Here is a 56,585-nt window from a genome sequence, read left to right as displayed (position 1 = left end):
GGAAGGCGAAGAACAGAAGGTGTTCGAAGTACCGGCGTTCATGCAGAAAATGCTTGAAAACGGCTGGCTTGGAAGTAAGAGCGGGCAAGGCTTCTTCCTTAAGAAAGGGAAGGAAATCCTGGAGCTTAATCCTGAAACGATGGACTATCAGCCCCGCCAAAAGCTGAAAACGGCTTCACTTGAAATGGCGAAAAATGAAAAGGGCTTAAAAAATAAAATCAAATCACTTGTCTATGCAAAAGATCAGGCAGGGTCACTTCTGTGGAATATTGTGTCTCCGGTCTTAACGTATTCAGCCGAGCTTCATGGTGAAATTGCAGATGATATCGTGGGCATCGACCAAGCCATGAAATGGGGCTTCGGTTGGGAAATGGGACCATTTGAAACATGGGATGCAATCGGAGTTGAAAAATCAATAACCCGTATGAAGGAAGAAGGATTCCCGGTACCACAGTGGGTGGAAACGATGCTTTCAGAAGGCAACTCGACTTTCTATAAAGAGGAAAATGGAGAACGTTATTTCTATCACAATGGTGACTACCAACTTGTAGAGCGCAATCCGAAGGCGATCGACTTAAAGGCGCTGAAGAATTCAGGGAAGCTGATCAAAAAGAATTCCGGGGCAAGCCTGATTGACATCGGGGACGGAATCGCACTTCTTGAATTCCATTCGCCTAATAACGCCATTGGAATGGATATTACACAAATGATCAATTTTGCCGTTGAAGAAGTTGAAAAGAACTTCAAAGGGCTGGTCATTGGTAACCAGGGCAAGAACTTCTGTGTTGGAGCGAACCTGGCGATGATCCTTATGGAAGCACAGGACGACAATGTGTTTGAAATCGATATGGTTGTACGCCACTTCCAGCAGGCGATGATGAAGATCAAATATTCATCTAAACCGGTTGTTGCGGCACCATTCGGAATGACTTTAGGCGGAGGAAGCGAAGTCTGCTTACCGGCTGCCCACATCCAGGCATCCATGGAAACCTACATGGGCTTAGTCGAAGTTGGTGTTGGATTGATCCCTGGAGGGGGCGGAAACAAAGAGCTTTATATGAAGCACTTAGCCAACCTTCCAAACGGAGTGGAGTTCGATCTTCAAAAAGTGGCCAATAAAGTATTCGAAACGATTGCCATGGCGAAGGTTTCCACATCCGGGGATGAAGCAAGGGATAATAACTTCTTGAATAAAGCTGATGGAGTCAGCGTGAACAATGATCATTTACTATATGATGCCAAACAGGCTGCTCTAAGCCTATATGAAGCCGGTTACTCGGCACCGATCCGTAAAAAGGTTCCGGTTGTAGGTGAACCGGGATATGCAACTCTTCTTCTTGGAGCTCAATCCATGTTCCAGTCAGGCTTTATTTCAGACCACGACCTGATGATTGCGAAGAAGCTTGCATATGTGATTGCAGGCGGAAAAGTACCATACGGAACAGAAGTCGACGAACAATATCTGTTGGATCTTGAAAGAGAAGCGTTCCTTAGCCTTGTTGCACAGCCTAAGTCTCAGCAAAGAATGCAGCACATGCTTGTAAAAGGAAAACCATTACGCAACTAATCAGCGTTTCAATCATATGAGAAAGCGGGGGAATATCATGCGCGAAGCAGTCATTGTCGCTGGTGCAAGAACACCAGTCGGAAAATCTCGAAAAGGATCACTGGCTCAGGTAAGACCAGATGATCTTGGAGCACTTGTAGTGAAAGAAACCCTTAAGCGTGCAGGGAATTATGAAGGTAACATCGATGACTTGATCATCGGATGTGCGATGCCGGAAGCAGAGCAAGGGTTGAATATGGCACGGAATATCGGAGGACTTGCAGGTCTTCCTGATTCCGTACCGGCAATCACCATCAACCGTTACTGTTCATCAGGGTTACAATCCATTGCCTATGCGGCAGAAAAAATCATGCTCGGTCACTCTGATACGGCAATCGCCGGTGGAGCGGAATCCATGAGTCTTGTCCCGATGATGGGCCATGTGGTCCGTCCGAACTCGAAGCTTGCTGAAAACGCCCCACAGTATTACATGAGCATGGGGCATACAGCAGAGCAGGTGGCAACGAAGTTCGGCGTATCCCGTGAAGATCAGGATGCTTTTGCCGTAAGAAGCCATCAAAAAGCGGCCAAGGCGATTTCTGAAGGGAAGTTTGACGATGAGATCGTACCTGTTGATGTAGTCCATCGTTCAGTGAACGGTGAAAATAAACTCATCGAGAAATCCTTCCAATTTACAAAGGATGAAGGTGTACGTGCCGGAACAAGCTCGGAAGTACTGGCTAAATTACGACCGGCTTTCAATGTACGGGGCTCAGTAACCGCAGGGAACTCATCACAAACGAGTGACGGAGCAGCGGCCGTCATGGTGATGGACCGTGAAAAGGCAGGATCATTAGGACTTCAGCCGATGGCGAAATTCAGAAGCTTCGCAGTAGCCGGGGTACCGCCTGAAATCATGGGGATCGGCCCTGTGGAAGCAATCCCGCGGGCACTTAAGATGGCAGGACTTGAGCTAACGGATATCGGATTGTTTGAACTGAATGAAGCATTTGCTTCCCAATCGATCCAGGTCATCCGTCAGCTGGGACTGGATGAAGAACGAGTGAACGTGAATGGTGGAGCCATCGCTCTCGGTCATCCACTAGGCTGTACCGGCGCGAAGCTGACCCTCTCACTGGTACATGAAATGAAACGCAGAAACCAGCAATTCGGTATCGTCACCATGTGTATCGGCGGCGGAATGGGAGCAGCCGGCGTATTTGAATTAATCGGTTAATTGGAGGGACGGACCTCGAATCTCGAGGCCCTCTCCTCTTTCAAAATATCATTTTAGGGGGATTCGAAATGGCGAATCAAACAGACAAGCTAATCAAGGGTGGAAGTTTTTTAATTGAAGATGTAAGCTTTGAGCAAGTTTTCACACCGGAGGATTATTCCGACGAGCAAAAAATGATTGCGAAAACGACAGAGGACTATGTACTGAATGAAGTCGTACCTGTCATTGATAATCTGGAAAATCATGAGTTCGATCATTCTGTGCGACTTTTAAAAGAAGCAGGGGATCTTGGTCTTCTGGGAGCGGATGTACCTGAAGAGTACGGCGGATTAGGGTTGGATAAAGTAAGCTCGGCTTTGATTGCTGAAAAGATGTCCCGTGCCGGCGGATTCTCCATCTCTCACGGAGCACATGTCGGTATCGGATCCCTTCCGATCGTACTATTTGGTAACGAAGATCAGAAGCAAAAGTATCTTCCTGCACTTTCTACAGGTGAAAAGTTAGCGGCTTACGCATTGACTGAGCCAGGTTCCGGATCTGATGCACTTGGTGCGAAAACGACAGCTAAATTGAACGCAGAAGGTACTCATTACATTTTAAACGGGGAAAAACAATGGATCACCAACTCTGCATTTGCTGATGTGTTCGTTGTTTATGCAAAAATTGATGGGGAGCATTTCTCAGCATTCATCGTAGAAAAAGAATTCCCTGGCGTTTCAACAGGTCCTGAAGAAAAGAAAATGGGGATCAAGAGCTCTTCCACTCGTACGTTGATTCTTGAAGATGCTGAAATCCCGGTTGAAAATCTTCTTGGGGATGCAGGTAAAGGCCATATCATCGCCTTCAATATCTTGAACATCGGTCGTTACAAGTTAGGAGTAGGTGCAGTCGGAGCCAGTAAGCGGGCGCTTGAAGTAACGGTTCAATACACCAATCAGCGTCAGCAATTCAAAACACCGATCTCAAGCTTCAACTTAACGAAAGAAAAGCTTGCGACCATGGCGTCTAAATTGTACGCAGCGGAATCTTCCGTTTACCGTACAGTAGGATTATTCGAGGATCGCATGAGCAAACTGACGGATGAAGAAGTAAAGAATGGGACAGAGGTTGCAAAATCCATTGCTGAATATGCAATCGAGTGTTCCTTAAACAAATTCTTCGCAACAGAAGTGCTTGATTATATTGTAGATGAAGGTGTTCAGCTTCATGGTGGATACGGCTTCATGCAGGAATATGAAATTGAAAGAATGTACCGTGATTCCCGTATCAACCGTATCTTCGAAGGAACGAATGAAATCAACCGACTTCTTGTTCCAGGCACATACCTTCGTAAAGCCATGAAGGGTGAACTGCCATTACTTCAAAAAGCGCAGGCTCTTCAAGAAGAATTGATGATGCTTATGCCTGAAGAAGTGGGCGATGAGCCATTGGCACAAGAGAAGTACCTTGTGAAAAATGCAAAGAAAATCGGCTTAATGCTGGCAGGATTGGCTGCACAGAAATATGGTAAAGCCCTTGAAAAAGAACAGGAAATCCTTGTTAACATTGCGGATATCGTTTCTCAAGCTTACGCAATGGAATCCGTTGTCCTTAGAACGGAAAAAGCGATTGAAAAAGGTGGAGTGGAGAAAGCGAAACAAAAACTTCTTTACACACAAATCTTCTGTCAAGAAGCTTTCAACGAAATTGAACAGCATGCAAAAGAAACGCTTGTGGCAACCGAAACTGGTGACACACTGCGCATGATGCTGTCAGCTCTTCGTAAGTTCACACGCCACACACCGATCAACGTGATCGCAGTGAAGCGTGAAGCATCAGAAAAGCTGATCGATGTAGAAAAATATGCACTGTAAGTAAAGCAGGGACGGACCTCCGATTCGGAGGTCCGTCCCTTTATTTCGATTTACAACTTGACATCAATCGTACTGTGGATTATTATATGTTTAAATGTTTAATCGTTTAAACATATAAGGAAAGGTGGTAAGGATAGATGAATAAGACTGTTTTAATAACTGGTGCTTCAAGTGGTATCGGCCTGAATTTCTGCCATAAGTTTGCTGGCTCTGGACATGATGTGATTTTAGTAGCCAGAAGTGAGGAAAAGCTGCTGGCTTTATCACAAGAAATCATGAATAAATACGGGGTGAAAGCGCACGTGTTTATTTCTGATCTTTCGAAACCACAAGCCTCAAAGAAGCTTTACGGTGAAATCAAAGCACAAGGAATCAGAGTCGATATTCTCATCAATAATGCCGGGTTCGGTTTATTCGGGGAGTTTGAGGAAACGGAACTTTCCAAAGAGCTGGATATGATCCAAGTGAATATCACGGCCCTGACAGAGCTGAGCAAGTATATTGGGAAGGAAATGGTGAGCAGGAAGAATGGCCGTATATTAAATGTTGCCTCAACAGCAGCATTTCAACCCGGACCATTGATGGCCGTTTACTATGCAACAAAAGCGTATGTCCTGTCTTTCTCGGAAGCTTTGGCCAATGAGTGGGCCAAACATGGGGTCAAAGTGACGGCTCTTTGCCCCGGTGCCACCAAAACAGGATTCAGTGATGCGGCTGAACTTCAGTCCTCTAAGCTCTTCCAGTCGGGTGTGATGAGTGTGGAAGATGTCGTGGAAGAAGGATATAACCAAATGATGACAAAGGACAAGGTAGTGATCGTCCCAGGTATGAAAAACCGGATACTGACTCAGGCGATTCGATTCATGCCGCGTAAAATGGTCACGAATATTGTTCGGAAGGTACAGGAACGGGTATAATTGAATGTGAATGAGTGGAAGGGAGAAGGCTATGGGTCAAAAAGCAATCGATACATTCCGTGCTTGTATTCCATTATTTCAAGCGCTGAGTGATCCTTATCGTCAGGACATAATTTTACTTCTTGCCGAACAAGAACCTCTTACGGTCAATCAGATAACTGAAAATCTGACATTATCCAGACCTGCTGTTTCCCATCACCTAAAGATCCTGAGAGATCAGCAGCTAGTATCACTGGAGCAAAAAGGAACACAACGTTTCTATTCTCTTGAGCTGGACAACGCAACCGTCCTCCTCAAAGAATTGGTTAAAACCGTTGAAAAACAATGTGAGTAATGTTCCGGAAAAGAAGGATACTAACGGATATTGTCGAATGTAAGAAATAGATTCACGGTGACCGGATGGGAAACATACCCTATCCGGTACCTACCAGGAAAGGTGGTGCAATGATGTCATTGACTTTTTATTCTTATCCAAATTGCGGTACATGCAAGAAAGCAAAAAAGTGGCTGGAGGACCATGGTCTTTCCATAGATGAAATACATATTGTAGAAAATCCCCCGTCAAAAATGGAGCTTGAAAATCTGTATGAAAAGAGCGGATACCCTCTAAAGAAGTTTTTCAATACAAGTGGCAAAAAGTATCGCGAACTTGGCTTGAAAAATAAAGTGAATTCAGCTTCTGATGATGAATTATTAGAAATCCTTTCCTCAGACGGGATGCTGATTAAACGTCCGATCACAACGGATGGAAGCAAGGTGACCGTAGGTTTTAAAGAAGAAATGTTCGAGGAAACCTGGAAGTAAAAATGGGTAAGTGATTTCCGATGAAAAAGTTTCATCATTCACACTGAGTTTTCTTGCTTTTTCGATGAAAAGTGTGTCAATATTAGGTTGTATAACTAGCATTTGGAGGGATAGAAAATGAGTACACCGAAAGAACTTCGTTATTCAGAAGAACACGAGTGGGTCAAAGTTGAAGGGGAAAATGTACGCGTAGGAATCACATCATTTGCACAATCTGAGCTGGGCGATATCGTATTCGTCGAGTTACCTGAAGTTGGAGATGAAATCAAAGCGGACGAGCCTTTCGGCAGTGTTGAATCGGTAAAGACCGTTTCTGAGCTATACGCACCTGTTTCCGGTAAGGTTGTCGAAGTGAATGAAGAGCTGTCCGACAGCCCTGAATTCGTGAACGAATCACCTTATGAAAAAGCATGGATGGTCGTTGTGGAACCAACAGATGCTGGAGAAGTAGACAAGCTGATGACAGCTGAAGAGTATGATAAAATGATTAATGAAGGATAATTTCCACCCGGACACCTTGAGGATTTCTCAAGGTGTTTTGTTTTTCTTTTTGGGCATTATATGGGTATGCGTAAAAAGAAAGGATGAATACGTATGGTACTTGAACCAAAGAAATTAGATGTCACAAGCAGGGTGACAGGCAGACTTAAAAATGGTGAAGTCGAATTATTTCTCGATGATCAGTCAATCGGCAAAATGTCCCTGCCCCTTGATGGACTGACAATGGAACCGAACTTCGAAGCAAAAGAAAATAAAATTTATCAGAACTATACTTCCACCGAAGGCCATGATGCAAGGTACACGGATTGTGACGAAGGTGGATGGTGTTAAGGATGACCGCGGTGCCGGATTCGTGTATGGATCTGGCACCATTTCTATAAGCAATGAAACAAACCACTTGCACTATTTTTTGTAAACATGAGAAAATATAAGTAGAAAGTGGACATCATCTCTTGTTATCTGAATATACTATCCTAATCTTATTTCTGAAAGATAAGGTGATGATCATGATGGAACTTGACGAAAAAGTAATCATTGTCGAAGGTACTACCGACAAGCGGAAAGTAAGAGATATAATCAAAGAACCGATTCAAATTATTTGCACGAATGGAACGATCAGTATTACAAAAATGGACGAACTCATCGATGAGCTGTTTGAAAGGGATGTGTACATCCTCGTCGATGCGGATGATGCGGGGGAAAAATTACGTAAACAGTTTAAGCGTGAATTCCCTGAAGTGGGACACCTTTATATCGACCGGATGTATAAGGAAGTGGCCGCAGCCCCGGAATATCATCTTGCATCCATTCTCATAGGTGCGAATATCGATGTGCATAAAGAATATCTAGGAAAAAGGATGATTTAGTTTTGTTGGAGGTAAGCCAGACAGAAGAATTAAACCAATCGATCGAATACCATACGTTTGTAGCCGTTTATCTATATACACCGATGTGTGGTACATGTCAGGTCGCGGGTAAAATGTTGGAAGTGGTCGAGAAACTCCCCCAGTCATTTCATTTTGTGAAGGCGAACCTGAACTATCTGCCCCAATTCGCCGAAGAACAATCCATAGAAAGCGTCCCCTGCCTTCTCTTATTTAAAGATGGACAGGAAATGGAGAGAATCTATGCCTTTCAATCCGTACCATTCCTATACGAAACCATCAACAAAATCCAAAACAGCTAGTGGGGATAAGAGACCTTTTTAGATAAGGTCTTTTTATTTTGTCTGCACTTCTTCTCTTCATCTGCTTTAGAAATTGGATGAAATTGCCCTCTCCACATAAAAAAATGATATTATAACGAACTGTCGCATATTTATCTAATTTTAGAAGTACATGAATAGTGTTGATTGGAGCGGAAGATGGTCGACTCCTTCGGGAATAGCGGGAAAGTTGAGACCCCGCAGGGCGAAGCCCGAGGAGGCTCAACTCACGCCCCGAGGAAAGCGAGCAACTGGAGCGGAAATCAATCAGCACGATGCTGATAAAAACAGAAAAGTTTACGAAAGCAGTCATTTTCTTTCTACAAACGAGGACATATTTCTTGGGAAATGTTTCGAATCCGCTCACTTTTTGACTGGTCATCACCCAAATTCTTACTGTTCGACAAATAAGATACACTCATTCAAAACATGTCGAGAATGTCTAAAAGGGAAAAATACCTAAAAGTGGAATTGATACTATATAGAAGTTTCACTGGGAGGGTGTATTCATGCGAATATATTTAGAGGAATTAGTAGATCAGTGTCATTCTAGGTATCACTTAAGACTCTTGTTTCCAGACAGCCCATTTATTCTTCAATTTCATTGTGAAAAGGACCTATACGGGATATCCATTTCAAGCGGAGGTTGTGCTGTATTGACTGATGGTAGTGGGGAATCCCATTTTGTCATTGAGGGAAAAGAGAAGGACATGCTATCCCTACTTTCAGGAGAAGAACGATTGTCTCAACTGATCGAAAACGACATCCTGAAAGTCAGAGGAGGATACCGTCAGCTGTTATTTGTAGAGTCTGTCCTGTGGCTGACGAGGTCCAGGGTCAAGGAACCGGTTCAAGTATGAAAAAAAGAGAAAAAAGAATTGACACACTTCTATTTTCGATGATAGAATCTTCCATGTAGCAAATTTTCAGAGTCTTTAACAATTCAAAAAATTAAATAAATTGATACTTTACTCTTATTTAGAGAGGTGGAGGGACGTGCCCTATGAAGCCCGGCAACCGTCAATGAAAATTGAAATGGTGCCAATTCACTCAAAGCTTTTGCTTTGAAAGATGAGAGAAAGGATAGTCCTATATATGATTATGCCTTTCTGCTTATCGCAGGAAGGCATTTTTTATTGTTTGCGTAAAGGCTGTGTGAATGGCAAGCGTAATTTTAATTCTAATTAAAAATGTCGTTTTACTCGGAAAGAAGGTGGAGACAGCATGATTACTATTTCAAATGTGAAAAAAATCTTTCAATCAAAATCAGGACCTATTTCAGCCGTTGATGGCGTCAACATCGACATTGCCCAAGGAGAAATTTTTGGAGTGATTGGCTATAGTGGGGCAGGTAAGAGTACGTTGATCCGGATGCTCAATGGACTTGAAGTTCCCACAACTGGAACCGTGAATGTGAATGGGCAGATCGTTTCCCAAGTGAAAGGAAAACATCTTCGGCAGGCGAGGCAGTCAATAGGGATGATTTTTCAGCATTTCAATCTCCTGTGGTCACGCACGGTACTTGAAAATATCCAGTTTCCTTTAGAAATCGCTGGAGTTTCCAAGAAAGAGAGAATGAGAAGAGCCAACGAATTATTGGAGCTGGTTGGATTAGATGGAAGAGGGGACGCCTATCCGTCCCAGTTGAGCGGTGGACAGAAGCAGAGGGTCGGTATTGCGAGGTCCCTTGCAAATAATCCCAACGTCCTGCTTTGTGACGAAGCCACCTCTGCTTTAGATCCGCAAACAACCGATTCCATCCTTGATTTATTGGTGGATATTAATAAACGTTTAGGCCTGACCATCGTCCTGATCACCCATGAAATGCATGTGATCAAAAAAATCTGCCATCGTGTGGCGGTCATGGAACAAGGGAAGGTGGTAGAGCTTGGGGATGTTCTTGAGGTGTTCAGAAATCCCAAAGAGCAGGTGACGAAGCGATTTGTGAGAGAAGTATCTCAAGTGGAAGAAACAGGGGAAACGATCAATCACCTCTTAGCTCAGTATCCTAAAGGAAAAGTACTGAAATTCACCTTCGTTGGTGAATCGACTGAGCAACCGCTCATTACCAGCTTGATCCGAAGATTCGACCTGGATGTCAATATCCTTCAAGGACAGATTTCCCAAACGCAAAAAGGGGCTTATGGTACGCTATTCGTCCACCTTGATGGAAACGAAGAGACGATTCAGGCAGCCTTTGCCTTCGCTGAGAAACAGATGGTCAAAGTGGAGGTGATCCGAGGATGATAGAAAATTTATTTCCGAATGTGGACTGGGAGAAGATGTGGGAAGCGACTGTTGAAACCCTTTATATGACGGGGATGTCAGTCCTGATTACCTTCGTAGTAGGACTGATTCTTGGAATCCTGTTATTTCTTACATCCAAGGAAAATTTATGGGAAAACAAGCTTACTTATACCGTGACCAGTGCAGTGGTCAATGTATTCCGTTCGATTCCGTTCATTATCCTGATTGTATTACTGATTCCATTTACAAAATTCTTATTGGATACCATCCGTGGGGCGAACGCGGCCCTTCCCGCCCTGATCATCGGAGCAGCACCGTTTTACGCACGCATGGTTGAAATCGCATTAAGAGAAGTGAACAAAGGTGTCATCGAAGCAGCGAAAGCAATGGGAGCGAAAACAAGCACAATAATATGGAAAGTGCTTATTCCTGAATCTCTTCCGGCCTTGATCTCAGGTATCACGGTAACAGCCATCGCCCTGGTGGGGTACACGGCAATGGCGGGTGTCATCGGTGCAGGGGGATTGGGAAACCTCGCTTACCTGGATGGGTTTCAACGGAGCAGGGAGGATGTAACCCTTGCCGCAACCATCATGATTTTACTCGTTGTATTTGCAATACAACTTATTGGAGACTACTTCACAAATAAATTAGACAAACGATAAGAGGAGAGAAAACAGATGAAAAAATGGTTAGCAGGAATGGTAGCAGCAACAAGTATCTTTGGATTGGCAGCATGCGGGAGTGATTCCGGATCTGGAAGCGGAGACGTGAAGGAGTTAGTGGTAGGAGCTTCAAATGTTCCCCATGCAGAAATCCTAGAAAAAGTGAAACCGATTCTGGAAGATAAGGGAATCGACTTGCAAATTGAAACGTATCAGGACTATATCCTTCCAAATAAAGACTTGGATAATGGTGATTTGGATGCGAACTATTTCCAAACCGTACCTTACATGGACTTGCAGATGAAAGAGAATGAATATGATTTCGTCAATGCAGGCGGTATTCATATTGAGCCGATCGGCGTGTATTCCAAAAAGTATAAATCTCTTGAGGACCTTCCTGAAGGTGCCACGATCTTGATGAGTAATTCCGTATCCGATCATGGCCGCATCCTTACATTATTAGAGAAAAAGGGTCTGATTACGTTAAAGGACGGCGTTGAAAATACACAGGCTCAGCTGGAAGATATCAAAGAAAATCCAAAAAAACTGAAATTCGATTATGAGTATGAAGCGGCCCTCCTTCCGCAAATGTATGAAAATGAAGAAGGGGACGCAGTTGTGATCAACTCCAACTATGCCATAGATGCAGGCTTGAAACCCCTGGAGGACTCCATCGCCATCGAAGACAGCAACTCCCCGTATGTGAACGTAATAGCTGTGAATAAAGGCGACGAAAACAAAAAAGAAATAAAAGAACTGGTCAAAGCCCTGCGCTCAAAAGAAATCCAGGACTTCATCAAAGAAGAATGGGATGGAGCCGTTGTACCCGTAACCGAATAACAATAGGAAAGAGGCTGGGACATATTCTAATCCATTTCCTCTAAAGACGAACATAGTGGGGACTACTTGTTACACCGCTATTGATTTCCGTGCAAGACTTCGCTTTCCTCGGGCGGAAAGCGAGCACCTGGAGCGGAAATCAACCACTACTCACTACATTCAAAAGTATTTATATTTACGTATACAGCTAAATAATAAATCCGAACGACTTCGATTTAAAAAAGAATTTCGAAAGATCGTTCGGATTTTCTTTTAACAAAACACTCTTGTCCCAGTCGCTTTCTTTCATCAAGTGGTATCGGTAACTTTTTAACATATTCATTTCCAAATTGGCTCATACTATTTCCGATGAATCTATTTTCGAAATGGAGTTGGAATGATATGCAGATGGAACCTAGAAATACAACCGAAGCTGCCCTTCATGATTATAAAATGGGACTTGGAATCTTCACTGAGAAAATGCCTGAGCTTGCTGAGCAATATAATACGTTCACAGAGCACTGCTTCAGGGAAGGGATCCTTTCCAAAAAAGAAAAACAGTTGATAGCACTGGGAATCAGTCTCTATTCCCAGGATGAATATTGTATCATCTATCATACAAAAGGATGCCTCGATCAAGGATGTTCTGAAGAAGAGATCCTTGAAACCATCGGTGTAACAGCTGCATTCGGTGGAGGCGCAGTCATGAGTCAGGCCGTAACATTAGTACAACAGTCGATTCAGGATTTGAATCAATTAAAGCAATGAGTGCATCGAGAGGGAGAGATCCTTCTCTTTTTTTATGGATACGTTTACGAAAATCATAAATATGCGGACCTCCAGCAGTAATAAATATACATCCAAACTAATAATATTTCACCGGTGGACTATTATTTGGAAGTATAACGGCGGAATTTTGTGAAAACTTAAAGGTAGCCCCCGGGAATCAGGCTGACGGATGAATTTCAGAAAAAATGATGAAATACCGGTTTTGTCTTGTGAACGAGGGGGTAGTATAGTTGTAAAGTAATTAAAAACCTGAAAGGAATGATTCATTATCGACTCTCTTGAGAGTATCTCGTACACAAGTGAAATGGAGAAGGCAATGCATGGAGCCCATGGAATAGGTTATGAGGTGTACAAACGAAAGCATGATGTCAGAATGCAAGTAGAGAAGAAAAGAGAGCAGGATTACAAAGAAAGCCGGAGAATGATTGCGGCCCTTGATCGCAGGGTGCACGCTAATATATAATAAGGAAGAAAAAAGGAAACCAGTGTATAGACGATGCACTGGTTTTTTATTTATTAGAAATTAAATTTATGGCCATTGTAGGAAGCACAGGCTTTGAAAATTGATTGGAGCGGAAGGTGCTCGACTCCTGCGGGAAAAGCGGGAAAGTTGAGACCCCGCAGGGCTTTGCCCGAGGAGGCTCAACTCACGCCCCGAGGAAAGCGAGCACCTGCAGCGGAAATCAAATCACTCGCTATATGAAAAGCAAAATTTCTCACATAGTCTGCCTTAGGAAAACAGGTCATCGACACCCTACATTTTCCCACACATTTTGGCGAACAATAGAAAGGGTTTCTATCGTTCGGCTAACATGAACTGACAACTTGAAAAAGTTGATAATAGCTTTTATTTGTTATAAGATTGTAATGAGAATAAATTGAGAATGATTAAAGAATTATATTCTTAAATTCATTATAAAGTCACGGAGGTAAATATACATGGCAGGTTCTACTTTAACAATTAAAGATCTTCATGTTGAGATTGAAGGAAAGGAAATCCTGAAAGGGGTTAACCTTGAAATTAAAGGTGGAGAAATCCACGCGGTAATGGGACCGAATGGTACGGGTAAGTCAACTTTATCTTCTGCTATCATGGGTCATCCAAAGTATGAAGTGACAAAAGGAAGCATCACGTTCGACGGAGAAGATGTCCTTGAAATGGAAGTGGATGAGCGCGCTCGCGTAGGTCTATTCCTTGCAATGCAGTACCCAAGTGAAATCAATGGAGTAACGAACGCTGACTTCTTACGTTCAGCGATCAACAGCCGTCGCGAAGAAGGAGAAGAAATTTCTCTTATGAAATTCATCCGCAAGATGGATTCTGAAATGGAATACTTGGAAATGGATCCGGATATGGCTCAACGTTACCTGAACGAAGGATTCTCAGGCGGAGAGAAGAAACGCAACGAGATCCTTCAACTAATGATGATCCAACCTAAGATCGCTATCCTTGACGAGATCGATTCAGGTCTTGATATCGATGCGCTTAAAGTTGTTTCAAAAGGAATCAACAAAATGCGTGGGGAAGATTTCGGCTGCTTGATCATCACTCACTATCAGCGCCTTCTTAACTACATCACACCTGATCACGTTCACGTAATGATGCAGGGACGCATTGTAAAATCAGGCGGCGAAGAATTAGCACAGCGCCTTGAAGCAGAAGGATATGACTGGATTAAAGAAGAGCTGGGAATCAAAGACGAAACTGTCGGCCAAGAAGCGTAAGTGTTAGGGGGATGAAAATGACTGTAGAAACGAAACTACCAGTAGATCAAGACTATGTCAGCTCCTACTCAAAACAACTTGGAGAGCCGGATTGGTTAACAACCCTTCGTACAGATGCCTTTGGTAAAGTAAAGGATCTAAGCCTTCCAGTTGCTGATAAAACGAAAATCACAAATTGGAATTTTACTCAATTCCAAAAGCACACAGTGAATAGTGATACGTTTTCATCTTTGAGTGAGCTGCCAGATGAAGTGAAAGCATTAGTTGATTTAGAAAGCAAGGATCAAAGCCTTTATATTCAACGAAATAATACGCCAGCTTTTCTTTCTCTTTCAAACGAATTAAAAGACAACGGTGTTATTTTTACGGATATTTTTACAGCTGTAAAAGAGCACAGTGAGCTGGTACAGAAGTATTTCATGACTGAGGGCGTGAAAACGGATGAGCATAAGCTTACAGCCCTTCATGCTGCATTGATGAACGGCGGGGTCTTCCTGTATATTCCGAAGAACGTTGAACTTTCTCAACCGATTCAAGCGGTATACGTCCACGACAATGCTGAAGTTGCTATGTTCAACCATGTATTGGTGGTAGCTGAGGATAACAGTTCTGTGACATATGTTGAAAACTATATTTCCACCACAGATGTGGAAGATGGTGTCTATAACATCGTAACGGAAGTGTTGGCGAAGGATAATGCGAAAGTGGCATACGGTGCAGTGGATAACCTCTCAAGCGGAATCACGACTTACGTAAACCGTCGTGGAATAGCTGCAAGAGATGCACGCATCGAGTGGGCACTGGGATTGATGAACGATGGGGACACCGTTTCTGAAAACGTCACGAACCTTATGGGCGATGGCTCTTATGGCGATACGAAAACCGTAGTCGTTGGACGCGGGAAACAGAAACAGAACTTTACGACAAAGGTTGTTCACTACGGTAAAAATTCTGAAGGATACATCCTTAAGCATGGCGTCATGAAGGACGAATCATCTTCTATCTTCAACGGTATCGGTAAGATTGAACATGGTGCTTCCAAATCAAACGCCGAGCAGGAATCACGCGTATTGATGCTTAGCGAAAAAGCACGAGGGGATGCAAACCCGATCCTTCTCATTGATGAAGATGACGTAACGGCAGGACACGCTGCTTCAGTAGGGCGAGTGGATCCACTTCAACTTTACTATTTGATGAGCCGCGGGATTCCTCAGCATGAAGCTGAACGTCTTGTGATTCACGGCTTCCTGGCTCCAGTGGTAAAACAATTACCGATCGAAGGAGTCAAGAAACAGCTGGTTGAGGTAATTGAAAGGAAAGTAAACTAATGGATGTAAAAGAGATTCGCAAACAATTTCCGATTCTCGACCAGGAAGTAAATGGCCATCCACTCGTTTATCTTGATAGTGCCGCAACCTCTCAAAAGCCTGTTTCCGTCATAGAAGCAGTGAACGATTATTATCGTGGATATAATTCAAATGTTCACCGGGGAGTCCACACCCTTGGGACGAGAGCGACAGATGGTTATGAAGGTGCCCGTGAAAAGGTCCGCAATTTCATCAACGCTTCCTCGACTCAAGAAGTAATTTTTACCCGTGGTACGACAACTGCAATCAATACCGTTGCAGCAAGCTACGGTCGCGCCAACCTAACCGAGGGGGATGAAATTGTGATCACTCACATGGAGCATCACAGCAATATCATTCCTTGGCAGCAGTTAGCCAAAGAAACCGGAGCTGCATTAAAATATGTTCCTCTTCAGGAAGATGGCACGATTACGATTGAAGATGTACGAGCGACTGTGACATCACAAACGAAAATTGTTTCCATCATGATGGTTTCAAACGTGCTTGGTACAATGAATCCAATTAAAGAAATCACCAGGGTTGCTCATGAAAATGGAGCAGTCATGGTCGTTGACGGAGCACAGGCTGCTCCACATATGAAAGTCGACGTGCAAGATCTTGACTGTGATTTCTTTGCCTTTTCAGGTCATAAGATGGTAGGTCCTACAGGGATCGGAGTCCTTTACGGTAAGAAAAAACACCTGAACAAAATGGAACCGGTAGAATTCGGTGGAGAAATGATCGACTTTGTCGGACTTCAGGAATCCACTTGGAAAGAGCTACCGTGGAAGTTTGAAGGTGGTACACCGATCATTGCAGGTGCCATTGGACTTGGAGCTGCGATTGATTTCCTTGAAGAAGTAGGACTTCATAACATTGAAGAACATGAACATAAGCTTGCGGCTTATGCATTGGAGAAAATGAATGAAGTCGAAGGCATGAAAATTTTCGGACCAAGTGATCCCGGAAAACGGGCAGGTCTTGTTACGTTTAACATTGATGATGTTCATCCGCATGATGTGGCAACCGTACTTGATGCTGAAGGGATTGCCGTTCGCGCTGGTCATCACTGTGCACAACCGTTGATGAAGTGGTTGAACGTATCCGCAACGGCACGTGCCAGCTTCTATCTTTACAACACAGAAGAAGATATTGATAAACTTGTTGCCGGCCTGGTGAAGACAAAGGAGTTTTTCAGCGATGTCTTTTAATAATTTAGATCAGTTATATCGACAAGTCATCATGGATCATTATAAAAATCCACGTAATAAAGGTTCTTTAGAGGATGGAAGCTTTACCATCGATATGAATAACCCTACATGTGGAGACCGTATTCACCTTACGTTAAAGGTTGAAGATGGTGTCGTTCAGGATGCGAAGTTCGACGGAGAAGGTTGTTCCATCTCCATGGCTTCTGCGTCCATGATGACACAGGCGGTCAAGGGAAAAGAGATCGAGAAGGCACTCAAGCTCTCCAAGATCTTCTCTGATATGATGCAGGGCAATGATTATGACGACGATGTGGATTTAGGAGATATAGAAGCATTACAAGGAGTCGCGAAATTTCCGGCACGTATCAAATGTGCGACACTAGCCTGGAAAGCGATGGAAAAAGGAGTGCAGGAAGAAGAGCAGGAATAAGCTCTTCTCCGACTCTATCTAAGAATGGAGGAATCAACATGGCAAAGAAGATGCCTGAGATCGGAGACTATAAATATGGCTTTAGCGATAAAGACGTATCGATTTTCCGTTCTAAACGTGGTTTGACGCGAGAAATCGTTGAAGAAATTTCTCGTATGAAAGATGAGCCTAAGTGGATGCTTGATTTCCGTTTGAAGTCACTTGAGCATTTTTATAATATGTCTATGCCTCAATGGGGCGGAGACATGCAGGAACTGAACTTCGATGAGATCACTTACTATGTGAAACCTTCTGAAAAGTCAGAGCGCAGCTGGGATGAAGTACCTGAAGAAATCAAGCAAACGTTTGATAAATTAGGTATTCCGGAAGCTGAGCAAAAGTATCTTGCAGGGGTTTCTGCTCAGTATGAGTCAGAAGTTGTCTATCACAACATGCAATCGGATCTTGAAGACATGGGGATCGTTTTTAAAGATACAGATTCTGCCCTTAAAGAGAATGAAGAGCTTTTCCGCGAGCACTGGGCAAAGGTTATTCCTCCAACGGATAACAAGTTCGCTGCCCTTAACTCAGCGGTATGGTCCGGTGGATCTTTTATCTATGTTCCTAAAGGAATCAAGGTGGATACACCACTTCAAGCGTATTTCCGTATTAACTCAGAGAACATGGGTCAATTCGAGCGTACACTGATCATCGTCGACGAAGGTGCAAGTGTGCACTATGTCGAAGGGTGTACAGCACCGGTTTACACAACGAACTCACTTCACTCTGCAGTCGTTGAAATCATCATCAAGAAAGATGCGTACTGCCGTTATACAACGATTCAAAACTGGGCGAACAACGTGTTCAACCTGGTAACGAAACGTGCTGTATGTGAAGCGAACGCAACAATGGAATGGGTAGATGGAAACATCGGTTCTAAATTAACGATGAAATACCCAGCGGTTATCCTTAAAGGTGAAGGCGCTCGTGGTATGACACTATCCATCGCACTCGCGGGTAAAGGCCAGCATCAGGATGCCGGAGCGAAAATGATTCACCTGGCACCAAATACATCTTCTACAATCGTTTCTAAATCCATCTCCAAGCATGGTGGGAAAGTAACGTACCGTGGAATTGTACACTTTGGCCGTAAAGCAGAAGGCGCACGTTCAAACATTGAGTGTGATACGCTGATCATGGATAACCAATCAACTTCCGATACGATCCCTTACAACGAAATCCTTAACGATAACATCTCGTTAGAACACGAAGCGAAGGTATCAAAAGTATCCGAAGAACAATTATTCTATCTTATGAGCCGTGGTATTTCAGAGGAAGAAGCAACAGAAATGATCGTAATGGGCTTCATCGAGCCATTCACGAAAGAACTTCCAATGGAATACGCAGTTGAAATGAACCGCCTGATCAAGTTCGAAATGGAAGGTTCTATCGGTTAATAATCAATCAAACTCCCCTGATGAGTCATCAGGGGAGTTTTTTTCTGGCTCCAATCCCCACTATTTTTCCGCGATGAATCCAAAGATAAGAATTTCCATTTCCCTTATGATAAAATGGACATGTTCATAATAAAGTAGGTGAATGCTGATGATATACATAGGCGTTACAGGGTGGGGAGATCATGATACCCTCTATGAGAATGTTTCCCCCAGGGACAAATTAAAGGAATACGGAGCTCATTTCCCCATTGTGGAGGTGGACACGACGTTTTATGCTGTCCAGCCTATTCGAAATGCGGAGAAGTGGGTAAAGGAAACACCAGAGGACTTTAAATTTATTGTAAAAGCATATCAGGGAATGACTGGTCATCAGCGTGGTGAAATCCCTTTTGAAACAAAGGAAGAGATGTTCAGAGCTTTTAAAGAGTCCCTTGCTCCATACACGAATGCAGGGAAACTGGCAATGGTCCTCCTTCAATTCCCACCATGGTACGATTGTAAAAAAGAGAATGTCGATTATATACGGTATTGCAGGGAGCAATTGAAAGATCTTCCTGTATCACTTGAATTCCGCAATCAGAGCTGGTTCAGGTCCGAGTATCGGGACAAGACTTTGGCCTTCATGAAAAAGGAAGGGTGGATCCACAGCATTTGTGATGAACCCCAGGCAGGTGAAGGATCCGTGCCGCGGGTGCTGGAAGCGACGCATGAAGATGCCACTCTCATCCGGTTTCACGGCAGGAATCTCTATGGGTGGAATAAACCGAATGGCGAAGATTGGCGGGAGGTCCGCTATTTATATCGCTATAATCGTGCTGAGCTCGAGGAATGGATCCCCCATCTCCATCATTTGCACGAAAGCTCTAAGGATCTTTATATCCTTTTTAACAATAATTCAGGTGGAGACGCGGCTGATAATGCGAAAGAATTGATTGAATTATTGGGGCTTGAGTATGAAGGACTTGCCCCGAAGCAGCTGGATTTATTTTAGCCGACAGGAGATGAAAGGCAGATGGAATGGATTGTTCTTCTATCAATTGGGCTTTTGGCAGGTGCGATAGGATCACTGGTCGGTTTAGGCGGTGGTGTGATCATTGTACCGGCCCTGATTTATTTTGGTACATATACAAGCCTGGTAGAAGGGATGAACCCGCAGACCGCTGTGGGTACTTCACTGGTCATCATGATATTTACAGGGTTATCTTCCACCCTTGCATATTTAAAGCATAAAACCGTCGATTATAAAAGCGGATTGATCTTCTTTGCTGGGAGCGGACCCGGGTCGATACTTGGAGCCTGGGTGAACAAGGGACTGAATATGGAAAGCTTTAATCTTTATTTCGGCATTTTCATGATAGTGGTGGCCCTTATTCTGATGATCAGGAATAAATTAAAGCCTATAGAAAAATTCAGGGATGCATCTTTTCAGAGGGAATTTACCGATCCAAGTGGAGAAACCTTCCGGTATGGATATCCTCCGGCACTTGGAGTGTTGATCGCCTTTGTAGTTGGGTTTACATCGGGGTTGTTCGGCATTGGCGGCGGCTCTCTCATGGTCCCTGCCATGATTCTGATTTTTCTTTTCCCGCCCCATGTGGCTGTTGCAACATCGATGTTTATGATTTTCCTTTCGGCATTGGTGAGCTCGGGGACACATGTGTTGTTCGGGAATGTCAAATGGCTGTATGCGCTGGCTCTGATTCCGGGAGCCTGGATCGGGGCAAAGGCCGGGGCATATATCAATACGAAGCTCGAGTCCAAAGTATTGGTGAGCGTTTTGAGGATTATTTTGATTTTAATTGGTATTCGATTGATTTATCAAGGAATGACAGGATAACATTCCTCCAATAGGAGTGAACGATTTATGGGAGAAACCATTCATATTTATCATACGAACGATCTTCACAGTCACTTTGAGAACTGGCCAAGAATAAGGGATTTTTTAAAACGGAGAAAACAGAAGCATGTGAATGACGGAGATTCTGTGTATCTATTTGATATCGGTGATCATGTGGACCGCTGGCATCCATTGACAGAAGCGACGTTAGGAAAAGGGAACGTCAAGTTATTAAATGAAGCCGGGTTCGACGCTGTAACAATCGGAAACAATGAAGGGATCACATTGGATTATGATGATTTAAACAGCCTGTATGACAGTGCCCGGTTTGATGTGATTGTAGGAAACCTGTTCGATCGTTCCTCACGGCGTCCAGGATGGGTGGAGACTTACCGGATATATGAGACCGGCAGTGGTATGAGGATTGGCGTCCTAGGTTTAACGGCCTATTTCAAACCATTTTATAAAGCTCTCGGCTGGAACATTACCTCCCCTTTGGCTGAACTGAAGAAGTTGGTTCAGGAGGTTCGCCAAAGCGTCGATATGATCATACTCCTTTCCCATCTGGGGATAAGGGATGATGAGATGATCGGGGAACAATTCCCTGAAATAGACGTTATCCTTGGTGCCCATACTCACCATGTCTTGCCTCAGGGGAAAGAGGTGAATGGCACCATGCTCGGTGCTGCAGGAAAATATGGTCATTATGTCGGTCATATCACAATCGAGGTGGATACAGCCACCAAGCAGGTCATGGAAAAGAAGGCACGACTATATGAGCAGGGGGAACTTCCGGCTGTTGTGAAGGAAGCGGAGGAAAGAGATCAATGGATCCGGAAAGGGGAGGAGTTATTAAAGCAGGAAGTGACCTGCCTGACAAACGCTTTCCCGGTTGACTGGTTTCAGGCGTCTCCGCTTCCTGAAGTGCTTTGTGATGCACTAATGGAGTGGTGTGGAGCTGATTGCGGTTTCCTAAATGCGGGTCTTCTCATAGAGGGACTTGACGAAGGAATGGTGACAAAGCAGGATTTGCATCGCATCCTTCCCCACCCGATCAACCCCTGCATGATCCGAGTGAAGGGAGCCGAGCTGAAGGAAATCATTAAGCAGACTCTTAATGAGGACTGGCCGCAACTTGAAGTGAAAGGACTTGGTTTCAGGGGGAAAGTGATGGGAAGGTTCGTGTATTCGAATATCCACTTTGAAGACCATGACATCTTCATCGGAAACGGTCCGATCGAGTCCGGGAAGATATACAAGCTGGCCCTGCCGGATATGTTTACATTCGGCCACTTCTTTCCGGACCTACAGAGGCTCGAGAAGAAGTACTTTATGCCGGAATTTTTACGGGATGTCCTCGAATGGAAATTGAAACAGTAAATGTCTCACCGTTTCGACACTCATGACATACATATGAGTGAAGGGAGCGATGAAACATGATGAATGTATCTCCGATTACCATTGGGGGACATACCTTTACAGCGATTTCTGTTGCACTTCCGAAAACCAATCTTCTCGTCGTGACGAGTGAAAAAGGATATATCATGTGTGGGGCACTTGATGTTGCGCTGCTCAATGAAAAATTAAAGGACAGGGGGATCATCGCGGGAAGAGCGGTTGGTGTGAAAACCATCGATCAGCTCCTCGATGCGCCGCTGGAGTCCGTTACCTACGAAGCAGCGAATCTCGGCATCTACACGGGAATGGCCGGAAGGGACGCGCTGTTGAAAATGATATAGACATGAGAATGACCAGTACTCATTATTGAGTGGCTGGTCTTTATTTTTGAGGGAGTGATTGCGTCATTTTTAGAATTATTGCGTCAAAATCAATCGTAAAGTAATTGCGTCAATTAACAAAATAAGGTAATAAAACTCCTCTTCAACCGGCACGCGACACCTTCATAAAATTCATCTGAACCCTTCGATATTCTTTCATGAATATATAAACAAATACACCTTGCAAGCTCCTTTTTATCCTTTATAATGGAGATACTAGGAAATTTTGTCGAAAAATGAAATAATTACATAGGAGAATTCTATGAGGCTTATATCAACAAGGGCTTTGAAACCCGGCATGGTTCTAGCTACAACGGTATATAATATGAGAGGTCAAGCGTTGATTCATGATAATGTTCCCATTACAGAACGCATGATCCACAGATTGCAGGAGCTTAGTATTCAGTATGTTTATATTGAAGACTCTCTTTCAAGTGGAATCCATGTGAAGGGGACCGTTTCGAGTAAAGTGAGACAAGAGGCGGTTCAGAATATCGAGATGGCCTTCAATCAATTAAGCACCTCCAAAGAGAAGCCAAGTCTCCTTGTGATTGAAGATAGTGCCTCTCAATTAAAGCAGGTGATTGATGTCGTCCTGTCCGAGGTAAAGGCGAATCATGATCTTCTGACGATTTTGACAGATGTGTTTACATACGACTCCTATATATTTCATCACTCATTTAATGTTACGTTATATACACTTTCCATCGGTCTTGAACTTAAGCTTTCACAGAAGCAGCTGGAGCAGCTCGGGGTTGGGGCGATCCTCCATGATATCGGTAAGATGCTCGTGCCTGAAGAGATCCTGTTAAAGCCCGGGAAACTTACGGAAGACGAATTCTCGGAAATCAAGAAACACTCTGAACATGGCTTTGACATTCTGAGACAGCTTCATTCAGTTTCCCTGATCATCGCACACTGTGCCTATCAGCATCATGAGAGGCTCGATGGCTCGGGTTACCCGCGGGGGATCAAGGGTGAAGATATTCATCCGTTCGCAAAGATCATCGCTGTGGCCGATGTATTTGACGCCATGACGTCAAACCGGGTGTACAGGAAAGCCATGCTTCCTCATCAGGCATTGGAGGTCTTGTATGCGGGATCGGGAACATTGTTCGATTCAAATGTGATCGAAGCCTTCCGCTCATCGGTTGCGATGTATCCGAATGGCATGATCGTGGAACTGAATGATGGACGGAAAGCAATTGTGACCGATCAAAACAGGGGCGTCACAGACCGCCCTGTGGTACGAATCATCGAAGAAGATGGTCAGGAGTTAGACTCTCCTTATCCACTCGATTTAAGCAAGGAATTAGACAAGGTGATCACAGGCTTTGATCCGGATTATGAGCCGCAATCTCTTAAGATTAAATAATTTTTTGCGCTAAACCCTCCTTACAATGCATACAAATAGCTTGTAAGGGGGGATTTTTTTGTCAAAGTTCAAAACCTACAAACCCCGAAGAGGAGGTCCGCTGCCTTTTCGACATGTCATGATCATTACGTTTCTATTCTTTATGATTTCAACGGGATTCGGATTGTGGATCATTAACAAAGGGTTGAAGCCGACTCTCCTTGCGTATGCCGAAACACAAACAAGCAGGATCGGTACCCTGGTGATTAACAAAGCGATCAATAAGAAGATTGCCGACGTACTGGATATTTCAGATATAACAGAAGAAGTGAAGAATTCAGAAGGAGATATCGTTTCATTTAAATATAATACACAGACGATCAACAGGGTCCAGGCAGAAATTACGAATCTTGTGCAGCAGAATCTTCAGGAAGCAGAAGCGGGGAATATTGAAAATCTAGAATTTCTCACTGAAGTGGAGCTTGATGAAGGGAAGTCGAAAACCTCGAAGGGCATTACCTATTCTGTTCCATTGGGGCAGGCAACGAACAACGTATTGCTCGGGAACCTGGGGCCGAAAATCCCGATCCGCTTTCATTCCATCGGTGATGTACGTTCCGATGTGAAAACGACGGTTGAGCAGTTCGGGATCAATAATGCGGTTGTGAAGGTATTTGTGGAGCTTGAAGTGAATGTGCAGATCATCATCCCGTTTGCAACGAAAACCGAAACAATCAAGCAGGATATCCTGGTTGCGATGGGGACCGTTCATCTGGATGTACCGCAATTTTATAACAATGGTGGAGGGGAATCGAGTCCTTCCATCGAATTTCCCACAAATTAGTCAGGAAAAAAAGTTGTCAAAAGAATGATAGTTTGGTATATTAATAAAGAAAATTTTATAACACACCACATCATCAGTCCGATGGGGTAGAGGCGCAGAGTTCAAGAGTAAGCTGTTTGAGAATGACAACTGTGAGAACAGATGAAAGGGAACTTTTGCCGAAGTAATTATACATGTCAAATGTGTATTTGCTGGGGTTATCTTGAAGAAGGATAACACTGTCATTATAGGGAATCTCTATAATGGGGAGCTACAGATCGTGATGGAGCACTTAAATTACTTACTAAGGTAATGATAGCTTCTCTATCGTTGCCTTTTTTTATTATCCTCTATCATGCTACGATGGTTCCCCCCTATCAAATAGGAGGAGGACACTATGGAAAACACGATTTACTCATTATTACCACCCCTTTTAGCCATTCTTATGGTTATCCTTACAAGACGGGTTCTGCTTTCATTGGGAGTAGGAATCGTTGCGTCTGCCTTTCTGTTGGCAGATTTCTCAATTACCAAAACATTCAGCTTTATGTGGGACGCCTTTAAAGGCATCTTTGTCGCAGATGGCGGACTTAACACCTGGAATGTCTACATCATTTTCTTCTTACTCATTCTTGGTATCATCACGGCATTTGTGAATATTTCCGGCGGGAGCCGCGCATTCGGTGAATGGGCGATGAAACGTGTGAAGACACGACAGGGCGCACAGCTTCTAGCTGCGGTACTGGGTATCATCATTTTTATTGACGACTATTTTAATGCCCTTGCTGTCGGACAGGTTTCAAGACCCATCACGGATCGTCATAGAATCTCACGTGCTAAATTAGCCTATATCATTGATTCAACATCGGCTCCGATCTGTGTCGTATCCCCGATTTCAAGCTGGGGAGCGTATATTATCGGGATCATCGGCTCCATTCTTGCAACACATAATATCACGGAGTACACGGCATTCTCAGCGTTCATTCAAATGATTCCAATGAACCTATATGTATGGGCGGCAGTACTGCTTGTCGTCATGGTTGCCTATAAGGGACTCGATTTTGGAAAAATGAAAGAGCATGAAGTACGGGCCCTTGAAACGGGAGATCTTTATGATCCAGGCAAGGAGATTCCCGGCGAATTGAAAAATGATCTCCCAGTCAGCTCAAAAGGCTCGGTAGGCGATCTTGTCTGGCCGATCGTTGCCCTTGTCATCGGGACTGTTTCCATGATGCTGTGGACTGGATATCAAGCGGTGGGATCCTTTGACCTGCTGCCGATCTTTGAAAATACGGATGTAACCAAATCCTTATTGTATGGTGGATTATTCGGACTTCTTATTTCCCTGATTTTCTTCCTTCGCCAAGTCAGCTTGAAAGGAATCGAAGCGGGTGCGATCGGGACAGCTGTAGTGGAAGGTATCAAGTCGATGCTGCCGGCTGTTTACATCCTGATATTTGCATGGACGATCGTGACACTCATCGATCAGCTGCAGACGGGTACGTATCTTGCTGGCCTCGTTGAACAATCGAATCTGCCGATGCAGGCACTTCCGGTCATCTTATTCCTGGTTGCCGGCATCATGGCATTCTCAACAGGAACATCATGGGGATCGTTTGGTATATTACTGCCGATCGCAGGTGAAATTGCTGCAGCTTCAGACGTGAGCATCTTACTGCCTGCCATGGCAGCGGTACTGGCGGGATCTGTATTGGGTGATCACTGCTCACCTATTTCTGATACAACGATCCTTTCTTCCACAGGAGCGGGAAGCAACCATATCGATCACGTGCTCACACAGCTTCCATATGCCGTAATCGGTGCGGTTGTTGCAGCCATCGGTTACCTTGTATTGGGGTTCACCGGCAGCACCATTCTTGGTCTCGCCGTAGTCATCATTTTGATCTTGGCCTTTTCCTTTTTGTTCGGTGAAAAAGCAAAGCCTGCATCTGCAGAGTAATTCATAAAAACCAGGAGCCATGTAGGCTTCTGGTTTTTTTATGGATTCACATAGAGTTCTCCTCTTGATCCTATCGTCTCCTGTTCTCCAAAATTCGACAAAATTCTTATAGTGAAATAGTACTGTAGAAATTTGGTGAATTTCTCAATAAATCACTAAAATAAAGCTTTGACAATTGGCCTGGAACTAGCTATACTGACTTTAGATTATAAATAATCTGAAAATATAAAAATTTCAAATACCTCATGGGGGGTAGTTGGAAAGAACTAGGGGGGAACAGCATGGAGAAACGTGCACAATTTGGGACACGGGCAGGATTTATTCTGGCAGCTGTCGGTTCAGCAATCGGACTGGGGAACATTTGGCGTTTTCCGGCAGTGGCGTATGAAAATGGTGGGGGAGCTTTCTTTATTCCTTATTTATTCGCTCTTCTAACAGCAGGTATTCCATTATTAGTACTTGAATTTACAATTGGTCATAAGTACCGTGGTTCAGCACCGTTATCTTATTTCCGTCTTAATAAGAAAACAGAATGGCTTGGATGGTGGCAGGTCTTAATTGCATTCGTCATCTCTACCTATTATGCCGTCATTATCGCATGGGCGATGTCGTACAGTGTATTTTCTTTCAATTTAGGCTGGGGGAAGGATACAGAGTCATTCCTGTTCAATGATTATTTAAAATTGACCGTGGACGCGGGTCAGACGGGAAGTGTGGTTCCTGGGGTATTCATCCCGCTTGTAATTGTATGGGCCGTTACACTGGGTATTCTTTTCAAAGGTGTAAAGAAAGGAATCGAAGTAGCGAATAAAATCTTTATTCCAGCACTTGTTATCTTATTCTTAATTATCGTTGTTCGCGCTTTAACTTTACCCGGCGCGATGGATGGTCTGGATGCGTTCTTCAAGCCTGACTTCAGTAAAATTGCCGATCCGGGTGTGTGGGTGGCGGCATATGGACAGATTTTCTTCAGCTTATCCATTGCCTTTGCCATCATGATTACGTACTCAAGTTATTTGCCAAAGAAATCGGATATTACGAACAATGCGTTCATTACAGGGTTCAGTAACTCCGGCTTTGAATTATTGGCAGGTATCGGGGTGTTTGCGGCACTTGGTTTCATGGCCCAATCACAAGGTGTGGCAGTGCAGGATGTAGTAAGCGGCGGTGTGGGTCTGGCGTTTGTTGTCTTCCCGCAGATCATTAACGAATTCCCGGCATTCAACGAAGTATTTGGTTTCTTATTCTTTGTTTCACTTGTACTGGCCGGTCTGTCTTCGTTGATTTCCATTTCGGAAACCTATGTAGCAGCCGTATCTGAGAAGTTCGGGATTTCCCGTAACAAAGCCGTACTTTTCGGTGGTGGACTTTCAGCTATCGTTTCCATTCTTTTTGCCACACAGGGTGGACTGTTATTCCTAGATGTAGCGGATTACTTCATCAACCAATTCGGAGTGGCGTTTGTCGGATTAGTGGAAGTAGTCGTGATCGCCTGGTTCCTGCGCAAGCTGGGAGGATTCCAATCCCATGCGAATGGAATTTCGGATATCCAGCTTGGTGCCTGGTGGAAAGTATGTCTCGGCGTTATCACACCGATCGTGCTTGGATGGATGATGTTCGGATTATTCAAAATGAATTTACTAAAAGAGTTTGAAACGGAAACTGGTAACTACGAAGGATATTCAGATGCTTTCATTCTGTACAGTGGATGGTTCGTAGCTGCCTTTGCCATCATTGTAGGAGTGGCCTTCGGATTTAAACGCTGGCATGCCAAGACAGAAGCCGATAGCTATAAGGGGGTAAGCTAACATGACTGGTAGCGCAATTACAATGATGATAGTCGGAATGGTCATCATCTGGGGTGGATTAGCAGCTAGTATCATGAACGCTGTTTCCAAATCAAAAAAGCAGGTATAGAGAAAGAAGCAGACGATGGAATGTCCATTGTCTGCTTTTTTAATGTTTCTTGCTTTTGATCCTGTCCTGGCGTTCCCACATTCTTAGATGGGGGTAGGGATCAAAGGACCATTCAGTAAGGCCATTATCCTTATACATTCCATAATGCAAATGCGGCGGGAATTTCCCTGACGTTCCCGGAGGTCCATATCCCGAGCTTCCGACACCGCCGATCACCATGCCCGGCTCAACCACTTGTCCGACATGAAGATCTTTGGCAAAACCACTCAAATGGGCAAAATAATGATACGTATTATTGATGTCACGTATCCCGATGCGCCAGCCTCCATAACGATTCCAGCCTTTCATCTCGATGATGCCGTAAGATGTTGCTCTCACCGGTACACCATAATCAGCGAAGAGGTCCGTCCCTTCATGGATCCGTCTTCCACCCCATCCACGGGCATCTCCCCATGTGTTCCGGTAACTATAGTTAAATCTCAGGGGAAGCGGAAAGGCTTTTTGATTGAGATGAATCGTTCCGTACTGTTTATATATTTTGGCATTTCCCATTATGATACTGACGGTTTTATCCCGCTTGTAATAATCCCAGAGGGCAAGCTTGAAGTTGTCGTGATCAATGCCATAACGGAGTATGAAGTCGGTTAGAGCGGCAAGGATATCTTCATCACTTTTCAGGCTAGCTTTCCCGTCATGATCCCCGTCCCGACCGATTCCATTGAAAAGCGCGATCGTTTCAGGATTGTCATCTTCGGGGTGGGGGTTCAAAGGACCGACCCACTTTTCAGGCTCTACATAAATCGAAATGAAAGAGGATGGTTTATCCCTGTCTTTACGGGCAAACCGGAGACTGCGTTCATACTGATCGATGGCAGCCAGGTAGTACCAGGGGATATGCGTCAAAGCCTCGCTTTTTTGAAATAATTCCATTCGTTTCGTGTAAATTTGTTCATCCGTAAGCTTTTCTGCTGCATAGCTCTTAAACGGACTGATCGCTAAGAAAAATACGATGCAAAAGATCAATCGTTTGTACAAAATCATCCCTCCATTTTTAGGGTCCTATATGTAGTTTGTATCGTTCCGGGGGATTCATAATCATCAATAAATGGTAATAGGGCATCACATGCTTGTTTTCACTTTTTTAGTATGATAAAGTGACAAAAGAAGTATATTGATGATGGCTTTTTTTACATAGGATGAACGAGACAACGTTTCACTCTTTGCCTAAGTCAGAATTATTTAGGATTGGAGATGAGGGGTATGAGTAAGAAAGATGAACACATTCGTAAACCGGATTGGCTTAAGATTAAGCTGAATACGAACGATAATTATATGGGTCTGAAAAAAATGATGCGTGAAAACAATCTTCATACAGTTTGTGAAGAGGCCCGTTGTCCTAATATTCATGAGTGCTGGGGAACGAGACGTACGGCCACGTTCATGATCCTGGGTGACATTTGTACACGTGCCTGCCGTTTCTGTGCCGTTAAAACAGGACTTCCGACTGAATTAGACTTGAAAGAGCCTGAACGTGTTGCGGATTCCGTACAATTAATGAACTTGAAACACGTCGTTATTACAGCGGTTGCCCGTGATGACCTGAAAGACGGCGGTTCACAAGTCTTTGCTGAAACCGTCCGCGCCATCCGTCGTAAGAGCCCGTTTACATCCATCGAAGTGCTGCCTTCTGATATGGGTGGGGTATTCGAAAATATCAAGACATTGATGGATGCCAAGCCTGACATCATGAACTACAATGTCGAAACCGTCCGCCGCCTGACTCCAAGAGTTCGTGCCCGTGCGACTTACGACCGGACATTGGAATTCCTCCGCCGAGCGAAAGAATTGAATCCGGAGATCCCTACGAAATCGAGCATCATGGTTGGTCTCGGGGAAACGAAGGAAGAAATTCTCGAAACGATGGATGATCTACGTGCCCATCATGTTGATATCGTGACATTAGGTCAATATCTGCAACCATCGAAGAAGCACTTGAAGGTTCAAAAATATTATCATCCTGATGAATTTGCCGAACTTCGTGAAGCGGCAATGGAAAAAGGCTTCAGCCACTGTGAAGCAGGTCCTCTTGTTCGTTCTTCTTACCATGCCGATGAGCAGGTAAACGCAGCAGCGAAATCCAGACAAGCTAAAGGTGAGCAGGAAGTACAGAACGCATAATTTCATATAACTAGAAAAGGACTGACCTGTCGGAGATCTCTCTGACAGTCAGTCCTTTTGTACAGATAGAGGTTAGTCCATCATGTTATCATTGCCGGTATAGTCATTGCGCTTTTGACGGTCCATATTGATCTTATGGGTATCATCATCACGCATTTCGTATTGATCAGACGTCATTTCACCGTTGGCGTTTTCACCTGAGTCGACATTTCTACCTTGTGGAGAGTCTTTGAGCATCAGGTTGATGGTATCGTCAATGGCTGTATTCGCATTTTTGCTGTCACTATCCATCTGGGCAAGGTTTTCAACGTTGCGCATCAATGCTTTATCATCGGTTACATAGACATGGTACCAGCGCGGAATGACGGACATAGCTGTTTTCTTAACCTGATCGGCTACTTCGAAGCGTCCTTGTTTATCTTTTTTGTCGGTCACATAAGAGACAAGAACTTCTTCGTCCGTGACGAGGGTAGAGCAATCTTTCACGTCAGGAAGGGCGACACTCATTTTGCTGATGCTGTCGGCTACCTGCTCGCGATTGATACTGTACATGTCCTTGGTGGAAATGTTTTGACCACCGGTAGGGCTCTTCTGCTGGCGGACATAACCAAAGTCTTCCCCGCGGTGTGCCCCTTTTTTGGTCCAGCCATTGTCGTTATACAGGTCTTCCCTGTCACTTACGTTAATGGTATTCCCGTTGTCGTGGAACATTTCCTCATTGGCTGTGTCGATGCCATTACAGGCTGTCCCGATTAATGTGATGCCGAGTACCGTTGTACCTAAAAGTAATTTATTCAACTTAAACACCCCCTATCCAGTAGGGTGACCATCTCTTATGGTAATTTTTCATAGTAATTAATGGACAATCCGTTATAATTTAAAATAAGGAAACGAAAGTGGGTGGACAGAGGTGATTTGTGTGCAGAACACGTGCTACGAAATCGTCGAGGAATTCAGGGACGGATTCAACGAGGAAGCTTTCAAGGAAAGATATAGCGATATCTTAAGCAAATACGATTATATCCTTGGTGATTGGGGATACGGTCAGCTCCGATTGAAAGGATTCTTCGATGATCACAATCAAAAGGCTTCTTTCGACACAAAGGTGAGCACTCATAAGGATTACTTATATGAATATTGTAATTTTGGGTGCGCTTATTTTCTTGTGAAGAAAGTCAATAAATAATGGTGAAAAGGAACAAACGACGATGGTCGTTTGTTCCTTTCTTTTACTTGTTTTCAGTATACGGCGGCTCTTCATTCACATCCGGGTCGGCATGAACAGGATGTGATCCCGGTTCCTGACGAGGTATATCCTGATGCAGGGATTTATTCTCGTAGTTGAAGGCACTATAATACCGTTGTCCTTCTTCCCAAGGTGTACTCTTGTTTTCAACAGGGGTATGCTTACCTCTGGGAGCACCGTAAGGACCTTCCGGAAGTGTCTCGGGGACGAGGAAATTACGGTATGTTTCTACATTGGAGAAGTCACTGTATTCTTCGTCTTCTTTATCATAGGATTTCCGGTCTTTGCTCATTTTATCTCCCACCTTTCATACCTATAGTATGTGAACGGGAGGCGGAGTTCATTCTTTCGAAGGGCATTTGAATCAGAGGATGGTTTCACCTAAGAAGTCCCTTAATTCATCCGCTTCTTCCCCAGTTAACTTAAATACACTCTCAACATAGCCGGGTTCACCAAGGTCATCTCTCCCCAAGATGGCAAATCGACTGCCCTGAAGGTCCAGTACCAATGATTTCCCGTAATAACGTTCCGTTTGGGTAATGGCCAGGTCGTACCGCTGATTTTCCCCCATGAAACTCACGAATCGCGTTCGTGTATTTTCAGTATCGTCATATAAATAAAAGCGTTCACTCATCACGATGTCCTCCTCTTTTTCTGCTTATTTCATCATATCAGACTGAGACGGGAATTGCAGGATGTACCTGTATGGGTCTGGTGAAATTATGTTAAAATAAGGTGCAGGTTATTGTTTAAGGGAGAGGTGAGCATCATGTATTTCGTAGACAGGGAAAAGATTGAAGAAATATTGATCTATATGGATGAGCAGCTAAACATATTCAGTCGTCAAGAACAGTGGAACGCTACTCTGGAAAAGTTGGCGCTGGAAAGGGTTGCCCACGTCATCATTGAATCCATCCTGGACGTAGGGAACAGCATGATCGATGGATTCATCATGAGGGACCCCGGGAGCTATGAGGATATCATTGATATTCTTCTGGATGAAAAAGTGATCACAGATAGGATGAGCGAAGATCTCAAACGCCTCGTCGAACAGCGCAAACCACTGGTCCAGGAATATACAACCGTTGATCACAAGCAATTACATACCATCCTGGAAGAAGTATTCCAAACACTGAACCAATTTCCGCTGCAGGTCCGGAACTACCTTGAAAATGAACTTGGCCCCGTATCGGCATTTAAAAACTAAACGTATTTGACAGCGCTTTCCTTAATGAGAATGCGCTGTCTTATTTTCTTTAGAGAGTGACTTTATAGCGAAGCAAATAGAAATATTGGACATACTAACGACACTATATGGAGGTAGATGATGAAAGAGTATAAAGGGTATTTAATTGATTTGGATGGCACGATGTATAAAGGAAAGGAGAAGATTGAAGAAGCGGGGGATTTTGTGAAACGGATGCAGGATAAGGGATTGCCTTATCTATTCGTGACGAATAACTCTTCAAGAAGACCGGAACAGGTGGCGGAAAAATTGCGTTCCTTTGATATACCTGCAACGAAGGAACAGGTATTTACGACATCCATGGCGACGGCACAGTATATGGCGAAAGAAAAGCCTGAAGGAACAGCCTATGTCATCGGCGAAGAAGGAATACGCTCAGCACTTGAAGAGAACGGCATTACACTGCGGGATGATAAACCGGATTTCGTGGTAGTGGGGATTGACCGGGAGATTAATTACGAGAAATTATCCCTCGCTTGCCTGGGGGTGAGAAACGGGGCAACGTTTATTTCAACGAATGGAGATATCGCGATTCCGACTGAAAGGGGATTGCTTCCGGGGAATGGTTCCCTGACGTCTGTTGTGACGGTCTCCACCCAGACCGAACCGATCTTTATCGGAAAGCCGGAGTCCATTATCATGGAACAGGCTTTATCTGTGCTAGGGGTCCCGAAGGAAGACACTCTGATGGTGGGGGATAACTATGATACAGATATTCTGGCTGGAATAAACGCAGGGCTCGATACGCTCCTTGTGCATACGGGGGTTACAACAAAAGAGGCGCTGGCTCAAAAGCATATTCAGCCTACCTATACAATAGAAACATTGGATCAATGGGATATATAACATTAATAAATGTGGAGGCTGACTGCAGCTTCCACATCCTTCATGAACCTGCTGAGTACTCAAATATTGGAAAAATTCTTTGATTAGTAATATTTCATAATAGACAACACACGTTTGTATAAGTAAAATAGAACTAGTGTGAAAAGAAGTAAACAAAATACTATTTATACTAAAGGGGGAATTTTGTGATTGCCCTTTTGGTAACAATATCTATGCCTCTATAGATATTGTTGTAAGAATAAGTAGTAGGAACGTACATTATACTCCTAATGAATTATGTGGTTTTTTCCTCTAACTAACGATACTTTTCCATGACGCATATTTGAGTACCCAGAAGGATCATGACGACAGAAAATGAAATACTGAAATTTTTTAAAAATTTTTCGAAATTAAGTGTAAAGGTATTCAACTAGGGTAAACACCAAAGGTAGTAGGGGACTATTAGCATTGATACCTTTTCAATTTCTAACTATTCTTTACGAATGCACACAACTTTAAGAATGAAAGTCACTGTTTCTTAGCTTGATTTTCGAAACAATCCACGTCATTTCTAAAGAATTATTAAAAGGGTAGTGAGGTAATGAGTATTACAGTTACAGGACTTGTCGGAAAGAAAATAAGGCAGCATAGAAGAGCAAAAGAAATCACCATACAACAATTAAGTCGTAAATGTGGATTAACGGTTAATTATATTTCGTTGATTGAAAAGGGAGAGGCAAATCCGTCCCTGAACAAGTTGTTTGCCATAGTATGCTCGTTGGAGGTTCAATGGGAAGATATTATGCCGACTTGTGAAGAACACCAAGACATCTACAATCACACGATTCTTTAATGAACTAATTTTCTCTTTTTAATTTCTTGTTCGATCAGAATGATGAATTCATTACTGAATTTTAACTGTTTTGCTTTTTTATAGGCATCGATAAGGGCTTTGTCACTCAGGAGTTTAATAAGATCTCACCTCGATCATTTTCAAAACGTATGTAAAATGTGTGATACTGTAAACTCCAAAAGAGAGAAAGCCTTTTTTTGGTGTGTATGTATTTTAGTTTGGCCCAGGGGACATTTATAATGAATATAATTACAACTATATTTGTAATTATATAAAACTATTCGCTGAAGTGCAAACATTAAGTTAGTTAAATGGATATAATTGATTTACACTGTATAATCTTTTAGGGTAGATTGTATCAATTACCTTGTACGCTTCTTTCATCACTAAAAATCAGACGACCCTGTCGTCTGATTTGGAATACTTATTCACCCTCATTCTGTGCATTTCGCCCGGTGTGCCAATCGGCTGGAAGCGGCAGCTGCAATGGCGCCAACGATATCATCCAGGAAGGTATGGCACATACCCGATGATTTATCATTCAATCTCTCCAGGATTCCCGGTTTTTGTTTATCGATATATCCGTAGTTTGTGAATCCGATCGAACCGTACACATTCACGATCGAAAAGGCCAGGATTTCATCCACACCGTATAATCCTTCATCTACTTCAACAATCGCCTGCAATGGTTCCGCAAGCATCTTTTTCTCAGCTAATATATCAAGTTGAATGCCTGTAAGTATGGCATTCTGTACTTCGCGCTTCGTCAATACACGTTCAACGTTATAGACACATTCCTTTAATTCAAGATCAGGATGATACTTCTGTTGAAGGTACATGACTAATTGAGCGATGTCTTCTATTTCCACTCCTCTTTCATGCAGCCATTTACGTGCCGTTCTCTCTAATAAATCCATTGACGCTTTATCCTTCATCTTATTCACCTTTTTCCTTGAAAGATTATAAAACCCCTATTTTGATTAGACGAAGCCTTGTTTTACTCATATGATTCCCATTTGAAAAATAGACATAATAATAGCTTCTGTTCTCATTCTTGCCCATCCCTGGATTTGGATATTCATAAATGCGTTGGAATGATGGTCTAGGGTAGCGCAGTCAGCACATGAATGTTGAAAAAGAACGGTCATTAAAGATAGGAGAGGTCGGTATGTCTCAAGAGATTCTAATGAACCATTTTGGGTTACATCCTGAGCGGGCATTCTTCGATGGAATGATGGATCGATATATGGTCGGGGGATTAGTATATAGTATTGTGGGTGTATCGAATATGGAACAGGAAACCCTGGTGGAACTTTATAAATTGGCAGAGCACCTGAAAAGCTCCGGGGACCGGCATGTGTCGACCTTTGTCCAGAGCAACGAGGGGAAATTCCTCGTGGTGGAGAAGGATAAAGATTATGTCGTCCTTCGAAATGAGGGAATCGAGTCCCCACCAAATCATAAACTCGGCAGGAAGCTAAGCAAATTCCATTTCAGGGGACGGTCCTTCGAAGAGAAAGTGGAGAAGATAAATCGCATGGGTCAGTGGAAAAGTCTGTGGGAAAAGAGGATGGCTCAATTGGAAAAAGCCTTTTACCAGGTCATTCAGGACCAGCCCGCTGACGAGTTTGAGCGCCGGTTTGTCGAGAGTTATCCTTATTACAGTGCGCTTTCGGAAAATGCCATTCAATACTTGGTCGATACGGAGCTTGATGAAGACCCGAAGGCAGAGGACGCCGGAACAATCTGTCATGAACGGTTTCTCGCGTCCACATGGGGGACCGAAATGTGCATACATTTTCCGTTTCAATGGGTATTCGACCACTGCAGCCGGGACATAGCAGAGTGGGTGAGGGAACGATACTTCATGAGGAGTCAAACGTTTCATCCTGAGCTTCAGGATTTCCTGAAAGAGTATGAGTCGATTACACCCCTTTCTCCTTTTTCATGGAGGTTGTTGTATTCCCGTCTGTTGTTTCCCCTGCATTACTTCGAGTGCATCGAAGAATATTACATTTCCCAATCAGAACAAAAGAAAAAGACAGTCGAGGAGAAACTTGAACGCTATTTGAAGAATTCCCACCAATACGAAGCGTTCCTGTCAGATTTTTACCATATGTCCGAAGTGCCGGTGAAAAAATGGGGAATTCCCATCATAGCGTGGCTGTAATCCAATCCCCGAGATAGGATGTGCCTTCCCTTTTATGCTAAACTGAAGAAAAGAATAGGGAAGGCAGGGGGATGTTTATGAAGCCATTCATCTATATTACGAGGAAACTTCCTGAGGCCGTGGTCGCCCCGCTAAAAGGTGAGTTCGAAGTGGAGATGTGGGGACGGGAGGATGCCCCTGTACCGAGGAATATCCTTCTGGAGAAAGCAGAGAAAGCGTCTGCTTTACTTACCATGCTATCGGACAAGGTGGACCTGGAACTCTTAGGGAATGCCACTTCTTTAAAAGTGGTGGCAAATCTTGCGGTAGGTTTTGATAATATCGATCTTGAAGCGGCAAAAGAAAAAGGTGTCACGATCACCAATACACCAGATGTATTGACGGAAACGACGGCGGATTTAACATTCGCCCTTCTGATGGCTACAGCACGACGAATCGTAGAAGCAGACCGGTACATTAAAGAAGGAAAGTGGGAAAGCTGGTCACCTCTCCTCCTTGCCGGAATGGATATTCATCATAAAACGATGGGAATCGTAGGTATGGGAAGCATCGGTGAAGCGGTGGCGAGAAGGGCGCAAGGATTCAATATGGAAGTGCTGTATCATAACCGTTCCCGTAAACCAAAAGCTGAAGAGACCCTTGGAGTAAGGTATGTGTCATTCGATGAGCTTCTTGCCGAGTCGGATTTCGTGGTCGTCCTGGCGCCTTTAAACATGGAAACAAAGGGCATGTTCCAGGAAGATCAATTCAATAAAATGAAGAAAACAGCGATCTTCATCAATGCAGCACGTGGAGCCATCGTCAATGAAGCGGCCCTCCTACAGGCGTTAAAAAGGGGAGACATCGCGGGGGCAGGCCTGGATGTGTTCGAAACCGAGCCGATAAGCGAGGATCATCCTCTCCTCCAATTGGATCAAGTCGTCGCCATCCCCCATATCGGAAGCTCCTCCAAGGACACCCGTCATGACATGATGACTCTGTGTGTAGAGAACATACAGGCCGTTCTTAAAGGGGACAACCCGAAAACAGCGGTGAAGTAAAGAAAAAAACCTGAATCCAAAAAAGGATTCAGGTTTTTAAATGAAATCTCGATTAGAATACTTGCTCTACTTCAACGATACCAGGAACTTCTTCCACCAATGCGCGTTCGATTCCTGCTTTTAATGTGATGGTTGAACTTGGGCAGCTTCCGCAAGCGCCAAGGAGGCGCAATTTCACAATGCCATCTTCAACGTCTACGAGTTCACAATCTCCACCATCGCGAAGTAGGAACGGACGTAATTTATCTAATACTTCCTGAACGGGTGCAATCATTTCGTTTTCAGCCATAATTATCTACTCCTTTCCTTACTATCTATTATAATGACATATTCGCAAAAAATCTATCAACCTGCAAATGATTGGGCATTTCTTTTTCAAAAAATGTTTCCCATTCCGTTTCCAGAAAGAAAATGGTTCCAACCTTCCTGCTTTTTTTGTAAAATAAACAAAAGAGGGGAACAAGGGGGAGGATCACATGAATCGTAAGCCAGTTGAACTTTACGTGTACGGTGCAGAAATACTCTGTCCAAGCTGCGTGAACTTACCATCATCGAAAGAAACGTACGAATGGCTGGAGGCTGCTGTGAGCAGGAAATATCCAAATCAGCCATTTGTCATTAAATATGTGGATATCCACAATCCGCCGGAAGAAGAATCGGTGAAACAGTTTGCCTCAAGGGTAGTGGAAGAAGATATGTTCTATCCCATTGTCTTATTGGAAGGCAAAATTGTCGGAGAAGGAAATCCCCGTTTGAAGACGATCTACTCAGAACTTGAGAAGTATGGATATGAAGCGGTTTAAAGCTTCTTAAGGTGAGAAAGGCTTTCTATAGTGAAAGCCTTTTTTTGTTGGGGATATTGCGGATAAAAAAGAACCGCCCACGAGCGGTTCTTCTTACATCAACCATTATGATATTTATACATCCACAATACACCGGATTTCAACAAACGGGCGACCCGTCCCGTGATGGAGCGCTCGTTCACCAGTCCGAAACCATGCTTCTTTCCGAGAGAACCAAGGATCCCCTTTAGCTTGATCTTTGGCAGTTCTGCCGGAAGCTCTTCGTTATTCCAACGCTTCAGTAAGATGGTAACGATTTGCTCCGCCTGTCCTTCAGCAAGTTGTGCACTTGGGGCTTGAGGAAGGCTTGCGCAGTCACCGACCACATACACGTTTTCATCCTGTGGCAGGTTATGATACTTTGTCAAGATGACGCGACCGCTTGCATCCTTTTCCACATCCATATCGCGAACGACCTTACTCGGTTGAATCCCGGCTGTCCACACGATGGCATCACAGAAAATCTGTTCTTCGTGGTTATGCAGTGTATTCGGTTCCACTCTTGTAATATTGGAATTGTTCACGATTTCCACGCCATTTTCGTCAAACCAGCCGTGAACGTAAGAGCTCAGACGTTCAGGGAAGGCATTGAGGATACGCGGTCCACGGTCGAATAGCTTAATCTTCAGATCAGATCGGCTTTCCCTAAGCTCACTGGCAAGTTCAATCCCGCTTAAGCCGGCGCCGACGATCCCGACAATCGAACCCGCTGGAAGATTACAAAGCGTTTGATAAGTCTTACGTGACCTTTCAATCGTTTGAATCGAGAAAGTATGTTCATCTGCACCCGGTACATTATGATATTTATCCTCACACCCTAGTCCGATGACAAGGTCGTCATAAGGAACGGCATCCTGATCTTTCATACGAACGAGTTTATTCTCCATGTCCACGCCTGAGATATCTCCATATACATAGGATAACCGGGCATGTTCCGGGAATGATACGCGTACATGTTGATCTGAAATCGTACCGGCAGCAAGCGCATAGTATTCTGTCTTCAGACAGTGATAAGGATTTCTGTCAATCAGGGTAATCGATACATCTTCAGGTAATTGGTTGGGTAATAAGCGAAGAAGGACGCGCATATTGCCATATCCTCCGCCAAGCAGCACTAATTGTTTCATGAAAATTTCCCCTTTTTGCACTCTACATTATTGTTGAAATAGTGTGGTTGTATATGATTTATATCCCGATATGGATAGGGACAGGATTTAAAGGACAGTCACGCCGAAACGGGTCCTGGCAAAGTAAGCATTTTCAATGTGAAGCCTAATTCGAGTAAATTCTACATAAATAAACCTATTAACATTAAAAGTATATCGAAATAAAGGTGTTTTCACAACAGAAATAAGCGAAAATGTTCACAATCTGTTATACCATTACATGGAATACAAATCATTGACGATAATGATAAAAAAAGGTAGCATAACAAAGAGTAGTGAGGTGATAGAATTGAAACCTATTATTGAATTTTGTATAAGCAATCTTGCTAGCGGTGCGCAAAAGGCGCTTGAGATATTAGAAAGAGACCCGAACCTTGATGTCATTGAATACGGATGCCTGGGATACTGCGGAAAATGCGCCCAAGCGTTTTATGCTCTCGTCAATGGGGAGGTCGTAACAGGCGACACGCCTGAAGAACTGGTGGATCATATCTATCAATTCCTTGAAGACAACCCGATGTTCTAAACAAAAGCCGGCCTGACCGGCTTATTTTTTTTGTGGACTGAAATGATGCTTTGGTCCACCGCTGCCCGATTTCCGTGCAAGACTTCGCTTTCCTCGGGCGGAAGGCGAGCCTCCTCGTCACTGTCGTTCCTGCGGGGTCTCACCTATTCCGCTTTTCCCGCAGGAGTCTTCGTCTTGCACTCCAATCAACAGCTAAAACCTACTACATACAATTTATGTGCCCATACAAAACAAAAAATCCGAACGATTTCGATTTCAATTAAGAAATTCGAATGATCGTTCGGATTATCTTTTGACTAGGTCTTTTCGCAGAAATTTTTGTGTTCCTATCGTTTTCCGCGGAAAGCGAGCACCTGCAGCGGAAATCAACCACCACTCGCTACCTTAAATAGTAACCTTACATAGACTTCATTTCTTTATACATTTCCCGGATTTCATACCAGCGACCCCTGGCCATTTCGATGATTTTCGGTTCGGTGGAGAGATGCTGCTTACCGATGACTTTAGAAAGGTAGGCTACCGCTTCCTCGATTTTATCCTGCCTCCTCAGTAATTCAGCGATGATATACAGAAGCTTTGTTTCGGACATTAAAGAGCCTGATGCACCATCTGTTAAATAAGCATCGATGTATTCATGTGCTGCCAGATTAATGAAGCGCCTTTCCTGTTCTTTATCAGCCATCTTTCGATAAAGCCAGGCTGTGCGAAGGTATAACCCTGCTATGGTCACTTTTTTCTCCTTCTTGATTAAAGCACAGTAGGCGGCCAGTTTATACGTATTGATCGCATCTTCATATGACCTGATTTTCCCATAATCCTGAGGCTGCCAGTGCAGACTGATCTTCTTTTCAAGCTCTGCTTTAAGAACAGGAGGTATGTATGCTGTAAAATCATCGGTATAAGAAAAACCGCACTGCGGACAGACGGATACATTATAGAGCAAAGGGTTTACATCATCGGACTGGTACAGGGGACAAAAGTCACTGTCATATCCGGTGAGCTTCACAAACCGGGATCTGATCCTTGTCGTACTGTATGAGTGTTTACATGATAAACACTGGGTCTTTTTATCATAAAATGGCGTCACTACCGTCATGAATCTCACCTCACAATCGGGACTATCTACCCTATTATACCTTGATGGTGGTGAAGGGAACCAGTGTTTTTTATTCATGGTGAGTAAAAAGTTGTGTTTAATGAGAATATTCGTATAATTATTCTTCCAATCATTCACCAAAGCCCCATCGGTTGAGTAGTAAAATAGAAAGGAGTATACTAAGTAGTAAGAAATGAAAAGGTTGGGGGTGTAATGAATGAGTGAAGTTGTCATTCTAACAGAAGCTGCTGCCCTTCAGATTAAAGATATGATGAAGGAACATGACGAAACAGATGCCATGTTACGAGTAGCGGTAAAAGGGGGAGGCTGCAGCGGCCTTTCTTACGGTATGGGATTTGAACATGAGCTTCAAGATGGAGATACAACGACAGAGCAGCATGGAATCAAGCTTGTCGTAGCAAAAAATGATGCTGCCATCCTGAACGGTACGAAAATAGATTATAAGCAGTCCATGATGGGCGGCGGATTTACGATCGACAATCCGAACGCCATCGCGTCATGCGGGTGCGGATCATCATTCGTGACGGCGACGAATAAAGGTACGCCGGAGAATTGCTAAATGAATAAAGGGACGGACCTCACTAATTGAGGTCCGTCCCTTTTTCAAGCTTAATGAATGTTTTTCAGTGCTTCTTCCACAGGTGTGTCACCACTTAGGATTTCGAATACTTTGTGGTTGGTTTCTTCGATGGTTAAAGAGTCTACAAGCACTTTCGCGACATCTGCACGGGGAATGTCACGGCTTTTATCTGTGATGCTGGTGGCCGCTTCAATCTTTCCTGTTGAATCATCGAATGAAAGGGATCCAGGGCGGACGATGGTGTAATTTAAGCCGCTCTCTTTCAAGTGGGCATCCGCAGCACCCTTGGCTTTTAAATAGAATTGCAATTCATCCGGTCCGCTTGAAGGATTATCCGCACCCATGGAGCTGAGCATCACAAAACGCTCGATACCCATCTTCTTCGCATAATCGACTGCTTTCTTAGCACCCTCCTGGTCGATGGCTAACGTCTTATCGTCTCCTGTCGAGCCACCACTGCCGGCTGCAAAAATGACGGCATTTACATTTTCAAGTGCATACGAGAAATCCTGCTCAAGATCGGCAACAATCGGTCTTGCTCCCAAGTCTTCCATTTCGTTTGCCTGTTCTGTTTTTCGGATCATGGCTCTCACGAAATGCTGACTGCTATTTGAAAGCTCTTTTACTATATGGCGGCCTGTGTTGCCGTTTGCTCCGATAACTAACACATTCATTTTACACATCATCCTTTATCTGAATTTTTTTTGTCCTACTATTGGTCTACCCATTCATGGTGAAAATAAACAAAGGAGTGGGCGTGGATAAAGTGAAGAACACAATGGTTGGAAGGAAGTTCTAATCATGAATCATTCATCTTCTCTAAAAAATAAAAAGGCCCAGGATACGATATCCTGAGCCTTGTGGATGGAATTAATCCGTAAACATGGACGTACTGTGCATCGGCTGCACCCTTGCTTTTGGATCCATATACGCTTTGGCATTGTTGACGGCTGTCGGTGCCTCGCCAAATCCACTTGCAATGAGTTTGACTTTCCCATCATACGTACTGATATCACCGGCCGCATAAATACCAGGGATATTCGTTTCCATCCTGGAATTGACCACGATTGAGTTCTTTTCGATCTCAAGACCCCAGTCTTTGATCGGACCGAGGGAGGAGACAAATCCGAAGTTTACAATTAGTTCATCAAGGTCGATAATTTCCTTTTCATCACCTTTTGTTTCCTCCAGTACGATCTGATTGATCTTCTCTTCATCGACGACCAACTCAGATGGGACGTATGGTGTTTTCAATTCAACTGTGGAGTTGTGTAAATTCTCCACACTGTGCTCATGAGCCCTGAATTTATCACGTCTGTGCACGAGATAAACTTTTTCTGCGACAGGCTCAAGCATAAGCGCCCAGTCAACAGCAGAGTCGCCTCCGCCGCAAATGACCACTTTCTTACCTCTGAAATGCTCGAGGTTATCGACAAAGTAATGAAGGTTTTTCCCTTCAAACTCGGACGCGTGCTCAAGCTCAAGGCGGCGTGGCTGGAAGGCACCGTTTCCTGCCGTGATGATGATCGTTCTGGAAAAATGGATTTCTTTGTCAGTGGTGAGTTTGAACATACCATCAGCCTGTTTTTCTAGACCTTCCACGGCCTGCTCCAAACAAATGGTCGTTTCGAATTTCGCCATTTGCTCTTTTAAATTATTGACCAGGTCCTGGGCCTTCACTTTAGGAAAACCGGCAACGTCATATATGTATTTCTCAGGATATAAAGTAGCAAGCTGCCCCCCGAGTTGTGGTAAACTTTCGATGATCTTAACTGATGCTTTTCTCATGCCGCCATAGAACGCTGTAAACAGCCCCGTTGGACCGCCGCCTATGATCGTGATATCATACACTTTTTGATCTTCCTTCAACATGATCCCTCCAACCATTTAGGTATGCTTCTTTTTACTTTATTCTATCACACAGCTTTTGATTATTCCCAATGATAGAAGATGTAAGTTCAGATAAATCAGACTTATCTATGAAAGAGACTACAACTTTTGATTGATTCTACGGACATTTTTTAAATATTCTTAAGAATTTAATTTCCTATATATATCTTGAAAATGCGAGGCAAAAAGAATATTATGTAATGTAGACATATTGTTAAGAATTTATGACAATTTTCGCATAACTATGGAGTAGTTCGTGAAAAAGGTCACATACTTTTGTTTTCATATCTTTATACAACCAATATTTCCTTTTTCAATAAGGAAAAAACATCGCGTTTGATTTGTTTTAGTTTCCTTTATATAGGGAAAAAGATAATAGCATCATATTGAACGGGATAAAAACGCATAATGTGGAGGACTCTAAGAGTATCCGAAGCAAATTTATCAAAAAAGGTGGAAGTGATTCAGTTGAGAAAGCCAAGAATCGTTGTATTAGGTGCAGGTTATGGTGGATTAATGACGGTAACTCGTCTTCAAAAGCAACTCGGAACAAATGAAGCAGAAATTATTTTAATTAATAAGAACGATTATCACTATGAAACCACTTGGTTACACGAAGCTTCCGCAGGTACGCTTCATCACGATCGAGTGCGCTACGACGTGAAAGATGTTGTCAACACGAGCAAAGTGAACTTCCTGCAGGCGACTGTTGAAGACATCAAAGTGGAAGAGAAGAAAGTCATCACAGGTGAAGGTGAAGTAGAATTCGATTACCTGGTAGTGGCTCTTGGTGCAGAATCAGAAACATTCGGAATTCCAGGCCTTCATGAGCATGCCTTCATGATTTCGAACATCAACTCTGCCCGTCAAATCCGTGAGCACATTGAATTACAATTTGCTACGTATAAGAACGAAGGAGAATTGAACGATGAACGCTTGACCATCGTTGTAGGCGGAGCAGGTTTCACTGGTATCGAATTCCTTGGAGAACTGGGTAACCGTGTTCCTGAGCTTTGCCATGAATATGATATCGACCGTAAGAAAGTGCGCATCGTATGTGTGGAAGCTGCGCCAATGATCCTTCCTGGATTCGATCCGGAGCTTGTGAAATACGCCCGTGCCAAGCTTGAGAAAAAAGGCGTGGAATTCCATATCGGAACTCCGCTGAAAGAAGCAAAGGCAGACAGCGTACTCATCGCCAAAGGTGAAGATGAAGTCGAAGAAATCAAAGCTGGTACGATTGTATGGGCTGCAGGTGTTCGCGGTAACTCCATCATCGAAAGAGCTGGAATTGAAAACATGCGTGCCCGTGTGAAAATCAACAGAGATCTTCGCGCACCTGGACACGACAATATCTTCATCATCGGTGACTGTTCACTGATGATCAATGAAGAGACTGAGCGTCCATACCCGCCGACTGCACAGATCGCCATGCAGCAAGGTGAAGTATGTGCCCGTAACATCGCTGCTTTACTGCACGGTAAAGGGGATCTGGAATTATTCACTCCGGACATCAAAGGTACCGTATGTTCACTAGGTGAAGATGATGCGATCGGTGTCGTCTACGGTAAGAAAATCACTGGTACTAAAGCTTCCTTCATGAAGAAGGTTGTCGACAACCGTGCTCTATACATGGTTGGTGGACCGTCACTAGTGTTCAAAAAAGGGAAATTCAAGTTCTTTTAAGCCCTAAAGGATTGAATGAAAGCAGAGTGGATCCCACTCTGCTTTTTATTATGAAGGAATGTGGACGGAGGTGCTTACAATGAAAAGGGGTAAGGTATGGCTGGCCGTTGCTGGTCTGATCATGGATGAAAACGGTAGATGGCTTGTGGTGAAAAAGAAATACAGCGGACTGAAAGGGATGTGGTCACTGCCTGCAGGATTTGTCAACGCCGGGGAAACCGTCGATGAAGCAGTGATAAGAGAAGTGCAGGAAGAGACAGGATTACATACAACCATCAAAGGGATCATCGGAGTAAGGTCGGGGGTCATCCAAAACGACATCAGCGACAATATGATGATTTTTCTGCTGGAGAATGAGGGAATTTCTTCTATTGAAAAAGAAGAAGCTGAGTTGTGGGATGTCCAGTGGAAATCGCCCCAGGAACTATTGGCAGACGAAAAGACATCCGTGATGGTCCATGAGATGATCAAACGAATGGGCTCCATGCAGAAGTTGAATATGATCGAAGGAATCAATCCAGGTGACCAGTTCGCCTACACAGAATATCGTTTATTTTTATAAAATTCTGTAAATTTTAAGAAAGAAAGAGATAATGAAAGAAAAACATAAATGTATTCGCTTTCTTAAAGGTACATCCCCTATAATGTCCCTTTTCTTTATTTCGGATAGATGATATATTATCAGAAAATTAAGAAATTAAAGAAAAGGGAGAGGGAAAAATGAGAGCTACTGCGAATGCTAAAACGAAATACTGTCTTTATTGTTCAGGAAAAGGATACTTTCAGTTAGTATTGGGTGGTTCTGAAACGTGTCCGTGCTGCGGAGGCAGCGGGAAACAGAAATAACCCCTAAAGGATAGAAGATGAAAGCAGACCTGACGAAGGTGGATACTTCCCTTGTGAAGTATGGAAACCGGTGTTGGGTCTGTTTTTTCTATGTCTGAATGATAAATAAGTTTATTTTGTGAATAAGTGACAAATCTTCCCCTGAAAATATTGACGCTTACATTTCACTCGAGGTACACTATTCTTTAGTGTTATGGAGGTGTAATTTGAAATGCCTATACATGTAATGATTATATCGATGCTTCTATTTTTTGTTCTATTTTTCGGAATAGGATTTTTGTTAAATATGTTATTGCGCATGACGTGGATCATGGCCATCATTTATCCGATTGTCGTTATTTTTATCGTGGACGAAGTTCGTTTTATAGATTATTTCCGAAATGCAGGGGAGTCTTTTTCAGAACTTGGGACAAGACTCAGCCACTTGGCTGTAGCCGATCTCGTGATTCTCGGAAGCGGCCTCGCAGGTGCCATCCTGTCCGGCATCGTCATGAGAATCTTAAGAGCAAAAGGATATCGAATGTTCTAACCACATCCGTTTAACCGGGAACTTAAATCCCAAGGTTGAACGGATTTTTTATTTTAAATGACTATAGTTTGATATCGTATCACAAGTAAGTGCAGGTTGATTTCCGCTTCAGGTGCTCGCTTTCCGCGGGGCTGGCGGTGAGCCTCCTCGGCTTTGCCTGCGGGGTCTCACCTGTCCAGCGTTTCCCGCAGGAGTCGAGCACCTTCCGCTCCAATCAACTGTCGATGCATACGTTTTTCACTTCAACGGATAAAATATCACTTCCATTTCTATTCTAGTTTTGCTAATCATTTTCTCTGAAACAAATGCTCCACACCCGTAGCACACATTCCATGTCATTAATAAAAGCTTTTATGTTGGTCAATTTGTCATTATACAGTCAGAATATTAAAGCACAGAGTGGATTGAAGCGGAAGGCACTTGACTCCTGCGGGAATAGAGGAAAGGTCGAGACCCCACAGGGCAAAGCCCGAGGAGGCTCGACTTCCTCCCCGCCGGAAAGCAAGTGCCTGGAGCGGAAAGGAACGGTCCCTTTTTCCCGGCACTTACTCATAAATAAGATTTAAATATAAATTCTCTATGAAAGTATTTTAGAAAATGGAACATACTAGTTGAAGTGTAGAATAGCCTGTTTTTAAAGGAGTTTTTCTCAAAAAGGAAAACTAAAATAAATTCCAAATATTACAACTATTCGATTTTTTTATCAATTTATGCATATATCTCCTCCCAAATGGGAAGTATGTAGGGTGGGAGGAGTGAATACATGAATCTGTTTAAAATTTGGACGAAGAGATTCGTTATGGTCAGTTTGTTTATCCTTGCACTCGGTACCACCTTTCAATCGGTGTCAGGAGTAGAGGCGCAAACCTTTAAAACCTGGATGATGGACAAGGGTGACAGTGATCAAAAAAGTCTCCACGATAAAGAGCATAAGACAAATCCTTTGCATTTGTCATTCAAGTTTCTTAAAAGGTTTACGGGCTATGAGACAAAAGTGTCAGCCAGTGCATCTGTTAAGCCTGAAACATTGGAAGAATCCATTGATTGGGATCAATATACGAAACACAAGGTTGTGGCGACGGGCTATACTGCCGGCGTTGAATCGACGGGGAAGGACCCGGGCCATCCCCTTTACGGCATTACATATTCGGGAGTGAAAGTGAAGCGTGATCTGTATTCTACGATAGCAGCGGATATTTCCGTCTATCCAATCGGTACCATCCTGTTTATCCCTCATTATGGTTATGGTGTCGTAGCCGATACAGGGAGCGCGATCAAAGGAAATAAAGTAGATCTCTATTATGAAACGGTGGACGACGTTTATAATGAATGGGGCAAGCAGACACTGGACGTCTATGTGGTCCAGATGGGTACGGGTGAGTTATCCGAACACGACTTGACCGAACTTAATGAAAACAAATCCATGCAGGTTTTCAGGCAGCAGATTTTATCACCTGAAAAAGAATAAATAAAGAGGTTGGGACAAAAGTATTTAGTTGAAAGAAAATCCGAACGATTATTCGAAAATCGAAATCGTTCGGATTTTTTATTGGATGTTTACGTAAACATCGTTGCTTTAAGATATAGTAAGTAGTGGTTGATTTCCGCTCCAGGTGCTCGCTTTCCGTGGGGCGTGAGTTGAGCCTCCTCGGGCTTTGCCCTGCGGGGTCTCAAGATCCAGCCACGGTGGCTAGCCCCTCGAGGTCATAAGCTAAATGGTCCAAGAAGGCAAAAGAACGTCTTCTTAGCCCATTCATCTTATGCTTGTCGGGGCTGAGCAAGCCACCTCCGCTTTTCAGGCTTTCCCGCGTTTCCCTCAGGAGTTGAGCACCTTCCGCTCCAATCAACTTCCAGGCGTAAGTGTTTCACTATCACTTTGTAATGTCGAAATCTCTTCACCTATTGCATACATCAACTGTGATTCTATTAGTGGCAGTGACCTTAACCGTTACTTATACAAATACTCTTTCTAAACAGATGTGAATGATTCATTCTGCTTCGACACACCCCAAATGATCGAAAATGAGAAAACTACAGTCTGTGTACGAATAACACCTATCTTGATGAATGGCCCTTTTGTTATCATTGCTAAAGCACATTCAGTTTATATAGCAGGATCTAGCTTTTGATTGGAGTGCAAGACGAAGACTCCTACGGGAAAAGCGGAATAGGTGAGACCCCGCAGGAACGACAGTGACGAGGAGGCTCGCCTTCCGCCCGAGGAAAGCGAAGTCTTGCACGGAAATCAAAAGCGGTGTAGCAAGCAATCCTAACTGAATTTATGATTGTTCGCCTTTAGAAGAAATGGATTTAGTTATCTCCCAGCCTATTTATTTATGTGCCGGCCTTGGCAGTAGGGAGCCTCGGATAAGAACAAAGGTCCAATCAGTTTAGCAGCAGTGTAAATAGGGGAAAAAGAAAGTGAGAAACGAAACCAAAAGGAGTGGAAGATATGAACAAAAGTCAATTCGACAAAATGAAGAATGGAGAAGGGTTCATCGCGGCGCTTGATCAAAGCGGCGGCAGTACACCGAAGGCATTGGCAGGGTACGGTGTGAAGGAGGACTCCTACTCAAATGAAGACGAAATGTTTGATAAGGTCCATGAAATGCGGACGCGAATCATCACTTCCCCATCCTTCAGCCCCGACAGGATCCTCGGGGTCATTCTTTTCGAACAAACGATGGACCGGGAAATCGAAGGCAAATATACAGCGGATTACCTTGCAGATAAAGGCATCGTTCCTTTCCTGAAGGTGGATAAAGGACTAGCGGAAGAGGAAAATGGTGTTCAGCTCATGAAACCGATCCCTGACTTGGAAGAGACTCTGGGCCGTGCCACCGAACGGAAGATTTTCGGCACGAAAATGCGCTCAGTCATCCACGAACCGAACGCGAGCGGCATTAAGGAAGTTGTCGATCAGCAGTTCGACATTGGAAAACGCATCATCTCTGCCGGTTTGGTTCCGATCATCGAACCTGAAGTCAATATCCATAGTGAACAAAAAGAAAAGTCTGAAGAAATTCTGTGCGATGAAATCCTGAAGCATTTGAATGAACTATCAGAAGAGGAAAACGTCATGCTGAAGCTCTCGATCCCGACGAAAGCGAATGCGTATAAAAAGTTGGTTGAGCATCCACGCGTTGTGCGGGTCGTCGCACTTTCCGGCGGCTATTCACGTGATGAAGCGAATGAAAAGCTGAAGGAAAATGACGGGGTGATTGCAAGTTTCTCCAGGGCATTGGCAGCTGACCTAAGTGCCGATCAATCCGAAGAAGAGTTTGATGCTGCGTTGAAGAAGGCTGTTGATTCGATTTATGAAGCCTCGGTTCATACTAACTGATAGGGTGTAAAGAAATAAGAACATGCCTGCTCGCTTATAAGTGAGCAGGCATGTTCTTTTACGTTTCATGATATAAATCGGGATGAAGCAACCGGGCAAGTTTCTCGGCCCCTTTTAACAGAAGGGGGGATGGCCGGCAGTAGAGTGCTTCTTCCAGGACAAAAATACGGTCTTCCTGTACAGCGTCAAGTGTATTCCAATCAGGGCGGTTCTTTACGATCTCAGGCTTCACCCTGCTTTGCCTTACACCGACCCATGCCAGGCAGATATAATCCGGATTGCGCTTCAATACGTCCTCCCAATCGGTTTGAACACTTGCCAGGTCCACATCTTCAAAAAGGTTCCGGGCACCGACCATTGTGCTTAATTCGGTCAGCCAATTGACCCTGCCGGGTGTGAAGACCGGTTTAGGCCACCACTCCCAATAAAGGGAGGGAGGATTTGAAACCTGATCCCCGATCGTCTTTAAACGTTTGACAGTATCCAAGAATTCCTGTCGGCGTTTTAAGGCATGTTCTTCGATCCCACACGCTTTCCCCACTGTCACGAGATCTTCCGCAATGTCAGTGAAGCTCTGGGGATTCAAGGTGATGTGGGGGATATTCCTCTTTTCAAGTTCTTCTATATTTTTCTCCATTCCTGGAACGCTTAAGGATGAAAACACCAGATCCGGCTTCAATGATTCCAGCTTATCCATATTAATCGATAGATCCGGTCCGAGCTGCGGAAGGGACTTTACCTCCGCCGGATAGTCGGAGTAATCATCAACGCCGGCAAGAAGAGGTGTCAATCCCAGGTAATCGATGATTTCTGTATTACTGGGGCAAATGGAAACGATTTTCATGCTCACACTCCTAGAGGATGAATAAATAATGAAGCAGAAGGGTCAGGATGATTCCTGAAAGTCCGCCAAAGAATACTTCTATAGGTTTATGACCGAGTAATTCCTTCAGCTCCTTGCGCTTCTCCTGTTCAGGTTTGTTCTGCCAGCCTTTGGCTTCTGACATGAAGCGCTGGAAGTCCACCATCAATTGATTGAGGACAATCGCCTGCTCTCCTGCCTGCCTTCTGACACCCGTTGCATCAAACATCGTAATGATGGCAAACATGGCAGATACAGCGAAGATAGGGGAAGAGAGTCCCGCTTCAAGAGCTACCCCGGTGGATAATGCCGTCACGGCTGCTGAATGGGAACTCGGCATCCCTCCTGTTGAGGTAATCAAGGACCAATTCCATTCCCTCGTTGCGATAAACTGTATGGGAACCTTAACAAACTGAGCAAAAAAGATCGAAAATAAAGACGCCCATAATGGAAAATTAAACAGTACTTCCATGCTGTGAAATGCCACCCTTTCAATTGTTTGAATAAAAATAATGTTCTCATTATAACATACCCCATCCAGCCCTCGTATAACTTTAAAAAGCAGATTGTTAGAAAGTCGAAATAATTGGACATCTTCGCTATAATAGTGAGTGGAGGTGTCGGTGAACATGAATTTTTCAACCAATCAAAATGAAGTAACCAATGCAAATGGAGAATGCCTGATCGTGGGTATTTACAATCAGCCAACATTCGAAGGAGAGCTGAAAGAGCTCGATCATAAGTTTGAAGGCTATCTTACACAGCTTGTGAAGGATGGAGACATTTCTTCCAAGCACAAGAAAGTATCCAAGATACATACGTTTGGAAAACTTGAAGCGAAAAGAATCGTATTCGTAGGACTTGGAAAACCAAAAGAGTTGACGTTTGATCTTTTAAAAGAATCATTGGGCTCTGCATCTAAATCCTTGAAAAATATGAAAGTGTCCTCGTTTTCAGTCGCGCTCGACACATTTGTTTCTGAGGAGATGGTGGCAACGGATGTGGCTCATGCCTTCATGGAAGCCTTTACGATGTCTACATATGAATTCCATGGTTATAAAAAGAAATCGAATGAACCGGAAGTACACGTAGAAGCGATCGAATTTTTTACAAAAGAAGAGTCGAAAGAAGTCGAGACGGCTTTGTACATTGGTTCTGCCTTCGGGAATGGAGTAAACTCAGCCCGTACACTGGTGAATACACCTGGTAATCTATTAACTTCGACAAAATTGGCGGAGTACGCTCTGGAATTGGCTGAAAGATACAGCTTTGAGGTGGAAATCCTCGACAAAGAAGAAATGGAGCACCTTGGAATGGGCGCGCTTCTTGCCGTGAACCAGGGATCCGTTGAACCTCCGAAAATGATCGTCCTGAAGTACAACGGGAAAGAGGAATGGAAGGATGTCATCGGTTTAGTCGGAAAAGGGATCACGTTTGACACAGGCGGCTACTCCCTGAAACCCAAAGATGGAATCGTCGGTATGAAAACCGATATGGGTGGCGCAGCGGCAGTACTCGGTGCCATGGAAATCATCGGTGAAATCAAACCGGAACAAAATGTCGTTGCCGTCATCCCGTCCACGGACAATATGGTGAGCGGCTCTGCATTCAAGCCTGACGACGTGATTACCTCCATGAGCGGTAAGACCATCGAAGTGTTGAATACGGACGCAGAGGGGCGTCTCGCGCTTGCAGACGGTATGACCTATGCAAAGCATCAAGGAGCCAACTATTTGGTCGACGTTGCAACCTTGACCGGTGGAGTCATCGTGGCTCTCGGCGAGGATAAAACCGGTGCCCTCACAAATCATGAAGCCTTCTTCGAGCAGGTGCTGGAAGCTTCAGGTGAATCAGGTGAATTTATCTGGCGCCTTCCTTATACGGAAAATGATAAAAAGCGTGTCCGCGGTAGTGATATTGCCGATTTGAATAACTCACCGGGACGAGCAGGCCATGCCATCATGGGTGGAGCGTTCGTCGGTGAATTTGCCGAAGGCCTGCCTTGGGTACATCTCGACATCGCCGGGACGGCTACAACGAAAGGGAGCCATGATCTCGGTCCTTCAGGGGCAACTGGCGTCATGGCAAGAACCCTTGCCTTACTGGTCGAACGCTTTGTGCCGTTAGAAAAATAAAATGATTTGCATGATGGGAGAGTCTTGTTTCAGTGCCTGAATTTGGAGGCACTGGGAGGAGGCTCTTTTTTTAGTTGTTTTCAAAGGGAGTGGGGGGAGGTATTGGATATAATTGGATAATAACGCAAATAAAGAAAAAATGACGCAATTCCGGTTTGAAATGACGCAATAATTTGAAAAACGACGCAATTACCAGGAAGCAGGCCGTTCTATGCGTATCCCATCGCTTGATGGAGAGGCATTTACGTCGTAAGACGAGTGGGTCCGGCCGTCGGTGAAGGGAATCCAGCCAAAAATAACAATAATCCGGCCGTTATTGGTCAAAAACCAGCCGAAGTGAAGAATAATCCAGCCGAATCGGAACCGAATCCAGCCGAAACAAGAAAAAATCAAGCCGATTAACATTTAATGGAAATCCCGCCCGGACCCAACGCCTCCCACCGCAACCACCTTCAAACCTATGAAAAAATTCCCACTCCATCTTTCACCCTGCTAAAGTATTGACAAACTCTCTTTATCTTGTTAAAGTTGAAATCGTGATTTTATTACTCTACCAATTTAGCGAACTAAAGCAACGGTATAAGCAATGACAACAGTAAAAGTAACAAGCTGATAAATAGTATCTGAAGGAGGAAGCAATTATGAACGCAGTTGTGATAGCGGTTCTTGTCATGCTCGTATTGAGCCTTGCGCGTGTGAACGTGGTATTCGCTCTGATTACTGGGGCGTTGGTCGGGGGACTGACGGGCGGACTTGGATTGGACGAGACGATATCCGTCTTTACAGAGGGAATTAGCGGCGGGGCAAGCATCGCGTTAAGTTATGCCCTGCTGGGTGGATTTGCAGTGGCGATTTCCTATACGGGGATTCCGAATCTGCTCGTTGACTGGGTATTGAAGGTCGTTGGGAAAAAAGGGGATTCAAGAAAGACAGCCCTTTCGAAAGCAATTATTGTTATTTCTATTTTAATCATGGCTTGTTTTTCTCAAAATGTGATTCCGATTCACATCGCTTTTATCCCGATACTGATTCCGCCTTTATTGAAGGTGATGACGGAGTTGCGGATCGATAGACGTTTGATCGCATCGGTGATCACGTTCGGATTGACGGCTCCGTATATTCTTTTACCAGTAGGATTTGGACTACAGTTCCATGAGATTATCGCTCAGAACATGGCATCGAGTGGAATGGAAATCAACATGGGCGATATTCCGAAAGCCATGCTTCTCCCTGTGGGAGGAATGGTCATCGGATTACTGATTGCTGTGTTTGTGAGTTATCGCAAACCGAGAGACTACAGTGAAGCTGAAGAAGTCATTGCTGATGAAAAGGTCGTTTATAATAAAAGAGCGATGGTGTTCGCTCTCATTTCCATCGTAGTGGCCTTATTCGTTCAGCTTCAGTTGGAATCGATGATCTTTGGGGCACTGGCAGGTATAGCCGTCCTGTATGTTTCAGGCTCGGTTAAATGGAAAGAAGCAGACGGGTTGCTGAATGAAGGAATGAAAATGATGGCTTTTATCGGCTTTGTCATGATCACGGCATCCGGATTTGCAGCAGTGGTAACAGAAACGGGAGATGTTGAAACATTGGTAAAGGCGACCGCTGATGTCATTGGCGGCAACCAGGCTTTGGCTGCCCTCATTATGCTTGTCGTCGGGCTTCTGGTGACAATGGGGATCGGTTCTTCATTTGCCACCATTCCGATCATTGCAGCTATCTTCGTCCCACTTGCCATGGAGCTTGGATTCAGCCCTCTCGCAACGGTTGCGATTGTGGGTACAGCAGGTGCCCTTGGTGACGCCGGGTCTCCCGCATCAGACAGTACGCTTGGACCGACAGCGGGACTGAATGCCGATGGGCAGCATAATCACATCTGGGATACATGTGTCCCAACCTTTTTACACTATAATATTCCATTGATCCTGTTCGGTTGGATCGCAGCTGTCATTTTATAAAGAAAAGAAGCGGGGCTCCCGAGGCCACTGAAAAAGCCCCTTCTTTACTAAACAGCGTATCTTTCTTCGAGAAATCGAAGAAAGATACGCTGTTTTCTTGTAAAATGAAGATATTACATAAAAGTGAGGGATTGGATGCTTGACCATCAGTTATCAATGAACGTAAGTCAATTTGGGGGATTATATGATGTGGTTGTACCTCAAAATCACCTTCTTCGTAAAATCAATAACCTTGTGGACTTCTCCTTTATCTATGACGAATTAAAGGATAAATATTGTCATACGAATGGACGAAACGCCGTCCATCCTATTCGCATATTTAAATATCTTCTTTTAAAAACTATTTATACGTTATCCGACGTTGATCTTATTGAAAGAACCAAGGTGGATATGTCTTTTAAGTTTTTCTTAGAAATGGCACCGGAAGATGATGTGATTGATCCAAGTTTATTGGCCTACTTTCGACGTAAGCGACTGGAGGACGAAGACTTATTAGACACATTGATTAACAAGACGGTTGAAATCGCTCTTGAAAAAGGAGTGATTCGATCCAAGTCGGTCATTGTAGACGCTACTCATACGAGTTCCCGATATAATCAGACCTCCCCTGTCGAAGTATTGAGAAATCGTTCGAAAAAAGTGCGGAAAATGATTTATACAATCGATGAAACGATGAAGGAAAAGTTCCCGACTAAACCGACGGAGGATACGATTGAAGCCGAGTTGGAATATACTCAAAAGCTTGTGGAAGTCATTGAAAAAGAACCAAGATTAACCGAATTTCCGAAAGTAAAAGAACCATTAAATTTACTCAAAGAGACTGTGGAAGATGATTTATTGGAACTTCAACAGTCGGAAGATCCCGACGCACGAGTCGGTCATAAATCAGCGGATTCCTCCTTCTTCGGATACAAAACGCACTTAGCCATGGTCCAGGAGCGAATCATAACCGCCGCGACGATTACAACAGGTGAAAAAACGGATGGAAAAGAGTTACCTACGTTAATTGAAAAAAGCAAAAAAGCTGGAATTGAAGTGAAAGAAGTCATTGGTGACGCGGCTTATTCTGAGAAGAAAAATCTGACGTACGCGAAAGAAAATGAGTTTGAGTTAATCGCGAAGCTCAACCCTTCTGTCTCTCATGGGTA

63 protein-coding genes and 2 riboswitches (2 of these 65 running past the window's edge) are annotated in these 56,585 nt (G+C 43.9%); of the genes, 50 read left to right on the top strand and 13 right to left on the bottom strand.

Going from position 1 to position 56,585, the window contains the following annotated elements:
* The 30 genes from AC0VXY_RS18895 to AC0VXY_RS18750 all read left to right on the top strand — a co-directional run.
* On the top strand, positions 1-1,567 hold the 3' portion of the coding sequence (locus AC0VXY_RS18895; RefSeq protein ID WP_475526160.1) for a 3-hydroxyacyl-CoA dehydrogenase/enoyl-CoA hydratase family protein. It extends 818 nt beyond the left edge of the window; only the last 1,567 of its 2,385 coding nucleotides appear in the window; the start codon falls outside the window, past its left edge; it ends in the stop codon at positions 1,565-1,567.
* A gap of 37 nt (positions 1,568-1,604) precedes the next feature.
* On the top strand, positions 1,605-2,783 hold the full coding sequence (locus tag AC0VXY_RS18890) for an acetyl-CoA C-acetyltransferase (RefSeq protein WP_475526159.1): 1,179 nt from the start codon (positions 1,605-1,607) through the stop codon (positions 2,781-2,783).
* Between the two features lie 68 nt (positions 2,784-2,851).
* Positions 2,852-4,636, top strand: a complete 1,785-nt coding sequence (locus AC0VXY_RS18885) for an acyl-CoA dehydrogenase family protein (protein ID WP_475526158.1) — start codon at positions 2,852-2,854, stop codon at positions 4,634-4,636.
* Between the two features lie 137 nt (positions 4,637-4,773).
* Positions 4,774-5,553: an SDR family NAD(P)-dependent oxidoreductase gene (locus tag AC0VXY_RS18880; protein ID WP_475526157.1), complete on the top strand. Its 780-nt coding sequence runs from the start codon at positions 4,774-4,776 to the stop codon at positions 5,551-5,553.
* A gap of 31 nt (positions 5,554-5,584) precedes the next feature.
* On the top strand, positions 5,585-5,887 hold the full coding sequence (locus tag AC0VXY_RS18875; RefSeq protein ID WP_435989375.1) for an ArsR/SmtB family transcription factor: 303 nt from the start codon (positions 5,585-5,587) through the stop codon (positions 5,885-5,887).
* 113 nt (positions 5,888-6,000) lie between these two features.
* Entirely contained in the window at positions 6,001-6,357 is a 357-nt protein-coding gene (locus AC0VXY_RS18870; protein WP_475527904.1) for an arsenate reductase family protein, read from the top strand.
* A 117-nt stretch (positions 6,358-6,474) separates the two neighbouring features.
* Positions 6,475-6,858, top strand: coding sequence for a glycine cleavage system protein GcvH (gene gcvH / locus AC0VXY_RS18865; RefSeq protein ID WP_034764028.1), 384 nt, complete (start codon positions 6,475-6,477; stop codon positions 6,856-6,858).
* A gap of 93 nt (positions 6,859-6,951) precedes the next feature.
* On the top strand, positions 6,952-7,188 hold the full coding sequence (locus AC0VXY_RS18860) for a YusG family protein (RefSeq protein WP_475526156.1): 237 nt from the start codon (positions 6,952-6,954) through the stop codon (positions 7,186-7,188).
* Positions 7,189-7,364: 176 nt separating this feature from the next.
* Positions 7,365-7,724 carry a toprim domain-containing protein gene (locus AC0VXY_RS18855; RefSeq protein ID WP_475526155.1) on the top strand — a complete coding sequence of 120 codons (360 nt, stop codon included), beginning with the start codon at positions 7,365-7,367 and terminating at the stop codon, positions 7,722-7,724.
* A 5-nt stretch (positions 7,725-7,729) separates the two neighbouring features.
* Complete coding sequence (locus AC0VXY_RS18850; protein ID WP_435994378.1) at positions 7,730-8,044, top strand: thioredoxin family protein; 315 nt, start codon at positions 7,730-7,732, stop codon at positions 8,042-8,044.
* Between the two features lie 527 nt (positions 8,045-8,571).
* Positions 8,572-8,922 (top strand): SCP2 sterol-binding domain-containing protein, encoded by a 351-nt coding sequence (locus tag AC0VXY_RS18845; RefSeq protein WP_435989378.1) that lies wholly within the window; start codon positions 8,572-8,574, stop codon positions 8,920-8,922.
* Positions 8,923-9,033: 111 nt separating this feature from the next.
* Positions 9,034-9,140, top strand: a riboswitch (SAM riboswitch).
* A 146-nt stretch (positions 9,141-9,286) separates the two neighbouring features.
* Positions 9,287-10,309, top strand: a complete 1,023-nt coding sequence (locus AC0VXY_RS18840; protein ID WP_475526154.1) for a methionine ABC transporter ATP-binding protein — start codon at positions 9,287-9,289, stop codon at positions 10,307-10,309.
* Entirely contained in the window at positions 10,306-10,974 is a 669-nt protein-coding gene (locus AC0VXY_RS18835; RefSeq protein WP_475526153.1) for a methionine ABC transporter permease, read from the top strand. Before AC0VXY_RS18840 ends, AC0VXY_RS18835 begins: the two co-directional genes overlap by 4 nt.
* 15 nt (positions 10,975-10,989) lie before the next feature.
* On the top strand, positions 10,990-11,814 hold the full coding sequence (locus AC0VXY_RS18830) for a MetQ/NlpA family ABC transporter substrate-binding protein (protein ID WP_475526151.1): 825 nt from the start codon (positions 10,990-10,992) through the stop codon (positions 11,812-11,814).
* Between the two features lie 381 nt (positions 11,815-12,195).
* Positions 12,196-12,561, top strand: coding sequence for a carboxymuconolactone decarboxylase family protein (locus tag AC0VXY_RS18825; protein WP_435989383.1), 366 nt, complete (start codon positions 12,196-12,198; stop codon positions 12,559-12,561).
* A 325-nt stretch (positions 12,562-12,886) separates the two neighbouring features.
* Positions 12,887-13,045, top strand: coding sequence for a YuzK family famiily protein (locus tag AC0VXY_RS18820; RefSeq protein ID WP_475526150.1), 159 nt, complete (start codon positions 12,887-12,889; stop codon positions 13,043-13,045).
* Between the two features lie 476 nt (positions 13,046-13,521).
* Entirely contained in the window at positions 13,522-14,307 is a 786-nt protein-coding gene (gene sufC, locus AC0VXY_RS18815) for a Fe-S cluster assembly ATPase SufC (RefSeq protein ID WP_060673045.1), read from the top strand.
* Positions 14,308-14,324: 17 nt separating this feature from the next.
* Positions 14,325-15,635 carry a Fe-S cluster assembly protein SufD gene (sufD, locus tag AC0VXY_RS18810; protein WP_435989386.1) on the top strand — a complete coding sequence of 437 codons (1,311 nt, stop codon included), beginning with the start codon at positions 14,325-14,327 and terminating at the stop codon, positions 15,633-15,635.
* Positions 15,635-16,864 (top strand): cysteine desulfurase, encoded by a 1,230-nt coding sequence (locus tag AC0VXY_RS18805; protein WP_435989387.1) that lies wholly within the window; start codon positions 15,635-15,637, stop codon positions 16,862-16,864. The genes sufD and AC0VXY_RS18805 overlap by 1 nt, the downstream gene beginning before the upstream one ends.
* The gene (gene sufU, locus AC0VXY_RS18800; protein ID WP_034763670.1) at positions 16,854-17,294 is read left to right on the top strand and encodes a Fe-S cluster assembly sulfur transfer protein SufU; all 441 of its coding nucleotides are present in this window, start codon (positions 16,854-16,856) and stop codon (positions 17,292-17,294) included. Before AC0VXY_RS18805 ends, sufU begins: the two co-directional genes overlap by 11 nt.
* Before the next feature lie 38 nt (positions 17,295-17,332).
* A complete protein-coding gene (gene sufB / locus AC0VXY_RS18795) occupies positions 17,333-18,730 on the top strand; it encodes a Fe-S cluster assembly protein SufB (protein ID WP_113969016.1) in 1,398 nt (465 codons plus the stop codon).
* Between the two features lie 148 nt (positions 18,731-18,878).
* Positions 18,879-19,721 carry a DUF72 domain-containing protein gene (locus tag AC0VXY_RS18790; protein ID WP_475526149.1) on the top strand — a complete coding sequence of 281 codons (843 nt, stop codon included), beginning with the start codon at positions 18,879-18,881 and terminating at the stop codon, positions 19,719-19,721.
* Positions 19,722-19,742: 21 nt separating this feature from the next.
* On the top strand, positions 19,743-20,567 hold the full coding sequence (locus tag AC0VXY_RS18785) for a sulfite exporter TauE/SafE family protein (RefSeq protein ID WP_475526148.1): 825 nt from the start codon (positions 19,743-19,745) through the stop codon (positions 20,565-20,567).
* A gap of 27 nt (positions 20,568-20,594) precedes the next feature.
* Positions 20,595-21,947 carry a bifunctional metallophosphatase/5'-nucleotidase gene (locus tag AC0VXY_RS18780; RefSeq protein ID WP_475526147.1) on the top strand — a complete coding sequence of 451 codons (1,353 nt, stop codon included), beginning with the start codon at positions 20,595-20,597 and terminating at the stop codon, positions 21,945-21,947.
* Positions 21,948-22,003: 56 nt separating this feature from the next.
* Complete coding sequence (locus AC0VXY_RS18775; RefSeq protein ID WP_261749754.1) at positions 22,004-22,306, top strand: YunC family protein; 303 nt, start codon at positions 22,004-22,006, stop codon at positions 22,304-22,306.
* A 301-nt stretch (positions 22,307-22,607) separates the two neighbouring features.
* Positions 22,608-23,720, top strand: coding sequence for an HD-GYP domain-containing protein (locus AC0VXY_RS18770; RefSeq protein ID WP_475526146.1), 1,113 nt, complete (start codon positions 22,608-22,610; stop codon positions 23,718-23,720).
* A gap of 58 nt (positions 23,721-23,778) precedes the next feature.
* A complete protein-coding gene (gene yunB, locus AC0VXY_RS18765) occupies positions 23,779-24,543 on the top strand; it encodes a sporulation protein YunB (protein WP_435989413.1) in 765 nt (254 codons plus the stop codon).
* A 79-nt stretch (positions 24,544-24,622) separates the two neighbouring features.
* A riboswitch (Lysine riboswitch) is annotated at positions 24,623-24,804 on the top strand.
* Positions 24,805-24,919: 115 nt separating this feature from the next.
* Entirely contained in the window at positions 24,920-26,482 is a 1,563-nt protein-coding gene (locus AC0VXY_RS18760; protein ID WP_435989414.1) for a Na+/H+ antiporter NhaC family protein, read from the top strand.
* A gap of 281 nt (positions 26,483-26,763) precedes the next feature.
* Positions 26,764-28,290, top strand: a complete 1,527-nt coding sequence (locus tag AC0VXY_RS18755; protein ID WP_435989415.1) for a sodium-dependent transporter — start codon at positions 26,764-26,766, stop codon at positions 28,288-28,290.
* Between the two features lies 1 nt (position 28,291).
* Positions 28,292-28,399: a methionine/alanine import family NSS transporter small subunit gene (locus AC0VXY_RS18750; protein WP_079532007.1), complete on the top strand. Its 108-nt coding sequence runs from the start codon at positions 28,292-28,294 to the stop codon at positions 28,397-28,399.
* 39 nt (positions 28,400-28,438) lie between these two features.
* Here AC0VXY_RS18750 and AC0VXY_RS18745 read toward each other — a convergent pair whose 3' ends face one another.
* A complete protein-coding gene (locus tag AC0VXY_RS18745) occupies positions 28,439-29,440 on the bottom strand; it encodes a M23 family metallopeptidase (protein ID WP_475526145.1) in 1,002 nt (333 codons plus the stop codon).
* Positions 29,441-29,659: 219 nt separating this feature from the next.
* On the opposite strand from AC0VXY_RS18745, the gene lipA reads away from it, so the two are divergent.
* Positions 29,660-30,577, top strand: coding sequence for a lipoyl synthase (gene lipA / locus AC0VXY_RS18740; RefSeq protein WP_435989417.1), 918 nt, complete (start codon positions 29,660-29,662; stop codon positions 30,575-30,577).
* A gap of 72 nt (positions 30,578-30,649) precedes the next feature.
* Here the strand turns inward: lipA and AC0VXY_RS18735 are convergent, their stop codons facing one another.
* A complete protein-coding gene (locus tag AC0VXY_RS18735; protein ID WP_435989418.1) occupies positions 30,650-31,384 on the bottom strand; it encodes a YhcN/YlaJ family sporulation lipoprotein in 735 nt (244 codons plus the stop codon).
* Between the two features lie 103 nt (positions 31,385-31,487).
* Between AC0VXY_RS18735 and AC0VXY_RS18730 the strand changes: the two genes are divergently transcribed.
* Positions 31,488-31,763 carry a YutD family protein gene (locus AC0VXY_RS18730; protein ID WP_044338154.1) on the top strand — a complete coding sequence of 92 codons (276 nt, stop codon included), beginning with the start codon at positions 31,488-31,490 and terminating at the stop codon, positions 31,761-31,763.
* Positions 31,764-31,806: 43 nt separating this feature from the next.
* Here AC0VXY_RS18730 and AC0VXY_RS18725 read toward each other — a convergent pair whose 3' ends face one another.
* Complete coding sequence (locus AC0VXY_RS18725; protein WP_034763749.1) at positions 31,807-32,115, bottom strand: hypothetical protein; 309 nt, start codon at positions 32,113-32,115, stop codon at positions 31,807-31,809.
* Positions 32,116-32,187: 72 nt separating this feature from the next.
* Positions 32,188-32,457, bottom strand: a complete 270-nt coding sequence (locus tag AC0VXY_RS18720) for a DUF3055 domain-containing protein (RefSeq protein ID WP_435989419.1) — start codon at positions 32,455-32,457, stop codon at positions 32,188-32,190.
* 135 nt (positions 32,458-32,592) lie between these two features.
* Between AC0VXY_RS18720 and AC0VXY_RS18715 the strand changes: the two genes are divergently transcribed.
* The 3 genes from AC0VXY_RS18715 (at position 32,593) to AC0VXY_RS18705 (ending at position 34,747) form a co-directional block, all read left to right on the top strand.
* Positions 32,593-33,030, top strand: a complete 438-nt coding sequence (locus AC0VXY_RS18715) for a DUF86 domain-containing protein (protein ID WP_435989420.1) — start codon at positions 32,593-32,595, stop codon at positions 33,028-33,030.
* A 120-nt stretch (positions 33,031-33,150) separates the two neighbouring features.
* Positions 33,151-33,915 carry a TIGR01457 family HAD-type hydrolase gene (locus tag AC0VXY_RS18710; protein WP_475527903.1) on the top strand — a complete coding sequence of 255 codons (765 nt, stop codon included), beginning with the start codon at positions 33,151-33,153 and terminating at the stop codon, positions 33,913-33,915.
* 580 nt (positions 33,916-34,495) lie between these two features.
* Positions 34,496-34,747, top strand: a complete 252-nt coding sequence (locus AC0VXY_RS18705) for a helix-turn-helix domain-containing protein (RefSeq protein WP_435989421.1) — start codon at positions 34,496-34,498, stop codon at positions 34,745-34,747.
* On the opposite strand, the gene sda is transcribed toward AC0VXY_RS18705, so the two are convergent.
* Together sda and AC0VXY_RS18695 are read right to left on the bottom strand one after the other, a co-directional pair.
* Positions 34,744-34,857 carry a sporulation histidine kinase inhibitor Sda gene (gene sda, locus AC0VXY_RS18700; RefSeq protein ID WP_475527902.1) on the bottom strand — a complete coding sequence of 38 codons (114 nt, stop codon included), beginning with the start codon at positions 34,855-34,857 and terminating at the stop codon, positions 34,744-34,746. The genes AC0VXY_RS18705 and sda overlap by 4 nt on opposite strands.
* A 324-nt stretch (positions 34,858-35,181) precedes the next feature.
* On the bottom strand, positions 35,182-35,682 hold the full coding sequence (locus tag AC0VXY_RS18695) for a phosphatidylglycerophosphatase A family protein (protein ID WP_435989422.1): 501 nt from the start codon (positions 35,680-35,682) through the stop codon (positions 35,182-35,184).
* A 233-nt stretch (positions 35,683-35,915) separates the two neighbouring features.
* Here AC0VXY_RS18695 and yutH point away from each other — a divergent pair, with 233 nt between their 5' ends.
* The gene (yutH, locus tag AC0VXY_RS18690) at positions 35,916-36,917 is read left to right on the top strand and encodes a spore coat putative kinase YutH (protein ID WP_475526144.1); all 1,002 of its coding nucleotides are present in this window, start codon (positions 35,916-35,918) and stop codon (positions 36,915-36,917) included.
* Positions 36,918-36,994: 77 nt separating this feature from the next.
* A complete protein-coding gene (locus tag AC0VXY_RS18685) occupies positions 36,995-37,957 on the top strand; it encodes a 2-hydroxyacid dehydrogenase (protein ID WP_475526143.1) in 963 nt (320 codons plus the stop codon).
* A 52-nt stretch (positions 37,958-38,009) separates the two neighbouring features.
* Here the strand turns inward: AC0VXY_RS18685 and AC0VXY_RS18680 are convergent, their stop codons facing one another.
* Positions 38,010-38,246 carry a NifU family protein gene (locus tag AC0VXY_RS18680; protein WP_034763763.1) on the bottom strand — a complete coding sequence of 79 codons (237 nt, stop codon included), beginning with the start codon at positions 38,244-38,246 and terminating at the stop codon, positions 38,010-38,012.
* Positions 38,247-38,433: 187 nt separating this feature from the next.
* Here AC0VXY_RS18680 and AC0VXY_RS18675 point away from each other — a divergent pair, with 187 nt between their 5' ends.
* Complete coding sequence (locus tag AC0VXY_RS18675) at positions 38,434-38,760, top strand: YuzD family protein (protein WP_430342244.1); 327 nt, start codon at positions 38,434-38,436, stop codon at positions 38,758-38,760.
* A 98-nt stretch (positions 38,761-38,858) separates the two neighbouring features.
* Here AC0VXY_RS18675 and AC0VXY_RS18670 read toward each other — a convergent pair whose 3' ends face one another.
* Positions 38,859-39,926: an NAD(P)/FAD-dependent oxidoreductase gene (locus tag AC0VXY_RS18670; RefSeq protein ID WP_435989426.1), complete on the bottom strand. Its 1,068-nt coding sequence runs from the start codon at positions 39,924-39,926 to the stop codon at positions 38,859-38,861.
* A gap of 328 nt (positions 39,927-40,254) precedes the next feature.
* Here AC0VXY_RS18670 and AC0VXY_RS18665 point away from each other — a divergent pair, with 328 nt between their 5' ends.
* The gene (locus AC0VXY_RS18665; protein WP_475526142.1) at positions 40,255-40,491 is read left to right on the top strand and encodes a YuzB family protein; all 237 of its coding nucleotides are present in this window, start codon (positions 40,255-40,257) and stop codon (positions 40,489-40,491) included.
* 397 nt (positions 40,492-40,888) lie between these two features.
* Here AC0VXY_RS18665 and AC0VXY_RS18660 read toward each other — a convergent pair whose 3' ends face one another.
* Positions 40,889-41,587 carry a DUF2225 domain-containing protein gene (locus tag AC0VXY_RS18660; protein WP_475526141.1) on the bottom strand — a complete coding sequence of 233 codons (699 nt, stop codon included), beginning with the start codon at positions 41,585-41,587 and terminating at the stop codon, positions 40,889-40,891.
* Positions 41,588-41,804: 217 nt separating this feature from the next.
* Here AC0VXY_RS18660 and AC0VXY_RS18655 point away from each other — a divergent pair, with 217 nt between their 5' ends.
* A complete protein-coding gene (locus tag AC0VXY_RS18655) occupies positions 41,805-42,167 on the top strand; it encodes a HesB/IscA family protein (RefSeq protein ID WP_226677042.1) in 363 nt (120 codons plus the stop codon).
* A gap of 50 nt (positions 42,168-42,217) precedes the next feature.
* Here AC0VXY_RS18655 and AC0VXY_RS18650 read toward each other — a convergent pair whose 3' ends face one another.
* Positions 42,218-42,862: an SDR family oxidoreductase gene (locus tag AC0VXY_RS18650; RefSeq protein ID WP_435989451.1), complete on the bottom strand. Its 645-nt coding sequence runs from the start codon at positions 42,860-42,862 to the stop codon at positions 42,218-42,220.
* Positions 42,863-43,058: 196 nt separating this feature from the next.
* A complete protein-coding gene (locus AC0VXY_RS18645; RefSeq protein WP_435994386.1) occupies positions 43,059-44,057 on the bottom strand; it encodes an NAD(P)/FAD-dependent oxidoreductase in 999 nt (332 codons plus the stop codon).
* A 489-nt stretch (positions 44,058-44,546) separates the two neighbouring features.
* Here AC0VXY_RS18645 and AC0VXY_RS18640 point away from each other — a divergent pair, with 489 nt between their 5' ends.
* From AC0VXY_RS18640 to AC0VXY_RS18615, 6 genes are all read left to right on the top strand, one after another.
* Positions 44,547-45,764, top strand: a complete 1,218-nt coding sequence (locus AC0VXY_RS18640; protein ID WP_435989452.1) for an NAD(P)/FAD-dependent oxidoreductase — start codon at positions 44,547-44,549, stop codon at positions 45,762-45,764.
* A gap of 79 nt (positions 45,765-45,843) precedes the next feature.
* Positions 45,844-46,326, top strand: a complete 483-nt coding sequence (locus tag AC0VXY_RS18635; protein WP_475526140.1) for an NUDIX domain-containing protein — start codon at positions 45,844-45,846, stop codon at positions 46,324-46,326.
* Positions 46,327-46,484: 158 nt separating this feature from the next.
* Positions 46,485-46,610: a YuiA family protein gene (locus AC0VXY_RS18630; protein ID WP_159362729.1), complete on the top strand. Its 126-nt coding sequence runs from the start codon at positions 46,485-46,487 to the stop codon at positions 46,608-46,610.
* 211 nt (positions 46,611-46,821) lie between these two features.
* Complete coding sequence (locus AC0VXY_RS18625; protein WP_034763779.1) at positions 46,822-47,139, top strand: YuiB family protein; 318 nt, start codon at positions 46,822-46,824, stop codon at positions 47,137-47,139.
* Positions 47,140-47,902: 763 nt separating this feature from the next.
* The gene (locus AC0VXY_RS18620; protein WP_475526139.1) at positions 47,903-48,607 is read left to right on the top strand and encodes a 3D domain-containing protein; all 705 of its coding nucleotides are present in this window, start codon (positions 47,903-47,905) and stop codon (positions 48,605-48,607) included.
* Between the two features lie 984 nt (positions 48,608-49,591).
* The gene (locus tag AC0VXY_RS18615; RefSeq protein ID WP_435989455.1) at positions 49,592-50,482 is read left to right on the top strand and encodes a fructose bisphosphate aldolase; all 891 of its coding nucleotides are present in this window, start codon (positions 49,592-49,594) and stop codon (positions 50,480-50,482) included.
* A 58-nt stretch (positions 50,483-50,540) separates the two neighbouring features.
* Here AC0VXY_RS18615 and AC0VXY_RS18610 read toward each other — a convergent pair whose 3' ends face one another.
* Both AC0VXY_RS18610 and AC0VXY_RS18605 read right to left on the bottom strand, forming a co-directional pair.
* Positions 50,541-51,326 (bottom strand): ABC transporter substrate-binding protein, encoded by a 786-nt coding sequence (locus AC0VXY_RS18610; RefSeq protein WP_435989456.1) that lies wholly within the window; start codon positions 51,324-51,326, stop codon positions 50,541-50,543.
* Positions 51,327-51,336: 10 nt separating this feature from the next.
* Positions 51,337-51,816 carry a divergent PAP2 family protein gene (locus AC0VXY_RS18605; RefSeq protein ID WP_435989457.1) on the bottom strand — a complete coding sequence of 160 codons (480 nt, stop codon included), beginning with the start codon at positions 51,814-51,816 and terminating at the stop codon, positions 51,337-51,339.
* A 157-nt stretch (positions 51,817-51,973) separates the two neighbouring features.
* Between AC0VXY_RS18605 and AC0VXY_RS18600 the strand changes: the two genes are divergently transcribed.
* From AC0VXY_RS18600 to AC0VXY_RS18585, 4 genes are all read left to right on the top strand, one after another.
* The gene (locus tag AC0VXY_RS18600) at positions 51,974-53,479 is read left to right on the top strand and encodes a leucyl aminopeptidase (protein WP_475527901.1); all 1,506 of its coding nucleotides are present in this window, start codon (positions 51,974-51,976) and stop codon (positions 53,477-53,479) included.
* A 258-nt stretch (positions 53,480-53,737) separates the two neighbouring features.
* Positions 53,738-53,881: a hypothetical protein gene (locus AC0VXY_RS18595; RefSeq protein WP_475526138.1), complete on the top strand. Its 144-nt coding sequence runs from the start codon at positions 53,738-53,740 to the stop codon at positions 53,879-53,881.
* A gap of 239 nt (positions 53,882-54,120) precedes the next feature.
* The gene (locus tag AC0VXY_RS18590; RefSeq protein ID WP_475526137.1) at positions 54,121-55,437 is read left to right on the top strand and encodes a Na+/H+ antiporter family protein; all 1,317 of its coding nucleotides are present in this window, start codon (positions 54,121-54,123) and stop codon (positions 55,435-55,437) included.
* A gap of 135 nt (positions 55,438-55,572) precedes the next feature.
* Positions 55,573-56,585 carry the 5' portion of an IS1182 family transposase gene (locus tag AC0VXY_RS18585; RefSeq protein WP_475525486.1) on the top strand. 439 nt of this gene lie beyond the right edge of the window, so only the first 1,013 of its 1,452 coding nucleotides appear in the window; the start codon lies at positions 55,573-55,575; its stop codon lies off the right edge, out of view.

Source organism: Rossellomorea sp. QJM3NY_18, from assembly GCF_056173145.1.
The sequence above is the reverse complement of the archived record's forward strand: the minus strand, read 5'-3'. Positions and strand labels throughout refer to the sequence as shown.

What these genes read in the sequence shown, in the direction of transcription:
- AC0VXY_RS18890 (WP_475526159.1), top strand. Translation starts at nt 1,605, where the DNA reads ATGCGCGAAGCAGTCATTGTCGCTGGTGCAAGAACACCAGTCGGAAAA.
- AC0VXY_RS18885 (WP_475526158.1), top strand. Translation starts at nt 2,852, where the DNA reads ATGGCGAATCAAACAGACAAGCTAATCAAGGGTGGAAGTTTTTTAATT.
- AC0VXY_RS18880 (WP_475526157.1), top strand. Translation starts at nt 4,774, where the DNA reads ATGAATAAGACTGTTTTAATAACTGGTGCTTCAAGTGGTATCGGCCTG.
- AC0VXY_RS18875 (WP_435989375.1), top strand. Translation starts at nt 5,585, where the DNA reads ATGGGTCAAAAAGCAATCGATACATTCCGTGCTTGTATTCCATTATTT.
- AC0VXY_RS18870 (WP_475527904.1), top strand. Translation starts at nt 6,001, where the DNA reads ATGTCATTGACTTTTTATTCTTATCCAAATTGCGGTACATGCAAGAAA.
- gcvH (WP_034764028.1), top strand. Translation starts at nt 6,475, where the DNA reads ATGAGTACACCGAAAGAACTTCGTTATTCAGAAGAACACGAGTGGGTC.
- AC0VXY_RS18860 (WP_475526156.1), top strand. Translation starts at nt 6,952, where the DNA reads ATGGTACTTGAACCAAAGAAATTAGATGTCACAAGCAGGGTGACAGGC.
- AC0VXY_RS18855 (WP_475526155.1), top strand. Translation starts at nt 7,365, where the DNA reads ATGATGGAACTTGACGAAAAAGTAATCATTGTCGAAGGTACTACCGAC.
- AC0VXY_RS18845 (WP_435989378.1), top strand. Translation starts at nt 8,572, where the DNA reads ATGCGAATATATTTAGAGGAATTAGTAGATCAGTGTCATTCTAGGTAT.
- AC0VXY_RS18840 (WP_475526154.1), top strand. Translation starts at nt 9,287, where the DNA reads ATGATTACTATTTCAAATGTGAAAAAAATCTTTCAATCAAAATCAGGA.
- AC0VXY_RS18835 (WP_475526153.1), top strand. Translation starts at nt 10,306, where the DNA reads ATGATAGAAAATTTATTTCCGAATGTGGACTGGGAGAAGATGTGGGAA.
- AC0VXY_RS18830 (WP_475526151.1), top strand. Translation starts at nt 10,990, where the DNA reads ATGAAAAAATGGTTAGCAGGAATGGTAGCAGCAACAAGTATCTTTGGA.
- AC0VXY_RS18825 (WP_435989383.1), top strand. Translation starts at nt 12,196, where the DNA reads ATGCAGATGGAACCTAGAAATACAACCGAAGCTGCCCTTCATGATTAT.
- AC0VXY_RS18820 (WP_475526150.1), top strand. Translation starts at nt 12,887, where the DNA reads ATGGAGAAGGCAATGCATGGAGCCCATGGAATAGGTTATGAGGTGTAC.
- sufC (WP_060673045.1), top strand. Translation starts at nt 13,522, where the DNA reads ATGGCAGGTTCTACTTTAACAATTAAAGATCTTCATGTTGAGATTGAA.
- sufD (WP_435989386.1), top strand. Translation starts at nt 14,325, where the DNA reads ATGACTGTAGAAACGAAACTACCAGTAGATCAAGACTATGTCAGCTCC.
- AC0VXY_RS18805 (WP_435989387.1), top strand. Translation starts at nt 15,635, where the DNA reads ATGGATGTAAAAGAGATTCGCAAACAATTTCCGATTCTCGACCAGGAA.
- sufU (WP_034763670.1), top strand. Translation starts at nt 16,854, where the DNA reads ATGTCTTTTAATAATTTAGATCAGTTATATCGACAAGTCATCATGGAT.
- sufB (WP_113969016.1), top strand. Translation starts at nt 17,333, where the DNA reads ATGGCAAAGAAGATGCCTGAGATCGGAGACTATAAATATGGCTTTAGC.
- AC0VXY_RS18790 (WP_475526149.1), top strand. Translation starts at nt 18,879, where the DNA reads ATGATATACATAGGCGTTACAGGGTGGGGAGATCATGATACCCTCTAT.
- AC0VXY_RS18785 (WP_475526148.1), top strand. Translation starts at nt 19,743, where the DNA reads ATGGAATGGATTGTTCTTCTATCAATTGGGCTTTTGGCAGGTGCGATA.
- AC0VXY_RS18780 (WP_475526147.1), top strand. Translation starts at nt 20,595, where the DNA reads ATGGGAGAAACCATTCATATTTATCATACGAACGATCTTCACAGTCAC.
- AC0VXY_RS18775 (WP_261749754.1), top strand. Translation starts at nt 22,004, where the DNA reads ATGATGAATGTATCTCCGATTACCATTGGGGGACATACCTTTACAGCG.
- AC0VXY_RS18770 (WP_475526146.1), top strand. Translation starts at nt 22,608, where the DNA reads ATGAGGCTTATATCAACAAGGGCTTTGAAACCCGGCATGGTTCTAGCT.
- AC0VXY_RS18760 (WP_435989414.1), top strand. Translation starts at nt 24,920, where the DNA reads ATGGAAAACACGATTTACTCATTATTACCACCCCTTTTAGCCATTCTT.
- AC0VXY_RS18755 (WP_435989415.1), top strand. Translation starts at nt 26,764, where the DNA reads ATGGAGAAACGTGCACAATTTGGGACACGGGCAGGATTTATTCTGGCA.
- AC0VXY_RS18750 (WP_079532007.1), top strand. Translation starts at nt 28,292, where the DNA reads ATGACTGGTAGCGCAATTACAATGATGATAGTCGGAATGGTCATCATC.
- AC0VXY_RS18745 (WP_475526145.1), bottom strand. Translation starts at nt 29,440, where the DNA reads ATGATTTTGTACAAACGATTGATCTTTTGCATCGTATTTTTCTTAGCG.
- lipA (WP_435989417.1), top strand. Translation starts at nt 29,660, where the DNA reads ATGAGTAAGAAAGATGAACACATTCGTAAACCGGATTGGCTTAAGATT.
- AC0VXY_RS18725 (WP_034763749.1), bottom strand. Translation starts at nt 32,115, where the DNA reads ATGAGCAAAGACCGGAAATCCTATGATAAAGAAGACGAAGAATACAGT.
- AC0VXY_RS18720 (WP_435989419.1), bottom strand. Translation starts at nt 32,457, where the DNA reads ATGAGTGAACGCTTTTATTTATATGACGATACTGAAAATACACGAACG.
- AC0VXY_RS18715 (WP_435989420.1), top strand. Translation starts at nt 32,593, where the DNA reads ATGTATTTCGTAGACAGGGAAAAGATTGAAGAAATATTGATCTATATG.
- AC0VXY_RS18710 (WP_475527903.1), top strand. Translation starts at nt 33,151, where the DNA reads ATGAAAGAGTATAAAGGGTATTTAATTGATTTGGATGGCACGATGTAT.
- AC0VXY_RS18705 (WP_435989421.1), top strand. Translation starts at nt 34,496, where the DNA reads ATGAGTATTACAGTTACAGGACTTGTCGGAAAGAAAATAAGGCAGCAT.
- AC0VXY_RS18695 (WP_435989422.1), bottom strand. Translation starts at nt 35,682, where the DNA reads ATGAAGGATAAAGCGTCAATGGATTTATTAGAGAGAACGGCACGTAAA.
- yutH (WP_475526144.1), top strand. Translation starts at nt 35,916, where the DNA reads ATGTCTCAAGAGATTCTAATGAACCATTTTGGGTTACATCCTGAGCGG.
- AC0VXY_RS18685 (WP_475526143.1), top strand. Translation starts at nt 36,995, where the DNA reads ATGAAGCCATTCATCTATATTACGAGGAAACTTCCTGAGGCCGTGGTC.
- AC0VXY_RS18680 (WP_034763763.1), bottom strand. Translation starts at nt 38,246, where the DNA reads ATGGCTGAAAACGAAATGATTGCACCCGTTCAGGAAGTATTAGATAAA.
- AC0VXY_RS18675 (WP_430342244.1), top strand. Translation starts at nt 38,434, where the DNA reads ATGAATCGTAAGCCAGTTGAACTTTACGTGTACGGTGCAGAAATACTC.
- AC0VXY_RS18670 (WP_435989426.1), bottom strand. Translation starts at nt 39,926, where the DNA reads ATGAAACAATTAGTGCTGCTTGGCGGAGGATATGGCAATATGCGCGTC.
- AC0VXY_RS18660 (WP_475526141.1), bottom strand. Translation starts at nt 41,587, where the DNA reads ATGACGGTAGTGACGCCATTTTATGATAAAAAGACCCAGTGTTTATCA.
- AC0VXY_RS18655 (WP_226677042.1), top strand. Translation starts at nt 41,805, where the DNA reads ATGAGTGAAGTTGTCATTCTAACAGAAGCTGCTGCCCTTCAGATTAAA.
- AC0VXY_RS18650 (WP_435989451.1), bottom strand. Translation starts at nt 42,862, where the DNA reads ATGAATGTGTTAGTTATCGGAGCAAACGGCAACACAGGCCGCCATATA.
- AC0VXY_RS18635 (WP_475526140.1), top strand. Translation starts at nt 45,844, where the DNA reads ATGAAAAGGGGTAAGGTATGGCTGGCCGTTGCTGGTCTGATCATGGAT.
- AC0VXY_RS18630 (WP_159362729.1), top strand. Translation starts at nt 46,485, where the DNA reads ATGAGAGCTACTGCGAATGCTAAAACGAAATACTGTCTTTATTGTTCA.
- AC0VXY_RS18625 (WP_034763779.1), top strand. Translation starts at nt 46,822, where the DNA reads ATGCCTATACATGTAATGATTATATCGATGCTTCTATTTTTTGTTCTA.
- AC0VXY_RS18620 (WP_475526139.1), top strand. Translation starts at nt 47,903, where the DNA reads ATGAATCTGTTTAAAATTTGGACGAAGAGATTCGTTATGGTCAGTTTG.
- AC0VXY_RS18615 (WP_435989455.1), top strand. Translation starts at nt 49,592, where the DNA reads ATGAACAAAAGTCAATTCGACAAAATGAAGAATGGAGAAGGGTTCATC.
- AC0VXY_RS18610 (WP_435989456.1), bottom strand. Translation starts at nt 51,326, where the DNA reads ATGAAAATCGTTTCCATTTGCCCCAGTAATACAGAAATCATCGATTAC.
- AC0VXY_RS18605 (WP_435989457.1), bottom strand. Translation starts at nt 51,816, where the DNA reads ATGGAAGTACTGTTTAATTTTCCATTATGGGCGTCTTTATTTTCGATC.
- AC0VXY_RS18600 (WP_475527901.1), top strand. Translation starts at nt 51,974, where the DNA reads ATGAATTTTTCAACCAATCAAAATGAAGTAACCAATGCAAATGGAGAA.
- AC0VXY_RS18590 (WP_475526137.1), top strand. Translation starts at nt 54,121, where the DNA reads ATGAACGCAGTTGTGATAGCGGTTCTTGTCATGCTCGTATTGAGCCTT.